The following is a 56352-nucleotide window of genomic DNA, read 5'->3' on the forward strand; positions in this document are numbered from 1 at the left end:
ACAAGGCAAACTGATTGTCGTTCACTCCGTCCGCCCGGCGGACGAGATAAACTACTTTTGATTCATGTTGTCCGCCGGGCGGACGGAGTGAACCAAAAGTAAGGGAAACTTTCCGCCGGGCGGACGAAGCAAACAAAAAGTAGTTGAGGTCATCCGCCGCGCTGACGGAAAAAGGAGAAGTCATTGAAACGGTCGCTTTAAGTGACAAGTAAAAAAGGAAAGAAGGAATTTATGAAGCAAGAAAAGCTCATTGGACTTAAAATTAGTAATCTCCGTCATGCGGAATTCACGCAGTTTATCACTCGTTTTTTAGATGATGTGGAGAAAGAAGCGCTCGACTTTAAGAATGAGGATGTCATTACCGCTCTCGTCAAGAAGATAAAAGCAGCCTTGCCTGCTTATCAAGCCTCTCTCGGTCAGATTCGGGCGAGTGAAAAATCAGCTTCGATTAGTGCGGCTGACGAATTGCGCGACGCTGATTTGCAAGCTCTTCGCGATGCGCTGAAACCTTATCGGGCAGCCAAGCGGGAAGAGGAAAAGGCAGCTTATGCCAGCTTGAAACGCTTGTTTGACCAATACAAAGACGCTCATCAGAAGCATTACGAGGAAGAAACCGCCCTCGTTGTCAGCTTACTGGACAAGCTAAAAACAGCCCCATATAAGGAGCAGGTGGGGACTTTAGCGCTTGGAAAATTCGTTGAAAATCTGACCGAAAGTCACTCAGCTTTTGAACAACTCTTTGCCTCTCGCTCCCAAGAGAAATTGCAAAAAGTGAGCTATGATGTCAAGCGATTGCGCAAAGAAGTGGCGACGCCTTACCAACAGTTGGCGGACTATGTGGTGATTTTGCACCAAGTCAAAGACGATAGCTTTTATGCGACCTTCCTTTCCGTGCTCAATAACAGCCGCAAGCACTATGCAGATGTCCTTGCCCGTCGCAAGGGTAAAGAGCCTAAAGCAGAAGCAGGAAAAGTAGCAGAAATCAACTAACATTTCTCCTTCATCTTACTTGAAGTTTGTCTGTCAGAGTGGTAGGATAAAGACGAAGAGGAACGAGCAGAAAATTAGAAAGTGTGATGGGATGATACGATTTCATTTTAATAACGAATTTTGGTTTCGGTGGCGGTTTTATCTGTTGAGCATGATGATATTCGTTTCCTTGGTTGTTGAACCTTATGCGAAATTAGACGTGTTCAATGTGATTTATTTTGCTGTATTGGGAACATTTTTGCTTTTGCAGATCTTTGTGCCAGAGTGTTCGCATAAGCGGTCCTATCCAGTAGGCAGCTATCACTTTAACTGGGAATTTTATAATGAAACTTCCTTGTATCTGATGATTTATTTTTCACGTTCCCTCTACTCTGGTCCGAGAAGCAGCCATGATGTGTGGTACTGGATTTTTCTGGTAGCAGCTATTCTGATTATTTTCAGTTTTCTTATCAAAAAAGAAAAAGAAGAGAAGAGTGAAGAATAAGATTGCGGTAGCTTCTAGTTTCTATTTCATTCTACAGACATTTATTAAACATCTCCAGAAAATGGGGGTGTTTTGTTTTCTTTAAGTTTTCTTTAGCTTTCTTTTAAGGATTTGCCCGTAAACTACGTAGATAAAGAACGACAAAGGAGAGCAATCTCATGGCTAAAAAAACATTTAAAGATAAATTTCAACGGATAGAAACCAAGTACGTCATCTCAAAGGAAACGTTGGCAGATTTGCTACAGGAGTTTGAAGCGTATATGGCAGAAGATGAGCACGCCTATTCAACGATTGGCAACCTCTACTATGATACACCGACCTATCAGATGATTCGGGAGTCTTTGGAGAAGCCTTATTTCAAGGAAAAATTGCGCGTGCGCACTTATGATGCTAGCCCTCAGGCTGATAGCCAAGTCTTTTTGGAAATCAAGAAAAAAGTGCGCAAGGTCGTGTATAAACGTCGGATTGCGACTGAGTTGTTGACAGCAGAGCAGTATCTCGCAGGGGAATGCCAGCTTGAGGATTCGCAGATTAAACAGGAAATCGAATGGCTTTGTGAGCGTTACGGTGGCGTGCAGCCCATGATGTATATCTACTACAACCGCTACTCTTTAAAAGGCTTAGAAAACTCCAATGTGCGGATTACCATTGACTATGATGTGGCTTATCGGACGAAAAATTTGAGTTTACTGGCAGGAAAAGACGGCAAGAACCTTCTTCCTGACAACCATGTCATCATGGAAATCAAGGTGCCGGGGGCGTATCCACTCTGGCTGGCAGAGATTCTGGATCGTCACCACGTTTTTCCAAAGTCTTTCTCAAAATACGGGGTTGCCTACAAGAAAACAACCGACTACAAAGGAGTAATCAATCATGTTCGATCAGCTATTTAGTGATGTCTTTACAGGGACAACGGTCAATCCAGCCAGTATGTTTGGTGCGATTGGTGTTGCCTTAGTGCTGGGGCTGATATTAGCCAAGGTCTATCAGTACAAAACCATTTACAGCAAGTCCTTTATGATGACCTTGGTTATGCTGCCGACTTTGATTGCCATTGTCATTTTCCTAGTCAATGGCAGTCTGGGTGCAGGGGTTGCGGTCATGGGGGCTTTCGGCTTGATTCGCTTTCGTTCAGCACCGGGCGGTGCTAAGGAATTGCTGGCGATTTTCCTTGCGATGACGATTGGGATTGCTGTCGGTATGGGCTATCTTGTCTTTGCCAGCGTCTTTACGATCATCATGTCGGTTGTCATGTTGTTGCTGGAAACGGTGAATTTCGGGCAGATGAAACATTCCATGCGCCAAGTGACCGTTGTCATTCCAGAAAGTTTGGACTATGAGACGGTCTTTGATGACATCTTTCAAAAGGCGACCAACTATGTTGAACCAGCAAATGTCAAAACGTCTGATATGGGAAGTCTGTTCAAGATTAAGTATATTGTCCAATTAAATGGTACAATGACAGAGAAAGAGTTAATGGATGCTTTGCGCACGCGAAATGGGAATTTAGAGATTGCCATTAGCCGCTATGTCACAAAAGAAAATGAACTATAAAAGGAGGACAGCCATGAGAAGATCAACCTCAAAACGAAAACAGTTCAAACGTTTGATTCCACTTGTCCTATTGACAGTTGCTTTAGGGGCGTGCAGTATGACAAACACCAACTCAACCGGCACTAGCTCTTCTAGCACAAGTAAGACAACAACCACCAAGATGTCTGATTACTTTACTAAGCGTGACCAAGATGCTTCTTATGATGAATCAAAAGCAACTAAGATTAGCCTAAATGGTTCATCTGCCAAGACTTCTGGTTCTGGTGCGGAAGTGTCCGGCTCTACAGTGACGATTACCAAAGCTGGGACTTATGTCTTATCTGGTTCAAGTGAGAATGTCCAAGTTGTCGTTAAAGTTGGCGACCAAGACAAGGTTCAGCTCGTGCTGAATGGAGTCACGATGACCGGAACAGATGCTGCTATTGTCGTAGAAAATGCAGATAAAACTTTTATCACGCTTGCAAAGGGCAGCAAGAACACGATTTCGGATTCTGCTAATCACAAGAATACAGACTATGACGCTGCGATTTACAGCAAGGACGACCTCACTTTCAATGGTTCTGGTAGTCTGACGGTAGAAGGCAAGTATGGCAATGCTATTGAATCCAATGATGATTTGCGCATTACAGGCGGAACCTACACGATTAAAGGTTATAAAAACGCCCTTTCAGCGAATGACGCAATCAATATCAAAGACGCGACAATGAATTTGACTGCAACGGAAGATGCCATTCACGCGGATAATGATGAAGACACATCGCTAGGCAATTTCTATATCCAGTCTGGAAAGATTACCATTAACGCTGGAGATGACGGTATTCACGCTTCTAATACGGCTCTTATTGACGGCGGTACGATTAAGGTTGAAAAGAGCGAAGAAGCGCTAGAAGGCAAGACCGTCACCATTAACGGTGGGGATTTAGACTTGACAGCCAATGACGACGGAATCAATGCCGCAGACGGTAGCAGCAGCGAGAGCGCTCCAGGGCAAGCGACCGCTGGTGTCAGTCTGACCATCACAGGTGGTAAGGTCAAGGTTAGTGCTCAAGGGGACGGCTTGGATTCTAACGGGGATTTGACCATTTCAGGTGGTGAAGTCTATGTGGACGGGCCGACAAATGGTGGCAATGGCGCTCTTGACTATGACGGAAATGGCACCATTACTGGCGGAACCGTTGTAATGGTCGGCAGCAATGGCATGGCAATGGGCTTTGGCTCAAATTCTAAGCAAGCTTCCATCCTTGCGAATGTGTCTGGTAGTGCTGGGGACAAGGTGACGATTACCGATTCGTCAGGCAAAGAAATCCTCAGCTATACCGCTGCTAAAAATTTCCAATCCGTTCTCGCTAGCTCAGCTGCTATCAAAGACGGTGAAAGCTACACCATTACAGTCAATGGACAAAGCACGACCGCAACAGCTAGCCTGACTACCCAAGATGGAAACGGCATGGGCGGAGGTCCTGGCGTACGGTGACGATAGACAAAAGAGGCTGGAAAACCCAACCTCTTTCGTTTGACCTTTGCTTAATCGTCAAGGTGTGATAGTGTTTTAATCGCTAACCATTGTGATAGGATTAAAACTAAGAAAAATATATGAAATAATAAATCACGTATAATTGGCATATTTCTACAAATAAATAAAGAAATGAAAGGGGAACAAACAAACCAAATAGCTTGAAAAATAACAATCTTTTTTTTCATACTTAATAACTCCTATTTCCATGATAATATAATGGACTGTGGTAACTAGATGTATCAGCAACTCCGACATTAAAGCTACCAACCTGACCAATACCAATTCCAGCTCCGATTGAAGTGGTTGTTGATGTATTTCTATACAAATGACCGTTTAAAGTAAAGTGTATTCTATTGGCATCGGGTAAAGCGTATTGAAAATTTCCTTGGAATATTAAACTTCCAGAATAATAACCTGCATAAACAATTCGTTTTATTCCTCTAAACCAACCGCTTTTACTAACTTCACAATAAAAATAGACATGTCCTGCATTATTTGGAATATAAGAAATTAACGTATCATCTTGATATGTAGCACCACGTAACACTACATATGAAGTTTCTTCATTTAGCTGAGCATTTCTAGCTTGAGAAGTGCTCTTATTGGGGAATAAAGTACGTTCAGCTTCTGCAAAACTAACGCCTGTATTACTAACATAATTGGCTAAGATTTCATCTTTAGTAACTGTTACAACATCAAAATTTTTAACAGTAGTTTCATCAGCTTTTACAGTCGTTCCAATGCCAAAGGCTAGAACTAAGAAACTTAAAAAGCTAATAAACATTAAACCTAAACGCCTCATAGTGTTTCCTCCTTTTTATAAAATCAAATTGATAAAACTACAGCTCTAATTATAAATCCTCCCTTCTGACGAACTGCTTAAAGAATTCCCCTTTTTTCACTTTCAATATATCACAAAAATAAGAAGAAACAAGTCTATTTTTGAAAAAAATTTATGATATAATAAAGTTGATAACGTTAAAAAAACTAGAGCGAAACAACTCTAGTTTTTTGCATGCTCAGCCTAAAATCTCTAGAATCTCTGTCAAATTATCAACAGTCCAATCTGGTGCTTCTGCTGGATTCGTTACGTGGGTCAAGCGGCTAAATCTCTGTCGGATCCAAATGGTTTGCATTCCAAGTTGTTTAGCCGGAAGAATATCATTGTACAAACGGTCGCCAATCATCACAGCGCCTTCAGCTAAGCAGTTCGCTTGTTGGAGAGCTAACTCAAAAATAGCGAGATCAGGTTTTGCCAAGCCAACATCGGCAGAGGAAATCACCAGATCAATCCAAGAATCAATACCAAATCTTCCCAATCTTGCTTGCAAGTTCGGTAACTGGTTGGCAATAATCCCAATCTTGTAGTGCTGGTGGAGAGTTTTCAGCGCTTGCTTGCAGTCAGGATACAGCACCTCTAAATCAGACCTCCAAGACGGACGCTTCAGACCATAATCGTTCAGAGCCTCCGCATCGCCCTTTTTGTTTTCCTTAAAATAGTGAATCATAGTTTGATAAAATGCTGCATAAGAAATGTGAGTATCCGCAATAGCCTGCTCAATCCGATCTTGGTAGGCTTTTTCTTCATTTACCAAAGTTGAGCCAACATCAAAGAATAACCAATGAATCTGTTTCATGCGAAACCTCTAATAAAGATTGATGTCTCCGCTGACAGCTTGGATAGTAAGAGAATCTGTAGAAGTTGATACTTTATGACGGATTGTGTTGCCAACGATTTGGTGGCTCGGCTGGAGCTGATCAGAGATAGAAATGTCTCCGTGCACTGTTTCAAGATCATAGCTGAAATCATGGTGCAGCAGATGAAGTGAAATATCTCCGCTTGTTGTTTGAATAGAGGTTTTACCAGCAATTTCTAAAGAATGCGTGTCGAGATCCCCTGACACGAGAGATAGCTTACAATCCGTTAATTTGACATGTGCTAGATGAATATCACCACTGATAAGGGTAACATTGGTCTGTTGCAAATGGCAATGACGCATGGTCAAATCACCACTTGAAAGCTCAATCGTTCCTTTTTGTGTTTGAAGATGAGATACAGCTACATCACCAGAAGTTGCTTGAAGTGAGAATGACTGAAGAATCTTGCCATTCGGGATTTGAATGCAAATAGGATGATTATCAAAACCGTTTTTCATGACGTTAATAATCCAGTCCAAACCACTATAATGCGTGTTGCCTTTTTCTGTAATGTGCCACTTCTCGTTTTGAACAGTAGAAATGATTTGATTGTTGCCTTTTCCATTATAGTATTTGATGTGGAAAAAATCATCAGGTGAAGGCTCAATCAGAATATCTTGCGTGGTGACATCAATATGTAATTCAGAGATTGTTGCATAGTCTTCAAAGATATAAGCATTGTCGGTATATGATTGGTGATTGTGTGCAGATGACTGGTGTTGAGGACGAGTTGACATTTCTTCTGCTTGATTTGATGAAAGTGAGCGAATAATCTCTTCTGCTGCGTCTTTGGGATCTCCCAACTCCTCAATGACTTGTGCTTCATTTTCAGGTCCGGCTTCTTCAAAGTATTCCGTAAAATAATCCATTGCTTCTTTATAATCTGCTTCTGGCAATGTTTTCAAGTATTTCTCTAGTGCGGCTAAATAGTCAGTTTTTGTCATGGCGAATGTTCCCTTCTATGATACCGTTGACTGTCGCTGTATATAACTCCCACTCCCTTTTAAGGGTGTTTAACTGCTTTCGCCCTTCTGGAGTAAGGGAGTAATACTTCCGTTTTCGACCTTGATATTCTTGCGAGTAAGTCGTTAAATAACGATTTTTTTCTAACTTTTTCAAAATAGGATATAAGGTTGATTCCTTGATATTGGCAATCAATTTAATCGTTTGGCTAACCTCATAGCCATAGGAATCTTCGCTTTCCAAAATCGCTAGAATGAGAAATTCAATCAAGGTAGAAGATGTTGGAAAATACATGAGCACCTCCTATATATAATATTTTTATATATAATTTTTCTATACATAGTATAGTTCTTTTTCTTTTTAAAGTCAAGAAAATATATAAAATTTTTATATATTATCAAAAGTTGCTGTTAGTAGACGTATTTTTTCAGCTAACTGTGTCAAGAAGTATCTGTGATTTCCCTAGGTTTGTTGTAAATAAACCTTAATTCTAGCTTAATTCCTCAATTAAAGAATGTTTTGTATTGAAAAATAGCGTTAGAAAATGGTAAAATATATTAAGTCTTATCTAGAAGTAAGACAAAAGTGATGAATATGATGAAAAAACATAAAATAATTTTTAAATTTCTTGGACAGACGCTGCTTTATTTTGTGATATTTCTAGCGTTGCTTTATTTCTTTAATTATCTTGGTCAAGGCCAAGGTGGTTTTATCTATAATGAATTTTAGGAGCAGACTGTGACCAATTCAGTAATTAACGACATGATTGAAACGATTGAGCATTTTGCTCAGTCTCAACCAGATTTTCCAGTTTACAATGTCCTCGGAGAAGCTCATACTTATCATGATTTGAAAGTGGACTCGGATTCGCTCGCTGCAAAGATTGATAGTCTTGCGCTTCCTGAAAAGTCACCAGTGGTGGTGTTTGGTGGACAAGAATACGACATGTTAGCAACCTTTGTAGCTTTGACGAAGTCAGGACATGCTTATATTCCGATTGATAGTCATTCAGCTCTGGAGCGCGTGACAGCGATTGTGGAAGTGGCACAGCCTAGTCTCATTATTGCAATCAATGACTTTCCGCTGAAAGATGTGACGATTCCGATTCTTGATGTAACAACAGTTCAAGTAGCTTTTGCAGCCAAACATCCTTACGAAATTACACACCCTGTTAAAGGTGATGCGAATTACTATATCATTTTCACCTCAGGAACGACTGGAAAGCCAAAGGGTGTGCAAATCTCGCACGATAATTTGCTTAGCTTTACCAACTGGATGATTACAGATAAGGAATTTGCGACTCCAGCTCGTCCGCAAATGTTGGCGCAGCCACCTTACTCTTTTGATTTATCAGTTATGTACTGGGCGCCAACCTTGGCACTTGGAGGAACACTTTTTGCAGTTCCGTCTGCCATTACGCAAGATTTCAAGCAGCTGTTTGAGACTATTTTGAATTTGCCAATCGCTATTTGGACATCCACGCCGTCTTTTGCAGACATGGCAATGCTGTCTGAAGATTTCAATGCTGAAAAAATGCCAGGCATTACACATTTCTACTTTGACGGAGAAGAATTGACGGTTAAAACGGCTCAAAAATTGCGTGACCGTTTTCCAAATGCACGTATTATCAATGCTTACGGTCCGACAGAAGCAACTGTGGCTCTATCTGCCGTTGCTATAACGGATGATATGCTGACAAATATGAAACGCTTGCCGATTGGCTATACCAAAGCAGATTCTCCAACTTTTGTGATTGATGAAGACGGAAACAAATTGCCAAATGGTGAGCAAGGAGAAATCATTATATCTGGACCAGCTGTATCAAAAGGCTATATGAACAATCCAGAGAAAACAGCCGAAGCATTCTTTGAATTTGAAGGGTTACCAGCTTATCATACAGGTGATGTTGGTACTATGACAGATGAAGGTTTACTGCTTTATGGCGGTCGTATGGATTTCCAAATCAAGTTCAACGGTTTTCGTATTGAATTAGAAGATGTTTCCCAAAACCTGAACAAGTCTCAATATGTGGACTCAGCTGTGGCTGTACCGCGTTACAATAAAGATCATAAAGTACAAAACCTTCTAGCCTATGTCATCCTGAAGGACGGGGTTAAGGAACAATTTGAGCGTGAGATTGACATCACCAAAGCTATCAAAGAAGATTTGCAAGATATTATGATGTCTTATATGATGCCTTCCAAATTCCTTTATCGGGATTCCTTGCCATTGACACCAAATGGTAAGATTGATATTAAAGGTTTGATTAGCGAGGTCAACAACCGATGATGGATTTCATAAGACAGCTTCCTCACTTGGAACCGTACGGGGATCCGCAGTATTTTGTTTATATCATTTTAGCCGTTTTGCCAATCTTTGTTGGTTTATTCTTCAAAAAAAGATTTCCCATTTATGAAGCTCTGGTCAGCTTTGCTTTTATCATTTTTATGCTGACTGGACCGAAGTTAACGCAAATTTATGCGCTACTGTTTTACGTTATTTGGCAGATGATTTGGGTTTGGTCTTACAAAATTTATCGAAAAGCAAGAGACAGCAAGTGGATATTCTACTTGCAAATTGCTCTCTCTATCTTGCCGCTTTTCCTTGTAAAAGTGACGCCGGCGATTGATGGACATCAATCACTCTTAGGCTTTTTGGGAATTTCTTATTTGACTTTTCGTTCAGTAGGAATGATTATTGAGCTGCGAGATGGCGTACTAAAAGACTTTAGCTTATGGGATTTTCTACGTTTCATGCTCTTTATGCCGACTTTTTCAAGTGGGCCGATTGATCGTTTTAAGCGGTTCAATCAAGATTATGAAAATATCCCTGAGCGTGATGAACTGCTAGATATGTTGGAGCAATCCGTTCAATACATAATGCTTGGCTTTCTATACAAGTTTATCTTGGCACATATTTTAGGCTCAATGATTTTGCCTCCTCTCAAGCAATATGCGGTGCAAATGGGTGGTATCTTCAACCTGCCAACTCTAGGAGTGATGTATGTATTTGGATTGGATTTATTTTTTGACTTTGCGGGTTATTCCATGTTTGCCCTCGCTATTTCCAATCTAATGGGCATTAAAAGTCCGATTAACTTTAATAAACCTTTCGTTTCGCGCGATTTGAAAGAGTTTTGGAATCGTTGGCACATGAGTCTGTCTTTCTGGTTCCGTGATTTTGTATTTATGCGGCTGGTCACAGTACTTATCCGAAATAAAGTATTTAAAAATCGGAACACCACTTCAAGCGTAGCTTATATCATCAACATGCTAGTCATGGGCTTTTGGCACGGGGTTACTTGGTATTACATTGCTTATGGACTCTTTCATGGTCTAGGGCTCGTTATCAATGACGCTTGGGTGCGAAAGAAGAAGACCGTCAATAAAGAACGGAAAAAGAAGAATTTGCCACCATTGCCAGATAACAAATGGACACAAGCAGTGGGGATGTTTATCACCTTTAATGTTGTAATGTTTTCATTCTTAATCTTCTCAGGATTTTTGAATGACTTATGGTTTAAAAAATAAAAAAGGAGTTCTCTAATGGACGTAAAAGCAGAAGTATTAGAAATTATTGATGATTTATTTATGGAAGATGTATCAGACATGATGGACGAAGATTTGTTTGATGCAGGAGTTCTGGACAGTATGGGTACTGTGGAATTGATTGTTGAGCTAGAAAACCATTTTGACATTCATGTTCCCGTCTCAGAATTTGGTCGTGATGATTGGAATACGGCTAATAAAATTATTGAAGGCGTAACGGAGCTTCGCAATGCTTAAACGATTGTGGCTCATTTTAGGTCCAGTTTTCTGCGCCCTTTTGATGGTGGTGGCTTTACTATTTTTCTACCCAACCAAGCAACAACATGATTACCAAGCTGAAAAGCGCTCAGCTGTTACTTTGACGGCGGGAAGTTTCAAGGGAAGAACACAAAAAGTACGTACTTTGACAGATAAAAAGCACCGCTTTGTTCCTTACTTTGGTTCAAGTGAATGGCTGCGCTTTGACAGCATGCATCCTGCGGTTTTGTCAGAAAAATACAACCGCAATTACCGTCCGTATTTTTTGGGGCAACGTGCCGCAGCGTCTCTTACACAATATTTTGGTATGCAGCAGCTGCTTCCTCAACTGAAAAATAAAACAGTCGTGTATGTGGTCTCTCCTCAATGGTTTACCAAAAAAGGCTACAGTCCAGCAGCATTTCAACAATATTTTAATAGTGATCAATTGACCAGTTTCTTGCGTCAGCAAGAAGGAGATATTGCTGCTCAGTATGCGGCTAAGCGTCTCTTACAACTGTATCCGACAGTGGCTATGAAAGACAATGTAAAAAAAGTCGCTGCTAATCAGAAACTGTCAAATTTTGACAAGCAATATATTCGTCTTATTAGTCGTTTGAATCAGCGGGAGGATGCTCTTTTTAGCTCACTATTTGCCGAACGCAATGCAAATTATGAAAAATTGGTTCAGCCTCAAGTCAAGCGTTTACCAAATAAATTTTCCTACGAGGATTTAGAAAAATTTGCTATTAAAGATGCACAAAAAAATACCAACAATAATAACTTGGGAATTGATAATAAGTTCTATCGTCGCCGTTTGCGAAAGCATTTAAAGAAGCTCAAAGGTTCGCAGGGAAAGCTATCCTATGTCAAGTCTCCTGAGTATAATGACTTACAGCTTGTTTTGAAGCAATTTGCCAAGTCAAAAACGAATCCAATCTTTGTTATTCCCCCTGTCAATGCAAAGTGGATGGCCTATACTGGTTTGAGTCAAGAAAAGTACCAACAAGCGGTGAAGAAAATTCGTTATCAGTTGGAAAGCCAAGGTTTTACCAATATTGCAGACTTTTCAAACGATGGTGGGAAACCTTATTTTATGCAGGACACCATTCACATGGGCTGGCTTGGCTGGCTGGCGTTTGATAAGGCTGTCAATCCTTTTATTTCCAATCCAAAGCCTGCTCCGACTTACCGGATGAATGATCGATTCTTCAGCAAAGAATGGGCAAATTATGACGGAGCAATTGAGAATTTTAAATAAGAAAAAGAAAACACGAACAAAGATTTTAACTAGTTGGTTGCTAGTTTGCTTGTCCGTGTTTTATTTTGGGGAACTATATAGCAGTTTACGCCAATTACAATATGTAGTATTTTAAAACAAGATTTTGTAAATTTGACAACTATACTTTGCGGTTGTGTAAACAGGTATATAATTCCCTTAATTTTTATATGGAGAACTAGAGAATTTTATGAATCCGTTCATTTTTCTATTGTATTTTGGAAAGATAGCTGTTAATCCAAGACGTATTGCTCTATTGCTTGAGCAACTCCTCCCTCATTGTTTGTCAGAGTGACTATAGTAGCTTGCTCTTTGACTGCTTTAGGAGCATTTCCCATAGCCACGCCTAATCCGGCCAATTTCAGCATGGGGAGATCGTTGAAGTTATCACCGATTGCCATGACTTGCTGGAGAGGGATTTGGTAAAAATGAGCAATCTCTTGAAGAGCATTTTCCTTAGAAACCTGTTTAGCTGTAACTTCTAGATAATTCTCTTTTGAAAGATAAAAGGCTGTTTTAGGAAAATCTGTGTTTTGCAGATAGTCGTGAAGATTTTGAATGATGACTGCTTCACCTATCAGAAGAAGTTTGTGAATAGAAGCACGCCCTTCTACAACAGAAACTAGAGATTGAAGGATAGGATTTTCACCGGTAATATCTGCTTCTTCCTGAACCCATTTGTCAATCTGTTCAGCAAACCAATCCTTTCCTGTATAGAGATTGATAGCTACAGCTGGAAACTTCTCTTGGACGAGCTCTAGCAGACAACGAACTTCTTTTTTATCCAAAGCGTGTTCCATTAAAATATCATAATTCTGAGGATTTCCTTTGATGACAAGAGCGCCATTGTAGCAAGCCAATGGATTGTCAATGAGACCAAGCTGCTGTGCGATTGGCTCCATGCCAAGTGGTGAACGTGCAGATGCCAACACAAAAGGGATTCCTTTTTCCTGCAAAAGAGGAAGCTGTGTTTTTAGCTGATAATCAACTTGGTGTTGGTCATTTAAAATAGTACCGTCAATATCGCTTATGACAAGGCGGATAGGTCGTTTGTTCATAAAATTTCTTCCTTATAAGCATGATATCATTGTGGGGTGATAATCAGAATGTTCATTTTTCTTCTTTGTTATTATTTTAACACAAAAAAGAATTTTTGAAAGCGGTTTAGCTGTTTTCTATTAAGACAAATTTAAGCAAAACAAGGTATCTTATAACTAATCCTAAAAAAACTTTTTTCATCATAATCTCCTAAACAAAAAAGCAGTCTTTCTCGATTGCTTTTTTGTATGGAATTCATGTTATAATGAAATCATGTTATCAAAAGAATTTAAACACATCATGCAGACAGATACAGTCGCAACGGCTAAGTCCTTGTTAGGTATGCAATTGTGCTTAGACGGACAAGTGTTGGGACGAATTGTTGAGACAGAAGCCTATTTGGGAGCTAAAGATAGTGCTTGTCATAGTGCGCATGGCAAACGCACATCGAAAAACGAGTCTATGTATTTATCTGCTGGACACTGGTATGTCTATCAAATCTACGGACATCAAATGTTGAATCTAGTCACAAGAGCTGAGAATGTCGCAGAAGCTGTCTTGATTCGAGCCTTGGAATTGCCAGACGGGACATTGCTTGCCAACGGCCCAGGAAAATTAACCAAATTTGCAGGGATTACCAAGGAATTTGATGGTCAAGGTTTGACCACTTCAAGATTGCAATTGGTAGGAAATGCTGTCCCGTTTCAAATTGGCTCGCGCTCTCGAATTGGCGTGACCTGTACAGATGAATGGCGAGCTGCGCCTCTAGGCTTTTATGTTATGGGCAATCGGCATGTTTCTAAAATTTCGAAGGTAGGTTTATTGCCAGATTCTAAGACATGGAAAATAGATAATTAAAAAAACAGAGTGGAGAAAAGAGTCCAACAACTGAAAAAGGTTCACTCTCCATTCTGTTTTTGATTTTTATAAAATTTGATCAGATTTTTCTACATAAAAGAGGGCAATAATCATAATGATTGTAAGAATGAGCAAGACACATACAGCAGGTAGCCAAGAATGGAAGAAATCGGCACTATAACCAAATAGAGCTGGTCCAAAAGCAGCTAGTAAATAACCACCTGTTTGTGCTAAGCCAGATAGCTGAGCAGTTTGTTCAGGGCTACTCGTTTTTGTTGAAAAAGTAACCATAAGATATGGGAAAAGAGCACTCACAGCTGACCCAATGAGGATATTGGCAATAAGCCAATAAAAGAAATCATTCGTTTGAATTAAGAGCATGCTAATGCCAAAGACACCTGCAGCAGAGATAATTGCTAACATTATCATACGATGACGAGGAGATAGCCGTGTTGTCAAGCTAGGAATGGTCATTGAAAAAGGTAGACTAATCAAGTTAAAGACAGAGGCTAGAACTCCAGCAGAAGCATTTGAAATGCCGGCTTGTGTTGCCATAGTTGGTAGCCAGGTTAGGCAAGTATAAAAAAGCAATGATTGCAAGCCACCAAAAATAATAATAGCCCAAACTTTTTTATTTTTCCAGATAGAGCTACCTTGGTGCTCTTTATTTTTGTTCACTAAGAAATGGTTATAAGATGTATTTGGTAGCCAAATCAAAAATGCTAAAAGACAAACCATTGTCAAAAAAAGGACAAGACCTTGCCATGAAGTTGCTTTTGTTATCGGCACTGCAATAGAAGAAGCAATAGCGGTTGATAGCCCCATAGAGGTTACATACATGGTTGTCAAGAGTCCAATCCGATGCGGTTGATTGGCTTGGATGACACTTGGAAGTAAAACATTAAGTACTGCAATGGAAACTCCAATGAGAATCGTCCCCACATAAAGAAGTGGTAGATTAAAAATCCGAATGAAGGATCCAATGGTAAGCAGAGCAAGGACGAGAGTAAAAAGCCGTTCGAGCCCAATTTTGCTCGCTAAACGCGCCGAAAATGAAGAGCAGAGAGCAAACATGATTAAGGGCAGACTGGTCAAAAGACCGAGGGAATTAACTGAAACATGAAGCCCGTTGGCAATGTCTGTTAAGACAGTTGGAAGCGTTGTAAAGGGCGTCCGCAAAGCGACACCCATCATGATAATTCCTGGTAATAAAAAGATAGAATGTTGTTTTTTCATAAATTCTCCTAGAAGGGTTCTTAAAAAAATTATACCATAGCGATAACCAAAATTATAGCCCTATATTAGTGCATTAGCTCAAGATAGTAGGCTGTAATAGTGGCTTCATCGATTTTATTTCGTTGTCCCAACCACCAAGTAACCGTTTCGATAAAAGTTGTCGTGACATAGTTTTTTAAAAATGGTTCTGGTAAATCAGACTTTTGTATCAATAGCTTTTCGCGAATGAGAGGAAAAAGATAATGCTCTAGTTCTAATTTTAAACGATTGATAAAATAGATGTTTTTCGATAATAATAAAGTGGCTATTTTATCTTGGTTTTTCCTGAAATGGTAAAAAATATGAGCTGTTGCGTTAAAAAGTTCGCTTGCTTGGTAGCGCTCAACAAACGTATGCTGGAACAAATCTTGGCACATTTCTTCAAGTAGTGCCTCTTTTGTCTCAAAATGATCATAGAAAGTCGACCGACCGACATCTGCAAGATCAATGATTTCTTGAACTGTGAGGGACTCATAGCTTTTTTGATTCAAAAGAGTGAGAAAAGCCTGATAAATGGCTGCGCGTGATTTTTTAACTCGTCTATCCATCGTTTCCGAACAAATCTCCTTAAATGTACACTATCAAACGAAGCATTAGATTTGTTTCTTGTTTCCTCCGTTAAAATAGTAGATAATATAATTGAACAAAGTGTTTTGTTTTGAATACATTATATAATAAATAAAATCAAATCTCAATGTGCGATTAGAAGGAGACAATAATGAAATCAAGTAAAAATGTCTGGATTGCATTTCTGTTAAATTTTTCGTTTGCGATTATTGAATTTATCTTTGGAGCTCTATTTAACTCCAGTGCTGTACTGGCAGATGCGGTACATGATACAGGAGATGCCTTAGCGATTGGCTTGTCGGCGTTTTTTGAAAAAATTTCCAACAGACGAGATGATAAGAAATACACACTAGGGTATAAACGGTATAGTTTGCTGGGGGCTATGTTGACCTCTACCATTTTGATAGTGGGATCTATTCTCATTCTGGTTGAAAATGTTCCCAAGCTGTTTGCGCCTGAACGGGTGAACTACGACGGTATGCTTGTCTTAGGAATTTTTGCAATTGTAATCAACTTTGCAGCCAGCAGAGTGGTTAGCCATGGACATACACACAATGAATCCATTCTGAGTCTGCATTTCTTAGAAGATATTTTAGGCTGGTTGGCTGTAATCTTCGTATCCTTTATTCTTCGCTTTACAAACTGGTATTTCCTTGACCCATTGCTTTCGCTCATCATTTCGACTTTTATCTTGAGTAAAGCACTGCCAAAGTTTTGGGAAAATGTTCAAATCTTTCTTGATCACGTACCGAGTGATGTGAACTTGAATGATCTTTATGCAGAGATTCAAACAATCGAGAATATCCAAACAATCACTCAGCTAAATGTTTGGACAACCGATGGGCTAGAAAAATTTGCGATGATTCATATTTGCATGAAACATCTCGAACAACAAGCAGAAACTCAGCAGCGCATTCGCCAACATCTCAAAATGTATGGAATTACAAAAGTAACCATTCAGACAGACGAAAGTTTAGATGAGCATGAAGAATGCTGTATTGGTGAGCAACAGTGAGAAATAAAGAGTTTAAGACAGATGTTTTAAACTCTTTATTTTTATGTTTTCTTTTTTATGATTGTTGAAAATTCTACTTTCATAAGATGGTTGATTATTTTACTTATAAATTAAAATATGGAAACTAGTATCACGTATATTAAATGTAAGAATCAGCAAGGTAGCTCATTGTATCATACAGAAATTTCAATGTTCCTGCAAGGTGGTTCAAGTCAGTCTGCGAAATACAACAAAAAAAGTGGAAAACCTTATAAAGATATTGATGACTTAGTTGATTTTGGCAGACCTGTTCACATAGTTCCTCACATGTTTCGACATAGCTTTGTTTCAGTTATGGCAGATAAAAATGTAAGTCTAAACGTGATTCGAAAATTTGTAGGACATTCAGAGGATAGTAGAGAGATAGAAAAAATCTATCTTCATGTTATGCAAAAAGGAAAGGATAAGATTGAACAAGCCATGATAGATTTAGCTAAAATTATCTCTTAATGATTATAATCACTTAAAATTCAGTTATTTTATTGAAAATAAAAGAAATTCTTGAAATCGTCAACCTTTTTGTATATAATTAATATGACACCATATATAGTGTCGCTATAAATGAGGTACATCATGGGCAAGGAAAAAGAGTTGCAAAAAATAAAAAATAACCCCAAATCTGTTACCCCTGAACGCTTAGAATCTCTGTGTAAAAAATATGGTTTTATGTGGAAGCAAGGAACCAATCATTCAATAACCTCTCATGCCTTGTTGGAAGAAAGTTATCCAATACCGCGACATAAGCCAATAAAGCCAGTTTATGTGAAAAAGGTTATAAAAATGATTGAGAAAGTGATAGAATTGGAGGAGGGTTTAAATGATGAAAGATAAAGAATATTATCTTGGATTGAACTATCCGATTTTAATTGAAAAAATTTATGATGAGGGTGAATTATTGTTTACTGCCTCTATTAAAGAGTTACCAGGACTAATCGTTTATGGTGAATCTTTAGAAGAAGTTTATGATGAAATTGAATTAGCTAAAGCAGACTGGATTGAGGCCAATCTTGAGTGGGGGAGAAAAATTAAAGAACCTCTTGAGAACTCTCTGGAAGAGTATAGTGGAAAAATAACGCTAAGATTACCTAAAACATTACATAGAGATGTTAAAGAACGCTCTGAAATTGAAGGAGTCAGTTTAAATCAAACTATAGTACAATTGATTAACGATGGGTTATTCAAACAAACTCAAAATGTTGTTGAACAGCTAACAGAGCAATTTAAAGATATGACTAAAAAAATTAGTCAAACCATTGTGGAAAAGGTTTCTACACCAGAGCAACATATTCACCAAACAATCATTATAAAAAATCAATCTGAAAAAATACAACCATATAAAGAGCAGAATATTACTAATAATAGATTACAAGATAATAAAGTAGTTTCATGGTCTATTGGAGGTTAAAATGAAGTCAAAAAATATTGAGATAAGAAGGATAACATTTAGTAAATTCGAATTTAATATTCATAACACAGGAGAAGTTGAAGAAGATGGAAGAGCCTCAATTAATTTAAATCTTCCTGACAGAGAAGAAGGACAAGAGAATCAACTTATTCTGATAAAGATGGAAATTTCTTACCCAGATAGTCAGTATCGAGTTATTGCTGACATTGATGCCATATATTCGGTCTTAGCTTCAGATTTACCAGAAGATATTTCGCAGGATAATGAATTTCAACAAGCACTTATTACACCAATGATAGAGAAGTTTAGATTATATATTGGTATGTTTTCTGAGGGTGCATATGGAGCTGTTCTGATACCAAATTTAGATTTTAATCAAGACTAGAAGTTATCCGTTTTTTTATTATTCATATATCATTATGGAATATTTAATCAGTTAAAATTCAGTTATTTTGCTAAAGCCAAAAGAAAAAGCCTTTGAAACGTTGATTTCATAGGCTTTTTTAATCTCAATTATTTCACCTCTGTAAACACTACATGTTTACGTAATTTTGGTGAGTATTTTTTCAATTGAAGACGGTCTGGAGTGTTGCGTTTGTTTTTAGAAGTAAGGTACAAGCGTTCACCAGATGCTTTGTGTTCAAGTGTGATATTTACGCGCATGATAGCTCCCTTCTATTATTCTGCTGCAGCTTTGGCGATTTTACGTCCTTTGTAGTATCCTTTGAGGGATACACGGTGAGAACGTGAGTAATCTCCAGTAGTTTCGTCAAAATGTACAGATGGAGCTGTAATTTTGTAGTGAGTGCGGCGTTTGTTTTTCTTCGCTTTTGAAGTGCGACGTGCAGGTACTGCCATTTTCTTTATTCTCCTTTTAATATAAGTTCGATTCAATCTCTTTGATTTTCATCAACTGTAATAGTATATCAAAAAAATTTTGTAAAGTAAAGTTACTTGACAGATTTTCTTTTACTTTTTGTAAAATAGCAGAGCGTGCTAGCTTTTCAGAGAAAATATACCGAAACTGTCCTCAAAATCTGTTACTTGTGGTAAAATAATTATATTATATGAATGAAGAGGAAAGCTATGAAATTACAAAAACCGAAAGGGACTCAGGATATTCTCCCTCAAGAGTCTGTCAAATGGCAATATGTAGAAGAATTTGCTCGCAAAACGTTTAAAAAATATCATTACGCAGAAATTCGCACCCCGCTATTTGAGCATTATGAAGTGATTAGTCGTTCTGTTGGAGACACGACTGACATTGTAACCAAAGAAATGTATGATTTTTATGACAAAGGCGACCGTCATATCACATTACGCCCAGAAGGAACAGCACCAGTTGTACGTTCTTATGTGGAAAATAAGCTCTTTGCACCAGAAGTCCAAAAGCCGGTGAAACTTTATTATATGGGCTCTATGTTTCGTTATGAGCGTCCTCAGGCTGGACGTTTGCGTGAGTTTCATCAGATTGGTGTAGAGTGTTTTGGATCCAACAATCCTGCGACTGATGTGGAGACAATCGCCATGGCAGCTCAATTTTTCAATGAAATTGGTATTCAAGGTGTAACGTTGCAGTTGAATAGTTTGGGGAATGCAGAGAGTCGCGCCGCTTACCGTCAAGCATTGATTGATTATTTGACGCCGCTGAAAGACAGTCTTTCTAAAGATAGCCAGCGTCGTCTGGAAGAAAATCCTCTCCGTGTGCTAGACAGTAAGGAAAAAGAAGATAAACTCGCTGTTGAAAATGCACCCTCTATCCTGGATTATCTAGATGAAGAAAGCCAAACTCATTTTCAAGCTGTGCGTTCGATGTTGGAATCACTAAAAATTCCTTATGTTATCAATACCAACATGGTTCGCGGATTGGATTATTACAATCATACGATTTTTGAATTTACTGCAGATGTGGCGGGCAATGAATTGACAATCTGTGCAGGCGGCCGCTATGATAGCCTCGTTGCTTATTTTGGCGGACCAGCAACGGCTGGTTTTGGCTTTGGAATGGGCGTGGAGCGCCTGCTTCTTGTTCTTGAAAAGCAGGGTGTAGTCTTGCCGCTAGAGGATAGTTTGGACGTTTATGTTGCAGTTTTGGGAAACGGTGCTAATAACAAAGCTTTGGAAATTGCACAAGCACTTCGCAAGCAAGGCTTTACAGCTGAACGTGATTATTTAAACCGTAAGTTGAAAGCGCAATTCAAGTCAGCAGATACTTTTTCTGCTAAAGTGTTGATAACTCTTGGCGAAAGTGAAATTGAAAGTAACCAAGTTACCGTCAAAAACAATCATACTCGTGAAGAATTAACGGTTGATTTAAATCAGATTCAAGAAGATTTTCAAACAATTTTTGAACAACTGGGGTTTTAATTTAAAAAGGGAGAAGGCCAGTCAAATGGCTTTTTTTCTCATAACATAGTAGAATGTTGAAGTAGAAGTGGAGAGAACAATGAAAAAAATAATCATTCCGTCTGTAATTCAGTTTCTAATTGTTTTTTTGATTATAGGAGGAATTGCCTATTTTGTGAGAGGGGATTTCTTTTTTCGGTTTTTAGCACCGATTTTTGGCTTAGCAGCAGGGCTATTGCGCTTAGCATCAAGTTATGTGGTCAAGGTTTTGCATCCTGAATTATATGACAAAGAAAGTAAGAGGTGAGTCGTCATCTTCTTTTGTGAAATATTACGTTAAGATATGAAGATTTTGAAAAGCATATCTTCTTTTTCGTCGCTTTTGTGGTAAAATAGTAAAAGAATTAAAAGTTTGGAGAATAAAAATGAAACGTTCAATGTATGCTGGGCGTGTTCGTAGTGAACATGTTGGTCAAGAAATCACTTTGAAAGGTTGGGTGTCCCGTCGTCGTGACTTGGGAGGGTTGATTTTCATTGATTTGCGCGACCGTGAAGGCATCATGCAGCTAGTTATCAATCCTGAAAATGTGGCTAAAGAAGTCATGGAAATCGCTGAAAGTTTACGAAGCGAATATGTGATTGAAGTGACTGGAAAAGTAGAAGCCCGTACGCAGGCGAATGATAAATTGGCAACGGGAGCTGTTGAACTACACGTGGAGAATCTGACAGTTCTCAATACGGCCAAAACGACTCCATTTGAAATCAAAGACGGTATTGAAGCGAATGATGATACCCGTCTCCGTTACCGTTATTTAGACCTTCGTCGTCCTGAAATGTTGGCAAATTTGAAATTGCGAGCTAAGGTAACACATTCTATCCGCAATTACTTAGATGAGCTTGAATTTATTGATGTGGAAACGCCGTTTCTTACTAAGTCAACTCCAGAAGGGGCGCGTGATTATTTGGTACCAAGTCGAGTGAACCAAGGTCATTTCTATGCTCTGCCACAAAGCCCTCAAATTACCAAGCAACTGTTGATGAATGCTGGATTTGATCGGTATTATCAAATTGTAAAATGCTTCCGTGATGAGGATTTGCGTGGAGACCGTCAACCAGAGTTTACACAAGTTGACTTAGAAACTTCTTTCCTGTCTGATCAAGAAATTCAAGATATTACAGAAGGCTTGATTGCTCGAGTGATGAAAGAAACGAAGGGGATTGAGGTTACATTACCATTCCCACGAATGAAATATGATGATGCAATGGCTTTGTATGGAAGTGATAAACCAGATACACGTTTTGAGATGCTATTGCAAGACTTGACATATCTTGTCAAGGGAATTGACTTCAAAGTTTTCTCAGAAGCACCAGCCGTTAAAGCTATTGTTGTGAAAAATGCAGCTGACAGCTATTCGCGAAAAGATATAGATAAGTTGACAGAGCAAGCAAAACAGTATGGAGCAAAAGGACTTGCTTGGGTGAAAGTGGCATCAGGTGAACTAAATGGACCAGTTGTTAAGTTTTTGAAAGACTTGACAAGTGACTTGACAAATGCTTTACAGCTTGAAGACAATGATTTGGTTCTTTTTGTAGCGGATACTCTAGAAGTTGCCAATGCAGCACTAGGTGCTTTGCGTATACGTTTGGCAAAAGAGTTGGGCTTGATTGATGAATCGAAATTTAATTACCTTTGGGTTGTGGATTGGCCAATGTTTGAATGGTCGGAAGAAGAAGGTCGTTATATGAGTGCACACCATCCCTTCACTCTTCCACAAGCGGACACAGCCCATGAATTAGAAGGTGATTTGAGCAGGGTTCGTGCTATTGCTTATGATATTGTCTTGAATGGTTATGAATTGGGTGGTGGAAGTCTTCGTATTAACCACAAAGATTTGCAAGAACGAATGTTTAAAGCCCTTGGTTTTTCTGAAGAAGAAGCTACTGATCAATTTGGTTTCTTGCTAGAAGCAATGGATTATGGTTTCCCGCCACATGGTGGACTGGCAATTGGCCTCGATCGCTTTGTCATGTTGCTGGCTGGTGAGGAAAATATCCGCGAAGTGATTGCTTTCCCTAAAAACAACAAAGCAAGTGATCCAATGACTCAGGCACCAAGCATAGTTGACGCCAAACAACTTGAAGAATTAAGTTTACAAGTAGAAACTCATGAAGAAAAGTAAGATTTACAAACGATTGCGTTATTATTTGCGCCGTCTAGCCTATGATTTTAAGTTGATACGAGTACTTAAGAGTATTTCTCGTGAGAAATACGATGAAAAGATTTCTGCTTCGCTCATTTATGGTTTTCTATCTGCGGTTGCAGTGAATCTTTTCTTTCAACCGGGACATGTTTATTCAAGTGGTGCGACTGGATTGGCACAGATTTTAGCTGCTTTAAGTACACGTTTTTTAGGATTTACTATTCCGGTTTCTGTGACTTTCTACCTCATCAATATCCCGCTGATGATTTTGGCTTGGTATCAAATTGGGCACAAGTTTACGGTATTTACTTTTATAACCGTTTCCATGAGCTCGCTGTTTATCCAGTTTGTTCCTGAAGTGAGTTTAACAAATGACCCGATTATCAATGCCTTGTTTGGTGGGGTCATCATGGGAATGGGAATCGGCTTTGCTTTGCGTTCCAATATTTCTAGTGGTGGGACGGATATTGTCAGCTTGACGGTTCGGAAGAAAACCGGCAGAAATGTGGGAAATATTTCCTTTATGGTCAATGGCATGATTATGATTATTGCCGGTGTGACTTTCGGCTGGAAATATGCACTATATTCGATGATTACGATTTTTGTGTCAAGCCGTGTGACAGATGCAGTCTTTACTAAGCAAAAGAAGATGCAGGCGATGATTATTACCAGTCATCCCGAAGAAGTTATTGATAAAATTCATAACAAATTGCATCGTGGTGCAACCATGGTTAATGGTGCAGAAGGAACTTACAATCATGAGAAAAAGACTGTTTTGATTACAGTCATTACGCGTGCTGAATTTAATGAATTTAAACATATTATGCGTAAAACCGATCCGCATGCTTTTGTATCGGTAGCAGATAATGTTCACATTCTTGGACGTTTCGTAGAAGAATAAAATATCAGATTGGTTTGTTTAGCCAATCTGATGTTTTTTGTTATATGACTTTCAGTCTGTCTCGTGGTTTTTAGTGCGAGACAAATAAAACAGATGTTACGATTATTTAAGTACGAGAACTTGTTTTGCAGGGACAGTACAGGAATCTTTGTTAGTATTGAGAGGAACGTCAAGGCTGATCTCTGGGTAGTTGATAAAAATAGCTTGTTTATCCTGATTTGGATAGCTAAATGCTTCGTTTCCAAAGTTAATGAGGATTGTGATTTGATCTTCTTTTTCTTTAATTTTATATTCAACCACAGAATCAGTTAGCCATTCGATAGAACAGTAATCTTTAATTTCTGTTCTTGTTTCCAAACTGAGGAGCGGATTTGCTTTTCTGAATTGGACTAACTGGCGAATAAAATCTACGTCTTTCTCATATTCAATGGAGCGTAGCCAATCAAGACGGTTGATGGTGTCTGGAGCATTATAAGTATTATCCATGAGGTTTTTACTGCGGAAAAACTCTTGCCCGCTATGGATGAATGGTACTCCCTGAGCTAACAAAGTAATATGCAAAGCAAGTCGTGCATCTGCTAACCGCTTATTTAGAGAGATATCTGGCTTTTTAATTGTAAAATAATCAAAAGCCGTTGCATCATCATGGCATTCTACGTAGTTGATAGCTTGCTGGGGTGCAATAAAATGTGCTGTTTCCGTTAATCCAACATTAGCCGTCAATACATTTTCTATTGTATCTATTGGTTTAGGATCTTGGATTTGACTGCCTTCTAAAATCGTTTCTTTGATTGTATTGCGGAAGTGGTCGCTGAAAAAACCATAGTTTGGTAATTGAGCGGCGTTGAATTGATGTGCAAGCCGATTGCTATCCAGTCCGGTAGCCATACGCCACCCTTCTCCATACAAATAAACATTTGGATAAAGAAACTTCAATTCCTCTGCAATCTGCTTCATGGTTTCCATATCTAGAATGCCCATGAGGTCAAAGCGGAAGCCATCCATTCCATAAAGAGTTAGCCATTGTTTGAGGGAATGCTTAATATAGCTACGAACCATTGCCCGCTCACTTGCCACATCGTTCCCACAGAAAGTCCCATTTGTCAAATTGCCGTTGTGATCGTAGCGGAAGAAATAGCCTGGGACGATTTTTTCAAAAGCATAGGCTTTAGGATCGTAGACATGATTGTAAACGACGTCCATGATAACACTAATGTCGGCTTGATGATAAGTAGCGATTGCTTCTTGCAATTCAACGATTCTTGTATAAGGATCATGTGGATTCGTTGCAAAGCTACCGTCAGGAAGATTGTATTGCATAGGGTCGTAGCCCCAGTTATACACGAGTTCTGTATGATTTTCATCAACGCTGCCAAAATCATACAAAGGCATGAGCTGAATGTGGGTTACTCCAAGCTGTTTGATGTAATCCATTCCTAAAGTATGCTCTTGCAATTGCGGAGACTCTGTTAGGGATTTGAATTTACCAGGGTAAGAAAACTCAGCTTCTTTTTGCATGGAAAAATCTCGCACACTCATCTCGTAGATAACAGCTTTTGTTATTGGAATTTGTGTTGCTGCTCGGTGAATTGGGCGAGTAATTTTCTCTGGATTGACAACATAACTAACGCCAGAATTGCTTTCTGAAGATAAGGCATAAGGATCGTGTACTTCCACCCAATGACCATTCACTTTGTGTAGATAGTAATAAGCCGCCCCATCAAAATCTCCAGAGACTTCTGCTTGCCAAACTCCTTTTTCTCCGAGCATCATTGGGTAAATGTCATTTTGCAAATGAAGCAATACTTGTTCAGAAATTGGTGCCCAAAGCTTAAAAATAGTTGCTTGTGGAGTATAATGAGCCCCTAAATCGCTTCCGTTGTAGGTAAATGTTTGGTCAAAAATCGGTTTTCTCACAATATGGCGAAATTGTAAGAAAGTTTTATTGCGATCTTGGTCGTAAATCCAATAATGACTGGTTAAATCTAACGGCTCAAGAGGAGCAAGACGGTATTGCACGAAGTTGTCATGTTCTCCTACAGCTCTTATCCGTAAAGTTTCTGCACGATCAACCGTTTCAATTGTAAATTGTAATGGTTCGGCATAAAATTGTTTTTCTAACTCAATAGTGATGAGACTTTGGTCATCTAAATAGGCTTGGAATGTTCGGAAAGCCATAAACTTCCTTTCTTTATCGTTCGATAATGCGATGTGGAATCAATTGGCGATAGCAAATTTGTCGATTTTCTTTGGTATCATTGATAATTTGTAGAATAGTCTTGAACGAAACCCGCCCTAGCTCTAATGTGTTAATGTCTACATAAGCTGTTAAATCAAGTTTGGGTTTAATAGAGTCAAAGGCTAGAGTGGGAACAGACAATTGATTTTCATTTAAATAATTACAAACTCCTTCTGCCAGCATACTGTCTGTTGTGATAATAGCATCAATTTTTGTATCATGACTGAGAAGGCGCTTGGTAAATTGATATCCTTTGTCTTCCAAAAATTCATTTGCAAAGGCTGTATTTTGAGGGTCAAGCTCTAAGTGATAATCCTCTAGTGCTTTTTGATACCCTTTATAGCGATCTTGCGTTACAAATAGTCTTTTGCTACCACCAATAAAAGCAATATTGTGGCAGTCTTTTTTGATAAAATATTCTGTTGCGTCATATCCAGCTTGGATATTGTCATTATCCACCAAAGGAATAAACGGAGAAAGCGATTTTCCTAAAATTAAGAAAGGAAATTGTTCTTCACTGACCATTTTCACTAGTGGATCATTTTCTTGAGAGTAGAGAAAGATGAGTCCGTCTACTCGTTTGCCAAGAACCATTTGGGAAATGGCTTCCATGCGCTCTTTTTCATTTTTCCCGGTTGCAATTTGGATAGCGTAGTGATGCTCGGAAGCCACCTGAGCAATTCCGCGGAAAACAGAAGGAAAGAACGGATTTTGATAAAAAGTGTCTGAATCATCAGGTAAAACAATCCCAATGACTTGTGTGTAACTGCTAACAAGACTACGTGCATTGAGATTAGGGTGATAATTCAATTCTTTCATAGCCTTGCGGACTCTTTTTTTTGTTTCATCGCTAATGCTGGATTTGTTTTGAATCACACGGGTAACGGTAGAAGGCGAAACTCCTGCCAATTTAGCAACTTCTTTAATAGTAACTCGCATAAAAAACCTCCTACTTTTTCATTTTTTCATCACGGAAATGTGTCCGATAGAAAATAATGACGAGATAAAGAACAAAAAGAATGTTTTGAATGGTAATCATAGTGGTCATGGCTTGACCGAACAATAACCCTACTGCAACAGCAATCAAAGTTGGCAATCCCAAACAGTTCAAAGCAAAGTGATAGCATTCTTTGACTGTTTTAAAGGAGAAGAGACGGGATTTTTTCGTTAAATAAAGGAAAAAAGTAGCACCTAGAAGGATAATAAAGAAGTTTAATGCCAATAGAAATCCTGAAATCAGAATCAAAAATAGACTGACTGTCACACGATTTTGTTGGAACCAGTCTTGAGAAATGGCAGCACTCAGAGCGGCTTTATCTTTCAAAGTAGCTTGATTAATATGCTGGTATTGAATTTCTGCTAGTTTTCTTCCTTTTTTACTGATAATCAGTTGTTTGGATCCAAAAGCAAGTGTTAGTTTTTCTCCTAAGGTAGACTGTTTTTGTCCTAGAAGAATAGTGCCTGCTTTGCTATTGTGAGTTGATTGCTGACCAGAATAGTGAAATTGATGATTTTCAATTTTAGCATTTTTTGTGATATCAGTCATCGCCTCCTTTGTGATAGGATCAAAAACACCGTCTACGAAAGTAGTGAGCGGATAAGTTTTGAGAGATGCGTTTTGCATGGCGACCGGAATCATCGATAGAGAAATTAAAAAAATGCTTGTAAAAATCAGCTGAAACCATGTAAGTGATTTGCGATTAACAAAAGGCTTTTTAAAACCGGAAATACTAGAAAAATAATTAAATGGATAAGGTAGCATAAGCGTTTCTTTCTAAAATTTATAATCAGGTGACGACCAATAAACTGTGTTTATTGGCTATCATACAACTATAAATAAAAGAGGGTGGGACAAGATTATCCCTTGTCGCCACCACTTGTTAAACCAGATACAAAGTTCTTTTGTAGGAAGAAGAATAAGATACAGATTGGCAAGGCAATCAAGATAGCACCTGCTGAGAAGTAGGCAATCTTCAAATTCTTCACATCACTAACAAAGGTTTGTAAACCAACAGCAACTGTATAGAATTCTTTTTCACGAAGTAAGAAACTAGATAAGATGTAGTCTCCGAATGGTCCCATGAAAGCCCAGAGAGCTTGTACAGCAATCATTGGACGAACGAGTGGCAGTACAATTTGCCAGAAGCGTCTGAAGTGCCCAGCACCGTCCAATTTAGCGGACTCATCAAGCGAGATAGGCACAGTATCAAAATATCCTTTCATGAGCCAAGCGTTCATTGGGATACCACCGCCGACATAAAGGAAGATGAGGAACCAACTGTGGTTGAGCGCATTTAACATCAAAGCCATAACGAAGAAGGCAGTAAGGGCTGCCATTGTTGGTACCATTTGAATGATTAAGAAGAAAATCAAACTTTGTTTTCTAGCGAGGAAATTATAACGGCTATAAGCGTAACCAGCTAGTACAACTATACTTGTTTGGATAATCATTGTCAAGATGGCAATGATTAAGGTGTTAAAGTACCAAGTACCGTATAGAGTTTCGGTAAAGAGCTTGCTAAAGTTTTCAAAACTGAAATTAATATCAGTATCCAACTTGAACGCAAGGACATTCCCTGTCTTGAAAGCGGACATAATCGTGATCAAGAGAGGATAGATAATGATAATAGATAAAGCCACTAAATAGAAATAAGTTAGGAAGTGGTTTAAACGGCGTTTAAATTTAATAGAATTATTCATCTTACACATCCTCCATATCAAATGCATGTAGTTTCTTGAACGCAATCATGGAGATTGAAATCACGATAAGAGAAATGATAAGTGTTACCGCAGCAGCCATTGAGTATTGAGGAGCTGCACCTGTCGTTAAACGATAAATCCATGAAATGAGGATGTCGGTCGAACCTGCACCACCACCAACTGTACCAGGACCGCCATCATTAAAGAGGTACATGATAGAGAAGTTGTTGAAGTTGAAAGTATACTGACTGATGAGTGTAGGGGCAGCAACTGCTAAAATCATTGGGAAAGTGATATTGCGGAATTTTTGCCATGCATTTGCACCATCAATGTAAGCTGCTTCGTAAAGATCGTTTGGAATGGATTGCAAGATACCAAGTGTCAATACATAAATGTAAGGGAATCCAAGCCAACCTTGCATCATAATCAAAGCAACTTTTGTCCATGTTGGGTCTGTTTTCCAAGGAATCAAATGTCCATTTAAGAATGGCAATACTTTACCAAGAAGCGGAATGACTTGGGTATTGATCGCACCGATACTATCGTTGAACATGTTACTGAAAGTTAAGATAGTGATAAATGCTGGGACAGCCCAAGGCAGTAGGAAGATAACGCCGAAAATGCGTTTCCCTTTAATAAATGGTTGGTTTGCAATAATAGCGGTAAAAATACCAATAACGATTTGGACGGTTGAGGCAGTCAGTGCCCAGATAATAGTCCAACCAAGAACGGCTCCAAAAGCAGAGCGGAAAGTGCTAAGTCGCCAAATATTAGTGAAGTTTGTCACGCCAACCCAATCCAAGAGCTTGGTTGGAGGCAGATGTTGGAAATCATAGTTTGTAAAGGCGATTAAAAGAGTGACCAATACAGGGAAAATGATAGCAAAAGTCATTGCAATATATGAAGGAATAATCAATAGGTAAGGAAAACCATTAGCGTAAATTCCTTTTAACATATCTTTGAAAGTCGTAGGAACTGGATAATCATTATTCCAACGTTTCGCAATAGTATAAGCATCTTTTAAATTGAGAGCATAAAAGATGAAATAAACAATGACAAGAATAAAGTGGAATGCACCACGAATCAACATGAAAAGAGAGTTATCGCGTCCAGGCACCTCACCGAGAGTAATTAAGTTTCCTAACTCAGGAGCAGCAATGGCGAAAAAGTAAATCAAAAATAAGATGGTAACTCCTAAAAAGATAGCCCCTTTTGCTTTTTGTTTATTATAAATTTGCCCAAGTCCTGGGATGAGGGAGAGCAGCAATGCTTTACGTGGCTGTTGTTGTGTAGTCATCAGAGTCTCCTTTTTCTAAAATATAGAACTCGACTGGTGCTGCCAATCGAGTTCTATCCTACCTCAATCTGTTTTATTTTTTACCAAATTTTTGATTGATAGTATCTTTAATCAATTTAACGGCATCATTTACAGCGGTTTTAGTATCTTTTTTACCACTTACAGCATCAAAGAGCATACTTGCTGCTGGATCCCATACAGTACTCATTTCAGAGATATTTGGCATAGGTTGAGCAGATTGGAATTGTTTAATAACAGCTGAAGTTAATTCATCATTTTTTCCTTCAGCGTATTTACGAGCCTCTGTGTTTGCAGGTACTTCGTTTGTAGCATCATAGAAAGCTTTTTGTTGTTCAGTCGAAGTCAAGAAATTAACAAATTTTTGAGCTGCTTTGGCATTTTTAGATCCTGCAGGGATGACCCAAGCTTTACCTCCACCAAAGGCTTCATAGTTTTTGCCATTTGGAAGTGTAGGAATAGTGGCAACACCATAGTTCACTTTAGCTTCTTTAAATGATGCAGCTTTCCAAGGGCCTTCAATGATAGCAGCTGTTTTACCTGATTGGAATTGAGTTTGAATTAAGTTTGCAGCCCCTTTAGCATCTTGCATTCCTTTTGGCCATTTTTCGTACCAAGATTTAGCGTATTCAATACCTTTAATAGAACCGTCATTTGCAAGTCCAATGTCTTTAGGATCGGTACCGTTCTTACCAAAGACGTATCCACCATTACCCGCTAAAAGACCATAAGTATAATAGAAGTTTGTCCAGTCCGCGAGGAAAGCAGTTGTTTTGCCATTTTCGTTAGCAAAAGCATATTTGCTGTCTTTTGCAAGTTCTTCTAATTCAGCAAATGTAGTTGGAGCTTTAGAAACAAGGTCTTTATTGTAGTACATTACTAATGTTTCGATAACAGCAGGTGCGCCATAAGTCTTACCTTTTGTAGTTACGAGTGCTTTTGTTGTGTCGTCAGTCATTGAACCTTTGTCAAGTTTCACTTCTGAAAGTTGGCCGTCCGAACCGAGACTACCTACGCGGTCATATGGAGACATCATAACGTCTGGAGCCTTGCCAGATTGGTTGTCAAGTGAAAGATTTTCAAGACCTTTAAGTTGGTCACCTGTCTTAATAGTAACTTTTGTACCAGTTTCTTTTTCAAAAGCAGCAGCAGCTTTCTTCATGTAGCCTTCGTATTGTTTTTCTACGTAGGCTGTAATGTTCTTGCCGTCGCTAGAAGAAGAATTACTTGTTTTACTTCCGCAAGCTACTAAAAGCAAGCTAGCCAACCCTACAGTTCCAAGAACTGCAGCACTTTTCAACATTTTACGTTTCATGATTTATTCCTCCTAAAGAATAAAATAATAAGATAACAATTTAAAATAGTTTACGCAAACGTTTTCTTAAACTATACTTAGTATACCACAAACAGAAAACGGTTGCAACACTTTTTTTAAAAATCTTGAAAATTTTTTATTTTCCACTCCAAAAATCTTGATAAAATATAGAAGAAAATGATTCAATTGTCCAAAATATTTTAAAAATTTACAAAAAAACTAGAAAAATGGTTGCACACAGACCGGAATTAAGTTATAATCAAATCAACGCAAACGTTTTCGTTAAATGAATGCAAAATTTAACAGAAAAATTTATTGAGGTGATAAGATGAAAGAGCGTCAAAGTGGTGTTCTCATGCATATTTCTTCTCTTCCAGGAAAATACGGAATCGGCTCATTTGGGAAAAGTGCTTACGATTTTGTGGATTTCTTGGTAAGAACAAAGCAACGCTACTGGCAAATTTTGCCTTTAGGCACGACCAGTTATGGAGATTCTCCTTACCAATCATTCTCTGCATTTGCGGGAAATACACATTTTATTGATTTTGACCGACTGATTGAAGAGGGTCTACTTACTGAAAGTGATCTTGACGGTTTAGACTTTGGACAAGATCCAAGAAAAGTAGATTATGCGAAAGTTTTCAACAATCGTAGACCGGTTTTAGAAAAAGCTGTGAAACGTTTCTTAGAACGCGGAGATTTAGCGGCTTATGAAAAATTTGTAGCAGATAATGCATCTTGGCTTGAAGTATTTGTTGAATACATGGCGATTAAAGAGCATTTCGACTTGAAAGCTTGGACGGAATGGCCAGATGCAGCGGTACGTCGTCGTGAAGCGTCTAGCTTGGCAACTTATCGCGAAAAGCTAGCTGATCGATTGACCTATCATCGTGTTACGCAATATCTCTTCTTCAAACAATGGTTAGAATTGAAAAATTATGCTAACGAACATCATATTGAAATCGTTGGCGATATGCCAATCTATGTGGCAGCTGATAGCTGTGATGTTTGGGCGCAACCGCATTTCTTTAAAACAGATGAATTAGGACAGCCTACATGTGTAGCAGGATGTCCGCCAGATGAATTCTCTGCGACCGGTCAACTTTGGGGAAACCCAATTTATGACTGGAAGGCAATGGATGAAGATGGGTATAGCTGGTGGATTGAACGCTTACGTGAGAGTTTCAAAATCTACGATGTGGTTCGTATCGATCATTTTCGTGGTTTTGAATCTTATTGGGAAATCCCTGCTGGATCCGATACAGCCGCTCCTGGTAAATGGGTGAAAGGTCCTGATTATGCTTTGTTTAAAGCTGTGAAGGAAGAATTGGGTGAACTAAACATCATCGCCGAGGATTTAGGCTTTATGACTGACGAAGTGATTGCTTTGCGGGAAAAAACAGGCTTCCCTGGTATGAAAGTCACTCAATTCGCCTTTAATCCAGAGTCTGAAAGTATTGATAGTCCACATCTTGCGCCTAACAATTCTGTCATGTACACAGGTACGCATGATAATAACACGGTACTTGGTTGGTATCGCGATGAAATTGATGATGCCACACGTGAATATATGGCTCAATATACTAATCGTAAAGAATATGAAACAGTACCTCATGCTATGCTACGGACTATCTTTGCTTCTGTCAGCTTTATGGCAATTGCAACCATGCAAGATTTGCTTGAACTAGACGGCTCAGCTCGCATGAACTATCCATCAAGCATTGGTGGCAATTGGTCATGGCGTATGACAGCAGATGAATTGGACCCTGTGATTGAAGCAGAGTTATATAGCTTGACGAAAACATATCGTCGTTTAAATAAAAAATTATTAAAGAAAGAGAATGAATTGTAACGTTCTTTTCTAGGTAGGAGAAAAAATGTCAAATTTACAAGAATTTATCCAACAAACTTATCAAAAAGAAATTGCTGAATGTAGCAATGAAGAATTGTATATTGCCCTTTTAAACTATACAAAATTGGCTAGTGCACAAAAGCCAGTTAATACTGGTAAAAAGAAATTATATTACATTTCAGCAGAATTTTTGATTGGAAAACTGTTGTCAAACAACCTCATTAATCTTGGCCTTTATGATGATGTCAAAAAAGAGTTGGCAGATGCTGGTAAAGACTTGATTGAAGTGGAAGAAGTAGAATTAGAACCTTCACTTGGTAATGGTGGTTTAGGACGTCTGGCTGCTTGTTTCCTTGATTCTATCGCAACACTTGGTTTGAATGGAGACGGTGTAGGTCTGAACTATCACTTTGGTCTTTTCCAACAAGTTTTGAAAAATAATGAGCAAACGGCAGTACCAAACTTCTGGTTAACAGAGCAAAATTGGTTAGTAAAATCAAGCCGTAGCTATCAAGTACCATTTGCTGATTTCACTTTAACATCAACTCTTTACGATATTGATGTGCCTGGTTACAAAACAGCTACTAAAAACCGTCTTCGTCTGTTCGACCTTGACTCAGTAGATGCAAGTATCATTGAAGATGGGATTGACTTTGATAAGACAGATATTGCTCGTAATTTGACTCTATTCCTTTATCCAGATGATAGTAATAAGCAAGGTGAATTGCTCCGTATCTTCCAACAATACTTTATGGTGTCAAATGGCGCACAATTGATTATTGATGAAGCGATTGAAAAAGGTAGCAATCTTCATGACTTGGCTGACTATGCTGTTATCCAAATCAACGATACACACCCATCTATGGTCATTCCAGAGATGATTCGTCTCTTGACAGAACGTGGCATTTCTCTTGATGAAGCAATCAATATCGTTAAGAATATGACGGCTTATACAAACCACACAATTCTTGCTGAAGCGCTTGAAAAATGGCCACTTGAATTCTTGGAAGAAGTTGTTCCACACTTGGTTCCAATCATCAAAGAATTGGATAAGCGCGTGAAGGCTGAATACGCAGATCCAGCTGTTCAAATCATTGATGAACACGATCGTGTGCACATGGCTCACATGGATATTCACTATGGATATAGTGTCAATGGGGTTGCTGCTCTTCATACAGAAATCTTGAAAAACTCAGAACTCAAAGCCTTTTACGATATTTATCCAGAAAAATTCAACAATAAAACAAACGGAATCACCTTCCGTCGCTGGCTCATGCATGCAAATCCACGCTTGTCAAATTACATTGATAGCTTGATTGGTCGCGATTGGCACCATGATGCTTCAAAATTAGAAGACTTACTTGAATTTTCTGGTAAGGCTGATGTGAAAGCTGAACTTGAAAAAATCAAAGCTCACAACAAACGGAAATTAGCTCGTCACTTGAAAGAGCACCAAGGTGTTGAAATCAATCCTGAATCAATCTTTGATATCCAAATCAAACGTCTTCACGAGTATAAACGCCAACAAATGAATGCTCTTTATGTCATTCACAAATACTTGGATATCAAGGCCGGAAACATTCCTGCGCGTCCAATTACAGTCTTCTTTGGTGGGAAAGCTGCTCCAGCATACACGATTGCGCAAGATATTATTCATTTAATCCTTTGCCTATCAGAAGTAATTGCTAACGACCCAGAAGTTTCTCCGTACTTGCAAGTCGTTATGGTTGAAAACTATAATGTAACAGCAGCTAGCTTCTTAATTGCAGCCGGTGACATTTCTGAGCAAATTTCCCTTGCTTCTAAAGAAGCTTCAGGTACTGGTAACATGAAATTCATGCTAAATGGTGCTTTAACGCTTGGTACTTCAGACGGTGCGAATGTTGAAATTCATGAATTAGTCGGCGATGACAATATTTATATCTTCGGTGAAGATTCTGAAACAGTTATTGATTTGTATGCCAAAGAAGCTTATAAGTCAAGTGAATTCTATGCTCGTAAAGCAATCAAACCGCTGGTTGATTTCATTGTCAGCGATGCCGTTCTTGCAGTTGGTAAGAAAGAGCGCTTGGAGCGACTTTACAATGAATTAATCAACAAAGACTGGTTCATGACGCTTCTTGACTTGGAAGATTATATCGAAACAAAAGAACGCATGTTTGCGGATCATGAAGACCGTGATGTTTGGCTTGAAAAAGTTCTTGTCAATATTGCAAAAGCAGGCTTCTTCTCTGCTGACCGTACGATTGCTCAATATAACGATGAAATTTGGCATTTGAACTAGTTCAATAGCGAATAGGCCCCTTGATTGGTAGTTGAGGGGCTTTTGTTTGAAAAAAATAAAGGACACTAGTGAAACTTTTGTTTATTTTTGTTGCCATTTTTGACTGCGTACGTTATAATAAATAAAACTGAAAACTTTTTCACAACGAGGAGGATTATTGTGAAAAAACGACCAATTTATCTATATGTCTTGCTGACACTATCAGCCATTCTATCATCTTTTACATTTGTAGGAACCTTTTTTGGCAGTGAAAAAATAACGAATACAAGTTCTTATAAAGGACTGTCTGAAACGGTTGTGAAGCAAATCGTGGAAGTAACTGAAAGAAGTCTTGTCTTTCTTCATAATATTCCGCATAAAATATTAGTTGTCCTTTCAATTTTATTGTTGATTGCTGCTATTGTGTTTATCGTCAAGAAAAACATTTTATACGCTAATTTTGCCTATATTGCTTATGTGTTATTAGGAATTATTGGGACAATTTACAATTATATCGGTGGTATGCCACTCAACAATCTTTATAAAGATCAAACGATGCGTGCCACAGCAATCTCATCGACAAGAGTTTTGACCATTATTTATTTTGCATTTAATATTCTTTTCCTTGTTATTGTCTTTTTCAAGATGAAACGGCAGCAACAAGACTTAGCAAAAGAAGAATTACAATAGTTGACAACACATATCTATCAGCTTAAAATTTTAAGAGAATGATAGATGTGTTTTATTTTTAGAAAGTGAGAAAATATGAAGATTTCCTTAGTTTATATTAGCTTAAGTGGCAACACAGCGAGTTTTATCAAACGTTTGTCTGCTTTTTTGCAAGAGCGACATGAAAATGTTGAGATTGAGCAGGTGGATATAAAAGATATGGTGAAAGAGGAGCGACCATTTTACGCCATGTCTCAGCCCTTTGTAGCCTTTTTGCCAACCTACTTAGAAGGTGGGAATGGTTTGGATAATGGAGATGTGGAGATTCTTACCAATGATTTAGGTGACTTTATCGCTTTTGAAGAAAATTACAAACGCTGTTTTGGCATTGTTGGTAGTGGTAATCGTAATTTTAACAACCAATATTGTTTAACAGCTAAGCAATATGCAGAGCGATTTGACTTTCCAGTCTTGGACACATTTGAACTTCGTGGCTTGAATGAAGATGTCAAACGAATTGGTCTGAAAATTGAAGAATTATACGGAATGTAATAAAAAATCCTATCGTTGTAAATACCGATAGGATTTTTTGATAGGGTTAGAAAATTACATTTTTTCTGGAGCATCAACGCCGAGAAGACGAAGAGATTCTTTTAGAACAACAGCTGTTGCGTAGCTGAGAGCCAGACGGCTGTCACGTTCAGGGCTTTCGTCCAAGATACGAGTGTGTGCGTAGAATTTGTTAAATGCTTGTGCAAGACTGATCGCATATTTTGCAATGAGTGAAGGGTCATAATTGTCAGCTGCACGTTTGACAACACGGGCAAAATCTTGTAGCAGTTTAATGATTTCCCAACTTTCAGCATCATCTAGGCTGTATGTTGCTTCAGCACTTGGCTTGAAGTCAGCTTTGCGAAGGATTGATTGGATACGTGCATAAGCGTATTGGATGTATGGACCTGTTTCTCCTTCAAAGGATACCATGGCTTCCAAATCAAAGTCGTAACCGTTGTGACGGTCTGTTTTTAAATCGTAGAATTTAACAGCTCCTACCCCGACAGCACGAGCAACGGCTTCTTTGTTTTCGAGGTCAGGATTTTTGGCTTCAATTTGTGATTTAGCACGACTGATAGCCTCTTGGAGAGTTGGCTCAAGAAGGATGATATTTCCTTTACGTGTAGACAATTTTTGGCGGTTCTTTGTTACCAATCCAAAGTCTACGTGAATCATATCATCGCTCCAGTCAAATCCCATCTTCTTCAAAACGGCTTTTAATTGTCTGAAGTGATTAGCTTGTTCTTGACCTACAGCATAAATGTTTTTAACGAAGTTGTAAGTGCGAGCACGGTACATAGCTGTCGCAATATCACGTGTAATGTAAAGTGTCGCTCCGTCAGATTTTTTAATCATAGCTGGCGGAAGGTTGACATCATCAAGATTGACGATGCTAGCTCCTTTAGACTCTTCCAACAATCCTTTTTCTTCAAGGATTTTGATGCCTTCGTCCATCTTGTCATTATAGAAGGCTTCACCAGCCAGACTATCGAATTCAACGCCAAGCAATTTGTAGATACGGTTAAATTCTTTCAGGCTTTCGTCGCGGAACCATTGCCATAATTCAGTAGCTTCAGGATCACCGTCTTCTAATTTTTTGAACCAGAGGCGACCTTCGTCATCAAGCTCAGGATCTGTTTCGATTTCCGCATTGATACGAACGTACAGTTTCAGTAATTCATCAATTGGATTTGCTTCGACGGCTTCTTTGCTGCCCCATTTTTTATAGGCCACCATTAAAAGACCGAATTGTTTTCCCCAGTCACCTAAGTGATTGATTTTAATGGTGTTGTAACCCAATTTACGGAAAATATTAGAAAGAGCATCACCGATAACGGTGGAGCGCAAATGACCAACTGAAAATGGTTTTGCAATGTTTGGACTGGAGAGGTCAATGGTAATGTTTTCTCCATTTCCTTCACTTTGCTGACCATAGTTGTTTCCTTCTTTTACAATTTCTTTGATAACTTGAGCTGAAATTTTTGATTTATCAAGGAAGAAATTAACATAAGGACCGGTTGCCACTACTTTTTCAAAGTTTGTTGAGTCAATTTTTGCTGCAATATCTGCTGCAATCGCTTGAGGCGCTTTTCGTTCTACTTTCGCTAAAGAAAAGGCAGGAAAAGCAATATCACCTAAATCTGAGCTTTTGGGTTTTTCTAGTAAATTTAAAATAGCGTCTTGGTCTAAGCTGTCAATGACCTTAGCCAGTTCACTTGCAATCAATTGTTTATTATCCATGGTTTCTCCTTTGGTCTTTTACTAGTATTTTAACATATTTTTTGACGAATCTTCAATTTTTTGGTATAATTTTGAGTATAAATATACATTATTGAGGATAAAATGAAAAAGAGTGAACGTCATAAACTAATTAAGCGAATGATTAAGGAAGAAAAACTGAGTACACAAAAAGATATTCAGGATCGTTTAAAGGCACAAGGCATCATTGTAACACAGACAACCCTCTCTCGGGACTTACGTGAAATTGGATTGACGAAAGCCAAGAAAAACAATGAAGTTTATTATGTTTTAGCAGATGAAACAAATAAAATCGATTTGGTTGAGTTCTTGTCTTATCATGTAGAGGGTGTTTCTCGGGCGGAATTTTCCTTGGTTCTTCATACTCGCTTAGGAGATGCTTCTATTCTGGCTAACTTTGTGGATGCCAATAAAGGTGAGCTGATTTTAGGAACGGTAGCAGGGGCTAACACGCTCTTAGTTATTTGTCGTGATACAGCAGCTGCAAAACAAATGGAAGAGCAGCTCCTTGAGAAAATGGATTAAGAGAATGAATGATGAGGCTGGGACAAAGAGCTCAGCTTCCTTTGTTTATGTAGTCAACAAGACGCAGTAGCTGATTGCTCAAAGCAATGCTTTGAGGTGGTGGATAGAACTTGCGAAACACGTCTCAAAGCTGTTGTTTTTCAGGCTCGGAAAAACACTTTTGACAAAAACTTTGTTTTCTTTATCCACCACCTCAACAGTCTTTCAGACTGTTGAGCAAGCCTTGCGGGGTGAGATGACGAACTGAAAATTTTCAAGATGAGTCCTGTCCCACTCCCAGCTATGCGGATGTGGGACGACGAAATCAAGTTTCTACGAAACTATTGTTTTCTATCCCACTCTTATCACTATTAACCAACAGAAAGGATGAGAATGACAAAAGAAAAACTATCTCCAGGAATGCAACAGTATTTAGATATAAAAAAAGATTATCCAGATGCTTTTTTGTTGTTTCGCATGGGAGATTTTTATGAATTATTCTATGATGATGCGACCAATGCGGCACAGATTTTAGAGATTGCTCTGACTAGCCGCAATAAAAACTCGGAAAATCCAATCCCAATGGCAGGAGTTCCTTATCATTCGGTGCAGCAATACATTGATGTCTTAATTGAAGCAGGCTATAAAGTTGCGATTGCAGAGCAAATGGAAGATCCTAAAAAAGCGGTTGGAGTAGTCAAACGTGAAGTGGTGCAGGTCATCACGCCGGGGACAGTAGTTGATTCTTCAAAGCCAGACAGTCAGAACAACTTTTTAGTGGCTTTAGATAAGCTGGCAGGTATATATGGGCTGGCTTATATGGATGTGGGAACAGGTGAATTTCAAGTTACAACTCTCAGTGATTTTAACATGGTCTGTGGAGAAATCCGAAACCTACGAGCGCGTGAAGTGGTCATAGGGTATGAATTGCCTGAAATGGAGCGTCAAGTATTGGAGACTCAAATGAATCTCCTTTTATCGCAAGTAGAAACTACATTTGATGATGTTCAGCTACTAGGAAAGGACTTGTCGCCGCTAGAGCACCAAGTAGCTGGAAAGTTATTAGAGTATGTTCATAAAACGCAGCTACGTGAGCTTAGTCATTTGAAACAAGTTCATCATTATGAAATCAAAGATTTCTTGCAGATGGACTACTCAACTATGGCAAGTCTGGATTTAACAGAGAATGCTCGGACAGGAAAGAAGCACGGTAGCCTTTATTGGTTGATGGATGAGACCAAGACAGCTATGGGAACGCGATTGTTGAGAGCGTGGATTCAACGTCCGTTGATTGATAAAGAGCGAATCGTCAAGCGGCAGGATGTAGTGCAAGTCTTTTTAGATCATTTCTTTGAGCGCAGTGATTTAGCAGATAGTCTCAAAGGTGTGTATGACATTGAGCGTTTAGCCAGTCGTGTTTCGTTTGGCAAGACCAATCCGAAAGATTTATTGCAGTTGGCAGCAACATTGAGCAATGTCCCTCAGATTAAGGGAATTTTAAAAGGAATTGACAGCCTAGTTTTGGAAGATTTGATTGCCAAATTGGATGAAATTCCTGAATTAGCGGCCTTGATTCAGTCAGCAATTTCGTCGGATGCTCCAAATGTCATTACAGAGGGTAATATTATTAAAACAGGTTTTGATGAAACTTTGGACAAGTATCGAGTGGTCATGCGAGATGGAACGAGTTGGATTGCAGATATTGAGGCGAAAGAAAGAGAAACTAGTGGAATTAACAACCTGAAGATTGATTACAATAAAAAAGATGGTTATTATTTCCATGTCACCAATTCCCAGCTTGAACACGTTCCCAGTCATTTTTTCCGCAAGGCAACTTTGAAAAATTCGGAGCGTTTTGGTACGGAAGAACTGGCTCGTATTGAAGGCGAGATGTTGGAAGCGCGTGAAAAATCAGCTAATTTGGAATACGAGATTTTTATGCGCATTCGTGAGGAAGCTGGTAAATATATCAAACGCCTGCAATTCTTGGCGCAAACTCTGGCAACAGTTGATGTGCTGCAAAGCTTTGCAACTGTAGCTGAAAAGCAACACTTTGTGAGACCAGAATTTATTGAGCAGCGCTCTATCCAAATTGATAAAGGGCGGCATGCGGTTGTAGAAAAAGTTATGGGTGCACAAACCTATATTCCTAACAGCATTTCAATGGACGAGAATGTTAATGTTCAGCTAATTACAGGTCCAAATATGAGTGGGAAGTCAACTTATATGCGGCAGTTAGCAATCATTGTGATTATGGCTCAAATGGGCTCTTATGTTTCAGCTGAAAGCGCTCAATTGCCGATTTTTGATGCAATCTTTACTCGAATTGGTGCAGCGGATGACTTGGTTTCTGGACAATCAACCTTTATGGTTGAAATGATGGAAGCGAACCATGCTATTTCTCAAGCAACAGAAAATTCACTCATTCTTTTCGATGAGTTAGGAAGAGGAACAGCGACCTATGATGGCATGGCGCTTGCTCAGGCGATTATTGAGTATATTCACAATCGGACAGGCTCCAAGACACTTTTTGCGACTCACTATCACGAGTTGACAGAACTGTCAACTAGCTTGACACAACTAGAAAATGTCCATGTAGCAACCCTAGAAAAAGATGGTCAAGTAACATTTCTTCATAAGATTGAAGTTGGACCTGCTGATAAATCTTATGGGATTCATGTAGCAAAAATTGCAGGTTTGCCAAATGATTTGTTGACAAGAGCGGATCAAATATTGACACGATTAGAAAGCCAAGCAAATGAGAAGTCATCTCTTGGCATCTCTAATACATTGCCTGCGGATGCTCGTGAAAAAAATCAAGTGGCTGAGCAGATGTCTTTATTTCCAGAAATAACCGAATCACCTATTTTAGACGAGTTACGTCAGTTGGACATCTATAACATGACTCCAATGGAAGTGATGTTGGCTGTGGCAGAGATGAAGAAGAAACTTTAAAATGTTGAAGCTATAGTGGGTGTGGCTGGCTAACAGCCTACTTTGCTGAAATGTCATACCAGAATTGCAGCTAGGGTCTAATCTTCAAACCACAACAATTTAGTAAGCTATGATTGTTTTCTATCAATCTGCATTTTTAGTTGGGTTCAAATAACCGCCGTGAGTTTTTTCACAGCGGTTATTTCTTGCTATTTGCATTGTTCCTTTAAGTGATGATTGATTTTCTCAATTTTCTTTTTAGTCAGATAAGACAGGATTGCCCAAAGGATAAGATAAACAACAGTAAATTCCAAAATCAACTGTAAGATGAAAATGGGTTCACTTGGAAACCAGCCAGCTAAAAGAGCTAAGGGAATGAATCCTAGAATCATAAGCCCATAGTGACAGATAGTTGCTTTGAGGATGCTCCAATCTTTTTTGAAAAGCTCTTTTCCTAAGCTAAAGAGCAAGCCGATTAGACCCCATATTACTGCGCAATAGAGAACGACTAAGGCGCCGTGAATATGATGCTGTTCCATCCAAAGACCAACTGCTGAATAAGGGTTGAGCGGATGATAGACAGGTGCAAAAAAGTAAGAAAAGATGACGGATAAGAGGAGTCCGATTACAATGCCTCCTAGAGCATCTCTGAATAATGTTTTTTTCATAGTTGTAATTTCTCCTTTATAGCTTTGAGATAACGGCGAGATGAATACGTTATCAGACCGTTTTTCATTGCAATCTGAATCAGACCGCTGCCAGTCAATTTCAGATGATCAATCTGTTTGATATTGATGATTTCAGATTGGGAAATCTGTAGAAAATCAGTGGGAAGCAATTCCAAAACTTGATAAAGTGGAAGCCCTAAGAGATAAGTGTCTGTTGCTGTTTCGGCCCAAACTTGCCGATTTTCAGTATAGACACGTTGTATTTCTGTGCTATTTAGTAGGTAAATTTCCTCCTCTTTTTTGGCTCGAATGGTTTTATTTTTACCGATATGTTGAGCAAATGTCAGCAGTTGTTGAACGGAATCCGACAAAACAGGCGCTTCAATAATGATCTTTTCTTCTGAAAATTTTTCATCAATATGTAATTGAACTTTCATAAACACCCCTTCTTTCCCAATGATGTTGTATCTTTCTTACTGCTGACTTTCATTGCAAGGGAGATCCATTATTTCCTTCCCTTCCTAAATCTATTAAACATTATTTCGGCTAGGAAAACAAGGTCTTTTACCTAAGTGGTTGTTTTGCCCGCCTATTTGGTTGCTTTTAAAAGGAGAATCTGGTCCAGATCCTCTCACACTAGACCTCTGATAGAAAAACGGCTTTATGTTATAATGATAGCTAGAATACTTACGGAGAAAACTATGTCAAAAATTATAGAACTACCAGAAAATCTTGCCAATCAGATTGCGGCAGGTGAGGTCATTGAGCGGCCTAGCAGCGTTGCCAAAGAGTTGGTAGAAAATTCTATTGACGCGGGCGCTAGCCAAATTACAATTGAGATTGAAGAAGCGGGACTCAAGAGCATTCAAGTCATTGATAATGGCGAAGGAATTGAGCATGAGGAGGTTTCCTTGGCTTTGCGGCGGCATGCTACTAGTAAAATCAAGAAACAAGCCGACCTTTTTCGAATTCGGACATTGGGCTTTCGCGGTGAAGCGCTTCCGTCGATTGCTTCTGTTTCACGCTTGACAATTGAAACTGCGACAAATGGTGGAACACATGGAACGCTTCTGATTGCGCAAGGTGGAGAAATTGAAACTATAGAACCAAGTAGCTGTCCTAGAGGCACCAAAATCAAGGTGGAAGATCTCTTTTTCAACACACCTGCTCGCTTAAAATATATGAAAAGTCAACAAGCAGAACTGTCTCACATTGTAGATGTAATGAACCGTTTGAGTCTAGCACATCCAGAGGTCGCTTTTATCTTGCTCAATGATGGTAAAGAGTTGACTCGGACGGCAGGAACAGGAAATTTGCGTCAAGCAATTGCTGGTATCTATGGATTAACAACAGCAAAAAAAATGATTGAAATTTCAGCATCTGATTTGGATTTTGAAGTATCAGGCTATATTAGTTTGCCAGAATTAACAAGGGCTAATCGGAATTACATCACCATTCTCATCAATGGTCGCTACATCAAGAATTTCCTGCTCAATCGAGCTATTTTAGATGGATATGGTAGCAAGCTCATGGTGGGACGTTTTCCGATTGCTGTGATTGATATTCGGATTGACCCATATCTTGCTGATGTCAATGTTCATCCGACCAAGCAAGAAGTGCGGATTTCAAAAGAGAGAGAACTGATGGCCTTGATTTCGCAAGCCATTTCTGCGAGTTTAAGAGAGCAGGATTTGATTCCGGACGCTTTGGAAAATTTAGCAAAATCAACCATTAACCGAGCAAATAAACCTGAGCAGACGAGTCTCCCACTCAAAGCAAACCGACTCTATTACGATAAAGAAAGAAATGACTTCTTTGTGAAACCACAAGTGTCAGAAGCTCAACCTTCTTTTGAGGAATCTGCCCGATTAGACCAACAATCTGCTGATACAGATGAACTCAATTCAAAAGTTGCTTCTGTCAAATTTGCAGAAAGGCAATCTCCTTCTTACAATCAACTAGATCATCCAGAGCTGGATCAGGCGAGCTTAGAGAGAGCTTTAGATAAGTTGGGTGGAGAAGAAACTTCAACGTTTCCAGAATTGGAATATTTCGGGCAAATGCACGGCACCTACCTTTTTGCTCAAGGAAACGGTGGTCTTTATATTATTGACCAACATGCAGCTCAAGAGCGAGTAAAGTATGAATATTACCGCGAAAAAATCGGAGATGTAGATGCTAGTCAGCAGCAGCTTCTGGTTCCCTATATCTTTGAATTTCCAGCTGATGATATGTTGCGTCTGAAACAACGAATGACTCTTTTAGAAGAAGTCGGTGTTTTCCTTGAAGAATACGGAACTAATCAATTTATTCTTCGTGAACATCCCATTTGGCTTAAGGAAGAGGAGATCGAATCAGGTATTTATGAGATGTGCGATATGCTGCTTCTAACCAAGGAAGTCTCTATCAAGAAATATCGCGCTGAGCTAGCTATTATGATGAGTTGCAAACGCTCTATTAAAGCCAATCACAGTTTGGATGACTATTCAGCGCGTGATTTGATTTTTCAGTTATCACAATGTGACAATCCCTACAATTGTCCACATGGTCGTCCCGTTTTGGTCAACTTTACCAAATCTGATATGGAAAAAATGTTCCGTCGGATTCAGGAAAATCATACCAGTCTGAGAGAATTGGGGAAATACTAAATATCCTGAAAACAGAGAGTTACCATATTCTCTGTTTTTTAGCTTTTTTCTATCCAATGTGAGGTTTTTCCAACAGCTTCAATTTTTTCTAGTTGAAAATATGATATACTAAAAGGGTTGAAAAGGAGAAGTCATGTACGAATATTTTAAAGGAATCATCAGCAAAATTACAGCTAAATATATTGTATTGGAAGTCAACTCTATCGGCTATATTCTTCATGTGGCTAACCCCTATGCTTACTCAGGACATCTCCATCAGGAAGCTAAGGTCTATGTTCACCAGGTGGTGAGAGAAGACGCTGAGCTCCTTTACGGCTTTGCGACCGAGGAGGAGAAGCAACTCTTTCTCAGCTTGATTTCAGTCTCAGGTATTGGCCCAGTGTCTGCCTTAGCCATCATTGCGGCAGATGATAATGCGGGCTTAGTGCAAGCCATTGAGCAGAAAAACATCACCTACCTGACCAAGTTTCCTAAGATTGGTAAGAAAACAGCCCAGCAGATGGTGCTGGACTTAGAAGGCAAGGTAGTGGCTGCGGATGGTCCGTCAGAAAGCAAGGCACCCATCCAGACTGTGGATAATCAGGAGCTGGAAGAAGCCATGGAAGCCATGCTGGCTTTGGGCTACAAAGCTGCTGAGCTCAAGAAAATCAAGAAATTCTTTGAAGGAACGACGGATACAGCAGAAAACTATATCAAGTCTGCTCTTAAGATGTTAGTGAAATAGGAGAAAGCTATGACCAAACGCTGCGGCTGGGTAAAAATGAATAACCCCTTGTATGTAGCCTATCATGATGAGGAGTGGGGCAAGCCCCTCCATGATGATCAGAAATTATTTGAACTACTTTGCATGGAGACCTATCAAGCTGGACTTTCTTGGGAGACCATTCTGAATAAACGCCAGGCTTTTCGGGAAGCTTTTCATTTCTATGATGCTCAGAAAATTGCTCAGATGACAGATGCAGATCTAGATGGTTTGTTAGGCAATCCTGATATTATCCGTAACAAGATGAAAATTTATGCGACCAGGGCTAATGCCCAAGCTTTTTTGGCTGTTCAAAAGCAGTTTGGCTCGTTTAATGACTATATCTGGTCTTTTGTAGACTTCAAAACGATTGACAATGAAATTTTGAACTACAAGGAAGCGCCAGCCAAGACAGAGCTGTCAGAAAGCATGTCTAAGGAGCTAAAAAAGCAAGGCTTCAAATTTGTCGGTCCTGTTTGTGTCTATTCATTCCTAGAAGCAGCCGGCCTTATCAATGATCACGAAAAGGATTGTGACTGGAAGTAGAACAATGAAAACAAGAAAATTTCAGCTCATTTTTATCTCTCTATATACCATTTTATTCCTAGGCAGAGGGTTGCAGCTTATTGGACAAAAATAGCTGAATTATCCAGTATATTTCCTTATTGACCATAATTAAATGAAAACCTAGAAGTTCCAGATCTCTAGGTTTTTTGTCATTTTCTTTATTTCCTCATTCTCCTTTCAGCATCCAAATCTTTTCCTTGATAAAGATGCGTAGTTCATAGAAAAGAATAAAGAGGGTGGAGATGAGGAAGCCAGCCATAAAGATATGATGCAAATAGGCAAAAATAGCAATCTCAACCAAAACGGAGAAGAGATAGAAAATGACTAAATAATGCCATTTCTTGGCCTTGCTATCTTCGATGACCTTTTTCTCCAAGCGCTCATCCTCCGTGATGAGTGTGTCCAGTCTGATATCGAACTCCCGACTGATGGCAATGAGATTTCCAATATCAGGGATACCTTTTTCGCTTTCCCAGCGAGCAATGGCGGAGCGGGAAACCTTGAGTCTTTCTGCCAAAGCCTCCTGAGTGAGCTGATTTTGTTGACGAATATCTTTGAGCACTTGTGAAATTTTCATGATAATCTCCTTTCTTTGAATAAAAATATTTAGACGATTTCCTTTTTTCATCTCCATTATAAAAATATTCAAACTATTTGCCAATAGCATTGACCTAACAATCCAGTTATTATCCATAACAAACAATATTTTTAAAGTTTTCCACAGCATGTTGACAAGTGTGTCAAGGAACTTGACAGCTCTTTTTATTTCCTGAAATGAAAATCAACTTTTTTAAGATTTTTTGTGATAAAATAAAATCAATTGCGAATAGTAAGGTAGGAGGTTCTATGAAAGCAGAAATTATTGCTGTGGGTACTGAAATTCTGACAGGTCAGATTGTCAATACAAACGCCCAATTTTTATCTGAAAAATTAGCGAGTCTGGGAGTAGATGTGTATTTCCAAACAGCGGTCGGAGATAATGAAGCTCGTCTGTTATCCATTTTAGAAATCGCTCGAAATCGTAGTAATTTGATCATCTTAACTGGAGGATTAGGTCCAACAGAAGATGACTTGACTAAGCAGACTTTGTCAAAATTCTTAAATCGTAGGTTGGTATTTGACCGAATGGCTACGGAGAAATTGGATCGCTTCTTCGCAAGTAGATCAGACTATGTGCGAACACCCAATAATGAGCGACAAGCTCAGATAGTGGAAGGCTCGACTCCTCTCCAAAACGAAACCGGACTTGCGGTGGGGGGCGTGATTGAAGTCAGTGGCGTGACTTATGTCGTTCTGCCTGGACCGCCTAGTGAATTAAAACCTATGGTAAATAATGAGCTGGTTCCGCTCTTAGCAACTGGTCAAAAATTGTATTCAAGAGTTTTGCGTTTCTTTGGTATTGGTGAAAGTCAATTAGTAACCCTTTTAGGGGATTTAATTGATACTCAAACGGATCCGACAATTGCTCCTTATGCTAAGACGGGAGAAGTGACATTGCGATTGTCCACCAAGGCTACTAGTCAAAAGGAAGCGGATGTTAAGTTTACTCGTTTAGAAAAGAAAATTTTGGCAGTACAGACTTTTGAGAAACAACATTTAGCTGATCTTTTCTATGCTTATGGAGATGATAATTCTCTGGGACAAACAGCTTTTGAACTGTTGAGAAGAGCAGGAAAGACTGTCACAGCAGCTGAAAGTTTGACTGCAGGACTCTTTCAAGCAACTTTGGCAAACTTTGCTGGAGCCTCCAATGTCTTTAGTGGTGGCTTTGTTACCTACAGTATGGAAGAAAAGAGCCGAATGCTGGGCATTTCATTGGCAGGCTTGGAAAAGCATGGGGTAGTTTCAGCTTTTACAGCTGAGAAAATGGCTGAGCAGGCAAGAAAATTGACCGCTAGTGACTATGCGGTGAGCTTAACAGGTGTCGCAGGTCCAGACAGCTTAGAAGGACATCCAGCAGGGACAGTTTATATCGGCCTAGCAACCACAGAAGACGTTCAGTCTATTAAGGTTAATATTGCCGGTCGCAGTCGGACAGATGTACGTGAAATAGCCGTTCTGCATGCTTTCAATCTGCTGCGAAAAACTTTATTAAAAAACGAAAATATGCTATAATGATTAGATAGGCAAAAAAATAATTTATCACTATACAGGAGAAATAAATGGCAAAAAAACAAAAAAAATTAGAAGAAATTTCAAAGAAATTTGGCGAGGAACGTCAAAAAGCGCTAGATGCTGCACTTAAAAATATTGAAAAAGATTTTGGTAAAGGAGCGATTATGCGCCTAGGTGAGCGCGCTGAACAAAAAGTTCAAGTCATGAGTTCAGGTAGCTTGGCGCTAGATATCGCTCTTGGTGCAGGAGGGTATCCAAAGGGGCGGATTATTGAAATCTATGGACCAGAGTCTTCTGGTAAGACGACCGTAGCTCTTCATGCAGTAGCGCAGGCTCAAAAAGAAGGCGGTATTGCAGCTTTTATTGATGCAGAACACGCTCTTGACCCGGCTTATGCACAAGCCCTTGGAGTTAATATTGATGAACTTTTACTTTCTCAGCCAGACTCTGGTGAGCAAGGTCTTGAGATTGCTGGGAAATTGATTGACTCTGGTGCGGTAGATTTGGTAGTTATTGACTCCGTGGCAGCCCTCGTACCACGTGCTGAGATTGATGGAGACATTGGAGATAGTCACGTTGGTTTGCAAGCGCGGATGATGAGTCAAGCTATGCGTAAATTGTCTGCTTCTATTAACAAAACGAAGACAATTGCGATTTTCATCAACCAATTGCGTGAAAAAGTTGGTATTATGTTTGGAAATCCAGAAACAACACCTGGTGGTCGTGCCTTGAAATTCTATGCGTCTGTTCGTTTGGATGTTCGCGGAAATACCCAAATCAAGGGAACTGGTGATGAAAAAGATACCAATGTTGGTAAGGAAACTAAGATTAAGGTTGTGAAGAATAAGGTTGCTCCGCCATTTAAGGAAGCTTTCGTAGAAATCATGTATGGCGAAGGAATTTCTAAAACAGGCGAGTTGATTAAAATTGCGACAGACCTTGATATTATCAAAAAAGCGGGTGCTTGGTATTCTTATAATGATGAAAAGATTGGTCAAGGGTCTGAAAATGCTAAGAAATACTTGGCGGATCATCCAGAAATTTTTGATGAAATTGATCATAAAGTTCGAGTGCATTACGGTTTGATTGAGGATGATGCTGAAGATGAAAAAAATGCAGAAGCAACTAAATCAGCAAACAAGGTGGAGGAAGTAACGCTAGACTTGGATGACGCGATTGAGATTGAGGAATAATTTTTTAAAAATAGGTCGCAAGACGGAGGGATTTTGTGGTATAATATAGTATGATAATAGTACCGTGTGGCGAAAGGAGTACTTACATGATTACAATTTATACTGTCTCAAGTTGCACTAGTTGTAAAAAAGCAAAAACATGGCTCAATGCTCACCAGTTAACTTATAAAGAACAAAATCTTGGTAAAGAAGGAATTACAAAAGAAGAGTTATTAGATATTCTAACAAAAACTGAAAATGGGGTTGCAAGCATTGTTTCTTCAAAAAATCGTTATGCAAAAGGCTTAGGTGTAGATATTGAAGAATTAAGTGTGAATGAAGTGATTGACTTGATTATGGAAACTCCACGCATCTTGAAAAGCCCTATTTTAGTAGATGACAAGCGCCTACAAGTGGGCTACAAAGAAGACGATATTCGTGCATTCTTACCTCGCTCGGTTCGTAATGTTGAAAATACAGAAGCGCGTTTACGCGCAGCCTTGTAAAGAGTGGAATTTCCACTCTTTTTTTATTTCGATGTTTATTGATATTAAAAATATGATAAAATAAAGAATGAGGAGGAGTTAATCCATGAAAAGAAGCCTGATTCTATTAACCATTATTCTTACAGTCTTAGCAGGATGTGGTCAAAAGAAAGAAACAAAATCAAAAACAAGCAAGCAATCAATTGATAGTACGTTGCCAGTTATTGCAAACGCTGAAAAAGAAACAGTTGTGACAAAAACCTTATCATTCCCTAAAACAGCTGAAGGGGTTCAACAAACACAAACAATTACTTACAAAGGCGATCAATTTTTAAGTTTAACGATTGAGCAAATCATGCCGATGAAAGAAGAAATGAAAAAAGTAGTTGCGGAAGTTGGAGTTGCTGAGGCACAAAAATTATTGGAGAAATCTTTGTCTGAAGATGAAAAATTTACACAAGCAAAAAGTTTGGAAGGTTTTTCGACCTCTTTGGAAATTATAAATGAGCAAGAATTGAAGCGAATTCATACTTTTGATTTTCAAGTTTTGGATGTTAATAAAGCCGCAAATACTGAGTATTTAAAGAATATGAAATTAAAAGAATTTTTAAAAATGAAACCAAAAGAATATGTTGAAGATCAGATTGCCAGTGGTGCAACGGAAGTCAATCAATAACTTGTTAAACACGAATTGATTTTTTAGACGGCTCTTTTTGACAACGCTTACAAAAGATGGTATACTATTCTTATAAAGCTCTAAAATACAAGGAGGATATTTTTATGAGAAAATCGGTTGTTTTGTTAGGAGCAAGTTTGTTGCTACTCACAGCTTGTGGTCAAAAATCCGGTCAGAATCAGTCAGGGAATAGTAAGACTGGTTCGAGTGTTGTGAAAAAGGATTCTGTTGTGACCAAGTCTTTTCAACAAAAACAGACTGTCCAAGGGATTGAACAAACACTTACGCAAACTATTTCTTATGAAGGAAAAACCTTTAAGAAGTTTGTGATAAATCTTGAACAAATACTTCCTGAAAATATGAAGAGTGCATTAGCGGGTCAAGATTTAGAAAGCACTAAGCCGTACTTGATTTCTGCTTTTGAAAAGGCTGCAGGATTGGATAAATTTAAGTCTTTGGGCGGTGTTGATGTTAAAACAGACATTACAAAAGACTATATTATTAAAGTTACAATCAATATTGATATGAGCAAAATCAACCTTGATGAAGCATCAAAACTGGATACATATGGCTCTATGTTTTCAACTATCAAAAATTTAACACCCAAACAATATATTGAATCTGTCAAAGCAGCTGGTGCTAAAGAAGTTGCAAATCCATGATTTTATAGGTGTATATGAAACAAAAAAAGCTGAATTTATTCAGCTTTTTTCAACCCCTTTCATTTGTGAAAAGCCTTGAAATGTGCTATAATATAGGTATTCTAGTGAAAGAAGGTGTAATTGTGGGATTTACAGATGAGACAGTACGTTTTAATCTTGATGATTCAAACAAAAAAGAGATTAGCGAAACATTGAAAGATGTCTATGTGTCGCTGAATGAAAAGGGGTATAACCCAATCAACCAAATCGTAGGATACGTGCTTAGTGGTGATCCTGCGTATGTACCTCGCTATAATAATGCACGAAATCAAATTCGTAAATATGAACGTGATGAGATTGTAGAAGAATTAGTTCGTTATTATTTGAAAGGGCAAGGCATTGATCTCTAATGAGAATGATGGGGTTAGATGTTGGTTCAAAAACAGTCGGTGTCGCGGTTAGTGATCCACTTGGTTTTACAGCTCAAGGACTTGAAATTATTCCTATTGATGAAGAAAAAGGGGAATTTGGTTTTGATCGTTTGAGTGAGCTTGTAAAAGAATATAAGGTTGACAAGTTCGTTGTAGGACTCCCAAAAAACATGAACAATACAAGTGGTCCGCGTGTCGAAGCAAGTCAGGCCTATGGTGGTAGACTGGAACAGCTGTTTCAGCTTCCTGTTGACTATCAAGATGAACGCCTAACAACGGTAGCTGCGGAGAGAATGTTGATTGAGCAGGCAGATGTGAGCAGAAAGAAGCGGAAAAAAGTGATTGATAAGCTCGCAGCGCAGCTCATATTGCAGAATTATTTAGATCGAAATTTTTAATAAATAAAGGAGAAAACATGGCACACGATCATAACCATGACCATGAACACGAAGAGCGTGAATTGATTACGCTAGTAGACGAGCAAGGGAATGAAACTTTGTTTGAAATTCTCTTGACCATTGACGGAAAAGAAGAATTTGGTAAAAACTATGTTCTCTTGATTCCAGCTAGCGCAGAAGAAGATGAAAATGGCGAGGTAGAAATTCAAGCCTACTCGTTTACTGAAAATGAAGACGGAACAGAAGGTGATTTGCAACCAATCCCAGAAGATTCAGATGCTGAATGGGACATGATTGAAGAAGTTTTCAATAGCTTTATGGAAGAATAAAAATTGTGTATACTAGCTTTTCATATTACAGACGATGAAGAGATTAAAAGGCTGTGTGAATCGTTATTTTATGGTATACGAATGAATGGTTGGTTTAATTCCTATGTGGAGCAAGAGTGCTAACTATTCAAGTGAGTTGTGGGGTGTGACATGAACCAAAGTCTGGTTCTGTTTCACCCTCTTTTTGCTGGGAGAAGAATATGAATGAAATTGAAATGTGGTTGGAAAGTCGCATTGGACTAAACTTTCGCTCTGGTTTAGACCGAATGAGTCAGGCGGTAAGTCTTTTGAATCATCCTGAAGAAAATTATCCCATTATTCATGTGACAGGAACGAACGGGAAAGGCTCAACGATTGCGTTTATGAGTCAGCTATTCGTGCAGCATGAAAAGAAAGTAGGGACCTTTACGTCGCCTCACATGGCAAGTGTTCATGACCGGATTTGTATCAACCATGAACCCATTTCTGATGAAGATTTCACTCGGCTGGGACGCCAAGTTCAGGAAATGGAAAAACAGCTTCGACCGATGCATAACCTACTTTCTTATTTTGAAATTTTAACGCTTATGGCTTTATTGTATTTCAACGAAGAGCAAGTAGATGTGGCTTTAATTGAAGTGGGTATTGGTGGGCTTTTAGACACGACAAATGTGGTGACAGGAGATATTGCAGTGGTAACGTCTGTGGGTTTGGATCATCAAGAAACCTTAGGAGACTCCATAGCCGCCATTGCGGAGCAGAAAGCAGGGATTTTTAAGGAGAAAAAAGTGGCTGTCATCGGACCACTGGCTGAAGAAGCGAGAAGGATCTGTGAACTGCGTGCGAAAAAGCTAGATGTTGTTTTGTACGAATATGGCAGAGATTTTTCGTTTTCAAAGGGACGATTTTTCAGCCCAGATGTGAATATTCCTCATCTAAAGTTGAGCCTAGCAGGTACTTATCAGGAAGAAAATGCCGCTGTTGCTTTGCAAAGTTTTCTTTTGTTTATGGGGCAACACAGCTGGCAAGTGCAAATAGAGCTAGTACGAAAAGCTCTGCAAGAGACACATTGGGCAGGGCGGCTGGAATATTTTGAGCGAGGAATTTATCTGGACGGGGCTCACAATTTACCAGCTTTGTCCCGTTTGGTGGAGTTTATTCACCAGCAAGAACAAAAAGAAATTTTTCTCTTATTCGGTGCTTTGAAACGCAAAAATTATCAGGGGATGCTGTCTTATCTTCAGCAGGAATTGCCTCATGTGCAGTTGTTCGTAACGACTTTTGAGGATGACGGTGCAATAGATAAGCAGAATCTTACAACCGAAACCTACGTTTCCTCTTATCGGGAGTTTATTGAACAATTCATTAAAAATTCTACTGATAATCAGCTTCTTTTTGTGACAGGTTCTCTTTATTTCATTGCGGAAGTTCGTGCTTTTCTTTTGGAGAAAGAAATTGACTGATTAGAATGGTGGATAGTATAATAGAAATGTAAGCAAAGGAGGATAAAAATGGTACAATTAAAGAAATTCAGCTACATCGCATTTTTTCTGATAGGACTTATCATTTTGGCATCATGCGCCAAGTCTAACCAAACTTCACCGTCTTCTCAATCTGTCTCAAGCAGCCAATCAACTACAGTCTCAAGTGAGAGTAGTGCTTCGTCAACTATTGCGGAAAATTCGTCAGAAAAATTAGACGGTACTTATAAAGGTATGGACGAAGAAGATGAGATTACTTTGGTTATCAAAGGAAATAGTGGTACGTGGACAGAAAAAGAGCCAAACGGTAAAGAGAAAGTAAAACAAGTAAGCATTGATTCGACAAATCAGAGAATGACGATTGGTGATGACATTGATCGTTATATGATTGATGGCGATCGGTTAACGATTGAGGATATTGAGCAAGAAAATGGAGAAAATGATACAGTCGTTTTAACGAAGCAATAACCTGTCTAATGTTGGTGCAAAATTTCTTGATCAAAATTTGATATGATCTTGTGAAAACTAGGACGCGTTTGATTTAAGTTTATTGATTCATACAAGTCGATAGGAGAAGTTGCATTTGTTTTAGCGAATTATTCACAAAGGGGCTTGCTTCATGAACTTTATCTGTTGCCTTTAACTGCTTTCTAAATTGGTAGTGGACAACAATCAGTATTCTAGTTAAAATGTAGAAATAGGGAGTAGGAGAGAAAGTTGATGGTTACGAATCACAACTTTGCTTTTACTCTTTTTTGCTCTAATGAAAAAATACTTTGAATATAGAAGAATGAGTGATTCTGGCTTGATTTATTAGGAAATCCCCGTTATACTAGTACTAAGTAAAAGCAGGGGGAGAAAATGAATCTTAGGAAATTTCAGCTATTGATGTCAAAATATGGTTTTAGTATTATTATCATGGTACTAGAACTTGCACTCATTTTTTGGTTTTTCTTTTGGCTTGGTCGCTGGACACCTACTTTATGGATTGTCTTTGTGATTTTATTCAGCTTGGCAACGATTTTAGCGATTGTCAATCGCTCAATGACACCAGAAAGCAAAGTAACTTGGCTCTTGGTAGCGTTTGTTCCAGTCATTGGCCCCTTGCTTTATTTGATGTTTGGTGAGCGCCGATTGTCCAGAAGTGAGCTGAAACAGTTAAAAAATATGGATCAGATGAAATTTCGTGAGGACAATAGCTATGAGTTGCGGTTAGACTTGAAAAAGACAGATAAATCAGCTTACGGGATTATCAAGTCGCTTCTCAGCATGGATCATAATGCGGATGTTTACGACGGCACGGAATCGCAATTTTTCCCTTTGGGAGAAGCGATGTTCCAGAAAATGCTGGAAGATTTACGCAATGCAGAAAAATTTATTTTTTTGGAATATTACATTGTAGAAGAAGGTCTCATGTGGAATAGTATTTTGGATATTCTGCGTGAAAAGGCAGCCCAAGGTGTGGAAGTGAAAATGCTCTATGATGACATTGGCTGTATGGCAACTCTTTCGGGAGATTATACCAGCCGATTGCAGGCTATGGGGATTGACGCTCATAAGTTTAACAAAGTGATTCCGCGGATGACGGTGGCTTATAATAATCGAGATCATCGGAAAATCCTCGTCGTTGACGGGCAGATTGGCTATACTGGTGGCATCAATCTGGCAGATGAATACATCAATCACATCGAGCGATTTGGTCACTGGAAAGACGGCGGGATTCGTCTGAATGGGCGCGCTGTGAAAGCCTTGACACGGCTGTTTCTGATGAACTGGTATATCAACCGTGGGAAAATCAGTGATTTCGATCGCTATCATTTGGATAACAAAGCTGTAGATGCGCCAGGGCTCTATATTCCGTACGGGAGTGGACCGAAGCCCATGTACAAAGCTCAAGTGGGTAAAAATGTCTATCAAAATATAATCAGCCAGGCGACAGATTATGTGTATATTGCCACGCCGTATTTAATCATTGATTATGATTTGACGGAAGACATCAAAA

59 protein-coding genes and 1 pseudogene (1 of these 60 running past the window's edge) are annotated in these 56352 nt (G+C 38.9%); 41 read left to right on the forward strand and 19 right to left on the reverse strand.

Going from position 1 to position 56352, the window contains the following annotated elements; translation table 11 throughout:
• Positions 1–231: 231 nt before the first annotated feature.
• The 5 genes from HMPREF3249_RS03240 to HMPREF3249_RS03260 all read left to right on the forward strand — a co-directional run bounded on the left by HMPREF3249_RS03240 (position 232) and on the right by HMPREF3249_RS03260 (position 4502).
• Positions 232–990, forward strand: coding sequence for a DUF6261 family protein (locus tag HMPREF3249_RS03240; protein ID WP_022525255.1), 759 nt, complete (start codon positions 232–234; stop codon positions 988–990).
• A 91-nt stretch (positions 991–1081) separates the two neighbouring features.
• Positions 1082–1474: a hypothetical protein gene (locus tag HMPREF3249_RS03245; protein WP_049533144.1), complete on the forward strand. Its 393-nt coding sequence runs from the start codon at positions 1082–1084 to the stop codon at positions 1472–1474.
• Between the two features lie 158 nt (positions 1475–1632).
• On the forward strand, positions 1633–2367 hold the full coding sequence (locus HMPREF3249_RS03250) for a polyphosphate polymerase domain-containing protein (protein ID WP_059221643.1): 735 nt from the start codon (positions 1633–1635) through the stop codon (positions 2365–2367).
• Positions 2348–3028: a DUF4956 domain-containing protein gene (locus HMPREF3249_RS03255; protein ID WP_059221641.1), complete on the forward strand. Its 681-nt coding sequence runs from the start codon at positions 2348–2350 to the stop codon at positions 3026–3028. Before HMPREF3249_RS03250 ends, HMPREF3249_RS03255 begins: the two co-directional genes overlap by 20 nt.
• Before the next feature lie 13 nt (positions 3029–3041).
• Positions 3042–4502, forward strand: a complete 1461-nt coding sequence (locus HMPREF3249_RS03260; protein ID WP_059221640.1) for a carbohydrate-binding domain-containing protein — start codon at positions 3042–3044, stop codon at positions 4500–4502.
• A gap of 229 nt (positions 4503–4731) precedes the next feature.
• Here HMPREF3249_RS03260 and HMPREF3249_RS03265 read toward each other — a convergent pair whose 3' ends face one another.
• The 4 genes from HMPREF3249_RS03265 to HMPREF3249_RS03280 form a co-directional block, all read right to left on the reverse strand.
• Positions 4732–5346, reverse strand: coding sequence for a hypothetical protein (locus HMPREF3249_RS03265; protein WP_003027853.1), 615 nt, complete (start codon positions 5344–5346; stop codon positions 4732–4734).
• Positions 5347–5563: 217 nt separating this feature from the next.
• A complete protein-coding gene (locus tag HMPREF3249_RS03270; RefSeq protein WP_003027852.1) occupies positions 5564–6181 on the reverse strand; it encodes an HAD family hydrolase in 618 nt (205 codons plus the stop codon).
• Between the two features lie 9 nt (positions 6182–6190).
• The gene (locus HMPREF3249_RS03275; RefSeq protein WP_003027851.1) at positions 6191–7186 is read right to left on the reverse strand and encodes a DUF4097 family beta strand repeat-containing protein; all 996 of its coding nucleotides are present in this window, start codon (positions 7184–7186) and stop codon (positions 6191–6193) included.
• Positions 7173–7499, reverse strand: a complete 327-nt coding sequence (locus tag HMPREF3249_RS03280) for a PadR family transcriptional regulator (protein ID WP_003027850.1) — start codon at positions 7497–7499, stop codon at positions 7173–7175. Before HMPREF3249_RS03280 ends, HMPREF3249_RS03275 begins: the two co-directional genes overlap by 14 nt.
• Positions 7500–7802: 303 nt before the next feature.
• On the opposite strand from HMPREF3249_RS03280, the gene HMPREF3249_RS03285 reads away from it, so the two are divergent.
• From HMPREF3249_RS03285 to dltD, 5 genes are read left to right on the forward strand one after another with little or no spacing between them, the layout of a single operon-like run.
• Positions 7803–7934 carry a teichoic acid D-Ala incorporation-associated protein DltX gene (locus HMPREF3249_RS03285; RefSeq protein WP_021002226.1) on the forward strand — a complete coding sequence of 44 codons (132 nt, stop codon included), beginning with the start codon at positions 7803–7805 and terminating at the stop codon, positions 7932–7934.
• A 33-nt stretch (positions 7935–7967) separates the two neighbouring features.
• Complete coding sequence (gene dltA, locus HMPREF3249_RS03290) at positions 7968–9494, forward strand: D-alanine--poly(phosphoribitol) ligase subunit DltA (protein WP_373878935.1); 1527 nt, start codon at positions 7968–7970, stop codon at positions 9492–9494.
• The gene (gene dltB / locus HMPREF3249_RS03295) at positions 9491–10735 is read left to right on the forward strand and encodes a D-alanyl-lipoteichoic acid biosynthesis protein DltB (RefSeq protein ID WP_059221638.1); all 1245 of its coding nucleotides are present in this window, start codon (positions 9491–9493) and stop codon (positions 10733–10735) included. The genes dltA and dltB overlap by 4 nt, the downstream gene beginning before the upstream one ends.
• Before the next feature lie 15 nt (positions 10736–10750).
• Entirely contained in the window at positions 10751–10990 is a 240-nt protein-coding gene (dltC, locus tag HMPREF3249_RS03300; RefSeq protein ID WP_003027846.1) for a D-alanine--poly(phosphoribitol) ligase subunit DltC, read from the forward strand.
• On the forward strand, positions 10983–12251 hold the full coding sequence (dltD, locus tag HMPREF3249_RS03305) for a D-alanyl-lipoteichoic acid biosynthesis protein DltD (protein ID WP_059221636.1): 1269 nt from the start codon (positions 10983–10985) through the stop codon (positions 12249–12251). The genes dltC and dltD overlap by 8 nt, the downstream gene beginning before the upstream one ends.
• Before the next feature lie 251 nt (positions 12252–12502).
• On the opposite strand, the gene HMPREF3249_RS03310 is transcribed toward dltD, so the two are convergent.
• Positions 12503–13327 carry a Cof-type HAD-IIB family hydrolase gene (locus HMPREF3249_RS03310; RefSeq protein ID WP_059221634.1) on the reverse strand — a complete coding sequence of 275 codons (825 nt, stop codon included), beginning with the start codon at positions 13325–13327 and terminating at the stop codon, positions 12503–12505.
• Positions 13328–13580: 253 nt separating this feature from the next.
• Here HMPREF3249_RS03310 and HMPREF3249_RS03315 point away from each other — a divergent pair, with 253 nt between their 5' ends.
• Positions 13581–14165: a DNA-3-methyladenine glycosylase gene (locus HMPREF3249_RS03315; protein ID WP_059221632.1), complete on the forward strand. Its 585-nt coding sequence runs from the start codon at positions 13581–13583 to the stop codon at positions 14163–14165.
• A 66-nt stretch (positions 14166–14231) separates the two neighbouring features.
• On the opposite strand, the gene HMPREF3249_RS03320 is transcribed toward HMPREF3249_RS03315, so the two are convergent.
• Both HMPREF3249_RS03320 and HMPREF3249_RS03325 read right to left on the reverse strand, forming a co-directional pair.
• Positions 14232–15401: a CynX/NimT family MFS transporter gene (locus HMPREF3249_RS03320; protein WP_059221630.1), complete on the reverse strand. Its 1170-nt coding sequence runs from the start codon at positions 15399–15401 to the stop codon at positions 14232–14234.
• A 65-nt stretch (positions 15402–15466) separates the two neighbouring features.
• Positions 15467–15988: a TetR/AcrR family transcriptional regulator gene (locus HMPREF3249_RS03325; RefSeq protein WP_070867487.1), complete on the reverse strand. Its 522-nt coding sequence runs from the start codon at positions 15986–15988 to the stop codon at positions 15467–15469.
• Positions 15989–16158: 170 nt separating this feature from the next.
• Here HMPREF3249_RS03325 and HMPREF3249_RS03330 point away from each other — a divergent pair, with 170 nt between their 5' ends.
• The 5 genes from HMPREF3249_RS03330 (at position 16159) to HMPREF3249_RS03350 (ending at position 18851) form a co-directional block, all read left to right on the forward strand.
• A complete protein-coding gene (locus tag HMPREF3249_RS03330; protein WP_049533139.1) occupies positions 16159–17022 on the forward strand; it encodes a cation diffusion facilitator family transporter in 864 nt (287 codons plus the stop codon).
• Positions 17023–17190: 168 nt separating this feature from the next.
• Entirely contained in the window at positions 17191–17511 is a 321-nt protein-coding gene (locus tag HMPREF3249_RS03335) for a tyrosine-type recombinase/integrase (protein WP_080977785.1), read from the forward strand.
• 123 nt (positions 17512–17634) lie between these two features.
• Positions 17635–17892, forward strand: coding sequence for a hypothetical protein (locus HMPREF3249_RS03340; protein ID WP_016397345.1), 258 nt, complete (start codon positions 17635–17637; stop codon positions 17890–17892).
• Complete coding sequence (locus tag HMPREF3249_RS03345) at positions 17879–18466, forward strand: toxin-antitoxin system HicB family antitoxin (protein WP_049533398.1); 588 nt, start codon at positions 17879–17881, stop codon at positions 18464–18466. Before HMPREF3249_RS03340 ends, HMPREF3249_RS03345 begins: the two co-directional genes overlap by 14 nt.
• Before the next feature lies 1 nt (position 18467).
• A complete protein-coding gene (locus HMPREF3249_RS03350) occupies positions 18468–18851 on the forward strand; it encodes a hypothetical protein (protein ID WP_049533399.1) in 384 nt (127 codons plus the stop codon).
• A gap of 128 nt (positions 18852–18979) precedes the next feature.
• Here HMPREF3249_RS03350 and rpmG read toward each other — a convergent pair whose 3' ends face one another.
• Together rpmG and rpmF are read right to left on the reverse strand one after the other, a co-directional pair.
• Entirely contained in the window at positions 18980–19129 is a 150-nt protein-coding gene (gene rpmG / locus HMPREF3249_RS03355; protein WP_003026692.1) for a 50S ribosomal protein L33, read from the reverse strand.
• Between the two features lie 15 nt (positions 19130–19144).
• Positions 19145–19324 carry a 50S ribosomal protein L32 gene (gene rpmF, locus HMPREF3249_RS03360; RefSeq protein WP_049533400.1) on the reverse strand — a complete coding sequence of 60 codons (180 nt, stop codon included), beginning with the start codon at positions 19322–19324 and terminating at the stop codon, positions 19145–19147.
• Positions 19325–19552: 228 nt separating this feature from the next.
• Here rpmF and hisS point away from each other — a divergent pair, with 228 nt between their 5' ends.
• The 4 genes from hisS (at position 19553) to HMPREF3249_RS03380 (ending at position 23914) form a co-directional block, all read left to right on the forward strand.
• Positions 19553–20833, forward strand: a complete 1281-nt coding sequence (gene hisS, locus HMPREF3249_RS03365; protein WP_049533401.1) for a histidine--tRNA ligase — start codon at positions 19553–19555, stop codon at positions 20831–20833.
• Between the two features lie 79 nt (positions 20834–20912).
• The gene (locus HMPREF3249_RS03370; RefSeq protein ID WP_003027825.1) at positions 20913–21119 is read left to right on the forward strand and encodes a hypothetical protein; all 207 of its coding nucleotides are present in this window, start codon (positions 20913–20915) and stop codon (positions 21117–21119) included.
• Between the two features lie 118 nt (positions 21120–21237).
• Positions 21238–22992, forward strand: coding sequence for an aspartate--tRNA ligase (gene aspS / locus HMPREF3249_RS03375; protein ID WP_003040611.1), 1755 nt, complete (start codon positions 21238–21240; stop codon positions 22990–22992).
• Positions 22979–23914: a YitT family protein gene (locus HMPREF3249_RS03380; RefSeq protein WP_003040789.1), complete on the forward strand. Its 936-nt coding sequence runs from the start codon at positions 22979–22981 to the stop codon at positions 23912–23914. The genes aspS and HMPREF3249_RS03380 overlap by 14 nt, the downstream gene beginning before the upstream one ends.
• Positions 23915–24016: 102 nt before the next feature.
• Here HMPREF3249_RS03380 and pulA read toward each other — a convergent pair whose 3' ends face one another.
• From pulA to HMPREF3249_RS03410, 6 genes are all read right to left on the reverse strand, one after another.
• Positions 24017–26092 (reverse strand): type I pullulanase, encoded by a 2076-nt coding sequence (pulA, locus tag HMPREF3249_RS03385; protein ID WP_003040717.1) that lies wholly within the window; start codon positions 26090–26092, stop codon positions 24017–24019.
• 13 nt (positions 26093–26105) lie between these two features.
• Positions 26106–27092 carry a LacI family DNA-binding transcriptional regulator gene (locus tag HMPREF3249_RS03390; RefSeq protein ID WP_003027820.1) on the reverse strand — a complete coding sequence of 329 codons (987 nt, stop codon included), beginning with the start codon at positions 27090–27092 and terminating at the stop codon, positions 26106–26108.
• A 10-nt stretch (positions 27093–27102) separates the two neighbouring features.
• Complete coding sequence (locus tag HMPREF3249_RS03395) at positions 27103–27915, reverse strand: hypothetical protein (RefSeq protein WP_059221627.1); 813 nt, start codon at positions 27913–27915, stop codon at positions 27103–27105.
• Positions 27916–28010: 95 nt separating this feature from the next.
• Positions 28011–28853 (reverse strand): sugar ABC transporter permease, encoded by an 843-nt coding sequence (locus HMPREF3249_RS03400; protein ID WP_059221625.1) that lies wholly within the window; start codon positions 28851–28853, stop codon positions 28011–28013.
• A gap of 1 nt (position 28854) precedes the next feature.
• The gene (locus HMPREF3249_RS03405) at positions 28855–30150 is read right to left on the reverse strand and encodes a sugar ABC transporter permease (RefSeq protein ID WP_003040644.1); all 1296 of its coding nucleotides are present in this window, start codon (positions 30148–30150) and stop codon (positions 28855–28857) included.
• A gap of 73 nt (positions 30151–30223) precedes the next feature.
• Complete coding sequence (locus HMPREF3249_RS03410; RefSeq protein WP_059221623.1) at positions 30224–31483, reverse strand: extracellular solute-binding protein; 1260 nt, start codon at positions 31481–31483, stop codon at positions 30224–30226.
• 328 nt (positions 31484–31811) lie between these two features.
• Here HMPREF3249_RS03410 and malQ point away from each other — a divergent pair, with 328 nt between their 5' ends.
• The 4 genes from malQ to nrdI all read left to right on the forward strand — a co-directional run bounded on the left by malQ (position 31812) and on the right by nrdI (position 36819).
• The gene (gene malQ, locus HMPREF3249_RS03415; protein WP_070867488.1) at positions 31812–33335 is read left to right on the forward strand and encodes a 4-alpha-glucanotransferase; all 1524 of its coding nucleotides are present in this window, start codon (positions 31812–31814) and stop codon (positions 33333–33335) included.
• A gap of 25 nt (positions 33336–33360) precedes the next feature.
• Positions 33361–35619, forward strand: a complete 2259-nt coding sequence (glgP, locus tag HMPREF3249_RS03420; RefSeq protein ID WP_059221619.1) for a glycogen/starch/alpha-glucan family phosphorylase — start codon at positions 33361–33363, stop codon at positions 35617–35619.
• A 159-nt stretch (positions 35620–35778) separates the two neighbouring features.
• Positions 35779–36288: an ABC transporter permease gene (locus tag HMPREF3249_RS03425; RefSeq protein WP_003027812.1), complete on the forward strand. Its 510-nt coding sequence runs from the start codon at positions 35779–35781 to the stop codon at positions 36286–36288.
• A gap of 75 nt (positions 36289–36363) precedes the next feature.
• Complete coding sequence (gene nrdI / locus HMPREF3249_RS03430; protein WP_003027811.1) at positions 36364–36819, forward strand: class Ib ribonucleoside-diphosphate reductase assembly flavoprotein NrdI; 456 nt, start codon at positions 36364–36366, stop codon at positions 36817–36819.
• A gap of 54 nt (positions 36820–36873) precedes the next feature.
• Here the strand turns inward: nrdI and argS are convergent, their stop codons facing one another.
• Positions 36874–38562 (reverse strand): arginine--tRNA ligase, encoded by a 1689-nt coding sequence (argS, locus tag HMPREF3249_RS03435; protein WP_070867489.1) that lies wholly within the window; start codon positions 38560–38562, stop codon positions 36874–36876.
• A gap of 102 nt (positions 38563–38664) precedes the next feature.
• Between argS and argR the strand changes: the two genes are divergently transcribed.
• Positions 38665–39105 (forward strand): arginine repressor, encoded by a 441-nt coding sequence (gene argR / locus HMPREF3249_RS03440; RefSeq protein WP_003027809.1) that lies wholly within the window; start codon positions 38665–38667, stop codon positions 39103–39105.
• Between the two features lie 372 nt (positions 39106–39477).
• Positions 39478–42039, forward strand: coding sequence for a DNA mismatch repair protein MutS (gene mutS, locus HMPREF3249_RS03445; protein ID WP_049533410.1), 2562 nt, complete (start codon positions 39478–39480; stop codon positions 42037–42039).
• A 188-nt stretch (positions 42040–42227) separates the two neighbouring features.
• Here the strand turns inward: mutS and HMPREF3249_RS03450 are convergent, their stop codons facing one another.
• Positions 42228–42686 (reverse strand): DUF3021 domain-containing protein, encoded by a 459-nt coding sequence (locus HMPREF3249_RS03450; protein ID WP_003027807.1) that lies wholly within the window; start codon positions 42684–42686, stop codon positions 42228–42230.
• A complete protein-coding gene (locus HMPREF3249_RS03455) occupies positions 42683–43123 on the reverse strand; it encodes a LytTR family DNA-binding domain-containing protein (RefSeq protein ID WP_049533411.1) in 441 nt (146 codons plus the stop codon). Before HMPREF3249_RS03455 ends, HMPREF3249_RS03450 begins: the two co-directional genes overlap by 4 nt.
• A 264-nt stretch (positions 43124–43387) precedes the next feature.
• Between HMPREF3249_RS03455 and mutL the strand changes: the two genes are divergently transcribed.
• The 4 genes and pseudogenes from mutL to HMPREF3249_RS09780 form a co-directional block, all read left to right on the forward strand.
• On the forward strand, positions 43388–45334 hold the full coding sequence (mutL, locus tag HMPREF3249_RS03460; RefSeq protein WP_049533450.1) for a DNA mismatch repair endonuclease MutL: 1947 nt from the start codon (positions 43388–43390) through the stop codon (positions 45332–45334).
• A 133-nt stretch (positions 45335–45467) separates the two neighbouring features.
• Entirely contained in the window at positions 45468–46058 is a 591-nt protein-coding gene (gene ruvA, locus HMPREF3249_RS03465; protein ID WP_049533426.1) for a Holliday junction branch migration protein RuvA, read from the forward strand.
• Between the two features lie 9 nt (positions 46059–46067).
• The gene (locus HMPREF3249_RS03470; protein WP_049533427.1) at positions 46068–46622 is read left to right on the forward strand and encodes a DNA-3-methyladenine glycosylase I; all 555 of its coding nucleotides are present in this window, start codon (positions 46068–46070) and stop codon (positions 46620–46622) included.
• Positions 46623–46626: 4 nt separating this feature from the next.
• Positions 46627–46713: pseudogene (locus HMPREF3249_RS09780) on the forward strand (CPBP family intramembrane glutamate endopeptidase); the annotation flags it as partial.
• A gap of 96 nt (positions 46714–46809) precedes the next feature.
• Here HMPREF3249_RS09780 and HMPREF3249_RS03475 read toward each other — a convergent pair.
• Positions 46810–47220 (reverse strand): helix-turn-helix domain-containing protein, encoded by a 411-nt coding sequence (locus HMPREF3249_RS03475; protein WP_070867490.1) that lies wholly within the window; start codon positions 47218–47220, stop codon positions 46810–46812.
• Positions 47221–47489: 269 nt separating this feature from the next.
• On the opposite strand from HMPREF3249_RS03475, the gene HMPREF3249_RS03480 reads away from it, so the two are divergent.
• From HMPREF3249_RS03480 to cls, 11 genes are all read left to right on the forward strand, one after another.
• Complete coding sequence (locus HMPREF3249_RS03480; protein WP_049533429.1) at positions 47490–48758, forward strand: competence/damage-inducible protein A; 1269 nt, start codon at positions 47490–47492, stop codon at positions 48756–48758.
• Between the two features lie 47 nt (positions 48759–48805).
• A complete protein-coding gene (gene recA / locus HMPREF3249_RS03485; protein ID WP_049533430.1) occupies positions 48806–49951 on the forward strand; it encodes a recombinase RecA in 1146 nt (381 codons plus the stop codon).
• Positions 49952–50037: 86 nt separating this feature from the next.
• Complete coding sequence (gene spx, locus HMPREF3249_RS03490; RefSeq protein ID WP_003027770.1) at positions 50038–50436, forward strand: transcriptional regulator Spx; 399 nt, start codon at positions 50038–50040, stop codon at positions 50434–50436.
• An 85-nt stretch (positions 50437–50521) separates the two neighbouring features.
• Complete coding sequence (locus HMPREF3249_RS03495; protein ID WP_003040606.1) at positions 50522–51091, forward strand: SP0191 family lipoprotein; 570 nt, start codon at positions 50522–50524, stop codon at positions 51089–51091.
• Positions 51092–51195: 104 nt separating this feature from the next.
• Positions 51196–51753, forward strand: coding sequence for an SP0191 family lipoprotein (locus HMPREF3249_RS03500; protein ID WP_049533431.1), 558 nt, complete (start codon positions 51196–51198; stop codon positions 51751–51753).
• A 122-nt stretch (positions 51754–51875) separates the two neighbouring features.
• A complete protein-coding gene (locus HMPREF3249_RS03505) occupies positions 51876–52142 on the forward strand; it encodes an IreB family regulatory phosphoprotein (protein ID WP_009569646.1) in 267 nt (88 codons plus the stop codon).
• Entirely contained in the window at positions 52142–52561 is a 420-nt protein-coding gene (gene ruvX, locus HMPREF3249_RS03510; RefSeq protein WP_049533432.1) for a Holliday junction resolvase RuvX, read from the forward strand. The genes HMPREF3249_RS03505 and ruvX overlap by 1 nt, the downstream gene beginning before the upstream one ends.
• A 17-nt stretch (positions 52562–52578) precedes the next feature.
• Positions 52579–52890 carry a DUF1292 domain-containing protein gene (locus tag HMPREF3249_RS03515; RefSeq protein WP_003027765.1) on the forward strand — a complete coding sequence of 104 codons (312 nt, stop codon included), beginning with the start codon at positions 52579–52581 and terminating at the stop codon, positions 52888–52890.
• A 200-nt stretch (positions 52891–53090) separates the two neighbouring features.
• Positions 53091–54332, forward strand: coding sequence for a bifunctional folylpolyglutamate synthase/dihydrofolate synthase (locus HMPREF3249_RS03520; protein WP_049533433.1), 1242 nt, complete (start codon positions 53091–53093; stop codon positions 54330–54332).
• A 48-nt stretch (positions 54333–54380) separates the two neighbouring features.
• Complete coding sequence (locus tag HMPREF3249_RS03525) at positions 54381–54818, forward strand: SP_0198 family lipoprotein (RefSeq protein WP_003027763.1); 438 nt, start codon at positions 54381–54383, stop codon at positions 54816–54818.
• Positions 54819–55211: 393 nt separating this feature from the next.
• A protein-coding gene (cls, locus tag HMPREF3249_RS03530; RefSeq protein WP_049533434.1) for a cardiolipin synthase crosses the window boundary here: on the forward strand, positions 55212–56352 show its 5' portion. The gene runs 392 nt beyond the window's last position; the window shows 1141 of its 1533 coding nt (coding positions 1–1141); it begins with the start codon at positions 55212–55214; its stop codon lies off the right edge, out of view.

It is taken from the genome of Streptococcus sp. HMSC36C04, from assembly GCF_001839535.1.
In the GTDB taxonomy this organism is placed as follows: Bacteria; Bacillota; Bacilli; order Lactobacillales; family Streptococcaceae; genus Streptococcus; species Streptococcus hominis.

Bases quoted from the DNA above. Each gene is read 5' to 3' on its own strand.
- HMPREF3249_RS03240 (WP_022525255.1), top strand. From the start codon at position 232: ATGAAGCAAGAAAAGCTCATTGGACTTAAAATTAGTAATCTCCGTCAT.
- HMPREF3249_RS03245 (WP_049533144.1), top strand. From the start codon at position 1,082: ATGATACGATTTCATTTTAATAACGAATTTTGGTTTCGGTGGCGGTTT.
- HMPREF3249_RS03250 (WP_059221643.1), top strand. From the start codon at position 1,633: ATGGCTAAAAAAACATTTAAAGATAAATTTCAACGGATAGAAACCAAG.
- HMPREF3249_RS03255 (WP_059221641.1), top strand. From the start codon at position 2,348: ATGTTCGATCAGCTATTTAGTGATGTCTTTACAGGGACAACGGTCAAT.
- HMPREF3249_RS03260 (WP_059221640.1), top strand. From the start codon at position 3,042: ATGAGAAGATCAACCTCAAAACGAAAACAGTTCAAACGTTTGATTCCA.
- HMPREF3249_RS03265 (WP_003027853.1), bottom strand. From the start codon at position 5,346: ATGAGGCGTTTAGGTTTAATGTTTATTAGCTTTTTAAGTTTCTTAGTT.
- HMPREF3249_RS03270 (WP_003027852.1), bottom strand. From the start codon at position 6,181: ATGAAACAGATTCATTGGTTATTCTTTGATGTTGGCTCAACTTTGGTA.
- HMPREF3249_RS03275 (WP_003027851.1), bottom strand. From the start codon at position 7,186: ATGACAAAAACTGACTATTTAGCCGCACTAGAGAAATACTTGAAAACA.
- HMPREF3249_RS03280 (WP_003027850.1), bottom strand. From the start codon at position 7,499: ATGTATTTTCCAACATCTTCTACCTTGATTGAATTTCTCATTCTAGCG.
- HMPREF3249_RS03285 (WP_021002226.1), top strand. From the start codon at position 7,803: ATGAAAAAACATAAAATAATTTTTAAATTTCTTGGACAGACGCTGCTT.
- dltA (WP_373878935.1), top strand. From the start codon at position 7,968: ATGATTGAAACGATTGAGCATTTTGCTCAGTCTCAACCAGATTTTCCA.
- dltB (WP_059221638.1), top strand. From the start codon at position 9,491: ATGATGGATTTCATAAGACAGCTTCCTCACTTGGAACCGTACGGGGAT.
- dltC (WP_003027846.1), top strand. From the start codon at position 10,751: ATGGACGTAAAAGCAGAAGTATTAGAAATTATTGATGATTTATTTATG.
- dltD (WP_059221636.1), top strand. From the start codon at position 10,983: ATGCTTAAACGATTGTGGCTCATTTTAGGTCCAGTTTTCTGCGCCCTT.
- HMPREF3249_RS03310 (WP_059221634.1), bottom strand. From the start codon at position 13,327: ATGAACAAACGACCTATCCGCCTTGTCATAAGCGATATTGACGGTACT.
- HMPREF3249_RS03315 (WP_059221632.1), top strand. From the start codon at position 13,581: ATGTTATCAAAAGAATTTAAACACATCATGCAGACAGATACAGTCGCA.
- HMPREF3249_RS03320 (WP_059221630.1), bottom strand. From the start codon at position 15,401: ATGAAAAAACAACATTCTATCTTTTTATTACCAGGAATTATCATGATG.
- HMPREF3249_RS03325 (WP_070867487.1), bottom strand. From the start codon at position 15,988: ATGGATAGACGAGTTAAAAAATCACGCGCAGCCATTTATCAGGCTTTT.
- HMPREF3249_RS03330 (WP_049533139.1), top strand. From the start codon at position 16,159: ATGAAATCAAGTAAAAATGTCTGGATTGCATTTCTGTTAAATTTTTCG.
- HMPREF3249_RS03340 (WP_016397345.1), top strand. From the start codon at position 17,635: ATGGGCAAGGAAAAAGAGTTGCAAAAAATAAAAAATAACCCCAAATCT.
- HMPREF3249_RS03345 (WP_049533398.1), top strand. From the start codon at position 17,879: ATGATGAAAGATAAAGAATATTATCTTGGATTGAACTATCCGATTTTA.
- HMPREF3249_RS03350 (WP_049533399.1), top strand. From the start codon at position 18,468: ATGAAGTCAAAAAATATTGAGATAAGAAGGATAACATTTAGTAAATTC.
- rpmG (WP_003026692.1), bottom strand. From the start codon at position 19,129: ATGCGCGTAAATATCACACTTGAACACAAAGCATCTGGTGAACGCTTG.
- rpmF (WP_049533400.1), bottom strand. From the start codon at position 19,324: ATGGCAGTACCTGCACGTCGCACTTCAAAAGCGAAGAAAAACAAACGC.
- hisS (WP_049533401.1), top strand. From the start codon at position 19,553: ATGAAATTACAAAAACCGAAAGGGACTCAGGATATTCTCCCTCAAGAG.
- HMPREF3249_RS03370 (WP_003027825.1), top strand. From the start codon at position 20,913: ATGAAAAAAATAATCATTCCGTCTGTAATTCAGTTTCTAATTGTTTTT.
- aspS (WP_003040611.1), top strand. From the start codon at position 21,238: ATGAAACGTTCAATGTATGCTGGGCGTGTTCGTAGTGAACATGTTGGT.
- HMPREF3249_RS03380 (WP_003040789.1), top strand. From the start codon at position 22,979: ATGAAGAAAAGTAAGATTTACAAACGATTGCGTTATTATTTGCGCCGT.
- pulA (WP_003040717.1), bottom strand. From the start codon at position 26,092: ATGGCTTTCCGAACATTCCAAGCCTATTTAGATGACCAAAGTCTCATC.
- HMPREF3249_RS03390 (WP_003027820.1), bottom strand. From the start codon at position 27,092: ATGCGAGTTACTATTAAAGAAGTTGCTAAATTGGCAGGAGTTTCGCCT.
- HMPREF3249_RS03395 (WP_059221627.1), bottom strand. From the start codon at position 27,915: ATGCTACCTTATCCATTTAATTATTTTTCTAGTATTTCCGGTTTTAAA.
- HMPREF3249_RS03400 (WP_059221625.1), bottom strand. From the start codon at position 28,853: ATGAATAATTCTATTAAATTTAAACGCCGTTTAAACCACTTCCTAACT.
- HMPREF3249_RS03405 (WP_003040644.1), bottom strand. From the start codon at position 30,150: ATGACTACACAACAACAGCCACGTAAAGCATTGCTGCTCTCCCTCATC.
- HMPREF3249_RS03410 (WP_059221623.1), bottom strand. From the start codon at position 31,483: ATGAAACGTAAAATGTTGAAAAGTGCTGCAGTTCTTGGAACTGTAGGG.
- malQ (WP_070867488.1), top strand. From the start codon at position 31,812: ATGAAAGAGCGTCAAAGTGGTGTTCTCATGCATATTTCTTCTCTTCCA.
- glgP (WP_059221619.1), top strand. From the start codon at position 33,361: ATGTCAAATTTACAAGAATTTATCCAACAAACTTATCAAAAAGAAATT.
- nrdI (WP_003027811.1), top strand. From the start codon at position 36,364: ATGAAGATTTCCTTAGTTTATATTAGCTTAAGTGGCAACACAGCGAGT.
- argS (WP_070867489.1), bottom strand. From the start codon at position 38,562: ATGGATAATAAACAATTGATTGCAAGTGAACTGGCTAAGGTCATTGAC.
- argR (WP_003027809.1), top strand. From the start codon at position 38,665: ATGAAAAAGAGTGAACGTCATAAACTAATTAAGCGAATGATTAAGGAA.
- mutS (WP_049533410.1), top strand. From the start codon at position 39,478: ATGACAAAAGAAAAACTATCTCCAGGAATGCAACAGTATTTAGATATA.
- HMPREF3249_RS03450 (WP_003027807.1), bottom strand. From the start codon at position 42,686: ATGAAAAAAACATTATTCAGAGATGCTCTAGGAGGCATTGTAATCGGA.
- HMPREF3249_RS03455 (WP_049533411.1), bottom strand. From the start codon at position 43,123: ATGAAAGTTCAATTACATATTGATGAAAAATTTTCAGAAGAAAAGATC.
- mutL (WP_049533450.1), top strand. From the start codon at position 43,388: ATGTCAAAAATTATAGAACTACCAGAAAATCTTGCCAATCAGATTGCG.
- ruvA (WP_049533426.1), top strand. From the start codon at position 45,468: ATGTACGAATATTTTAAAGGAATCATCAGCAAAATTACAGCTAAATAT.
- HMPREF3249_RS03470 (WP_049533427.1), top strand. From the start codon at position 46,068: ATGACCAAACGCTGCGGCTGGGTAAAAATGAATAACCCCTTGTATGTA.
- HMPREF3249_RS03475 (WP_070867490.1), bottom strand. From the start codon at position 47,220: ATGAAAATTTCACAAGTGCTCAAAGATATTCGTCAACAAAATCAGCTC.
- HMPREF3249_RS03480 (WP_049533429.1), top strand. From the start codon at position 47,490: ATGAAAGCAGAAATTATTGCTGTGGGTACTGAAATTCTGACAGGTCAG.
- recA (WP_049533430.1), top strand. From the start codon at position 48,806: ATGGCAAAAAAACAAAAAAAATTAGAAGAAATTTCAAAGAAATTTGGC.
- spx (WP_003027770.1), top strand. From the start codon at position 50,038: ATGATTACAATTTATACTGTCTCAAGTTGCACTAGTTGTAAAAAAGCA.
- HMPREF3249_RS03495 (WP_003040606.1), top strand. From the start codon at position 50,522: ATGAAAAGAAGCCTGATTCTATTAACCATTATTCTTACAGTCTTAGCA.
- HMPREF3249_RS03500 (WP_049533431.1), top strand. From the start codon at position 51,196: ATGAGAAAATCGGTTGTTTTGTTAGGAGCAAGTTTGTTGCTACTCACA.
- ruvX (WP_049533432.1), top strand. From the start codon at position 52,142: ATGAGAATGATGGGGTTAGATGTTGGTTCAAAAACAGTCGGTGTCGCG.
- HMPREF3249_RS03515 (WP_003027765.1), top strand. From the start codon at position 52,579: ATGGCACACGATCATAACCATGACCATGAACACGAAGAGCGTGAATTG.
- HMPREF3249_RS03520 (WP_049533433.1), top strand. From the start codon at position 53,091: ATGAATGAAATTGAAATGTGGTTGGAAAGTCGCATTGGACTAAACTTT.
- HMPREF3249_RS03525 (WP_003027763.1), top strand. From the start codon at position 54,381: ATGGTACAATTAAAGAAATTCAGCTACATCGCATTTTTTCTGATAGGA.